Origin of the sequence: Frankia canadensis (genome assembly GCF_900197875.1) — a bacterium.
Taxonomy (GTDB): domain Bacteria; phylum Actinomycetota; class Actinomycetes; order Frankiales; family Frankiaceae; genus Frankia; species Frankia canadensis.
This window is the reverse complement of sequence record NZ_FZMO01000090.1, coordinates 1-57,671: the sequence shown is the minus strand read 5'-3', so window position 1 is coordinate 57,671 and position 57,671 is coordinate 1. Positions and strand designations below refer to the sequence as shown.

42 protein-coding genes, 2 tRNA genes and 5 pseudogenes (1 of these 49 running past the window's edge) are annotated in these 57,671 nt (G+C 72.5%); 17 read left to right on the top strand and 32 right to left on the bottom strand.

Annotated features, from left to right (window positions below; translation table 11 throughout):
- The 5 genes from C1A33_RS09615 to C1A33_RS09595 all read left to right on the top strand — a co-directional run.
- On the top strand, positions 1-415 hold the 3' portion of the coding sequence (locus C1A33_RS09615) for a GNAT family N-acetyltransferase (protein ID WP_101831166.1). 371 nt of this gene lie to the left of the window's left edge; 415 of the gene's 786 nt are visible here — the last part of the coding sequence; its start codon lies beyond the left edge, outside the window; its stop codon occupies positions 413-415.
- 34 nt (positions 416-449) lie between these two features.
- Positions 450-1,730 carry a glycosyltransferase 87 family protein gene (locus C1A33_RS09610; protein ID WP_207770238.1) on the top strand — a complete coding sequence of 427 codons (1,281 nt, stop codon included), beginning with the start codon at positions 450-452 and terminating at the stop codon, positions 1,728-1,730.
- Positions 1,731-3,383 (top strand): long-chain-fatty-acid--CoA ligase, encoded by a 1,653-nt coding sequence (locus C1A33_RS09605; protein ID WP_101831165.1) that lies wholly within the window; start codon positions 1,731-1,733, stop codon positions 3,381-3,383.
- Positions 3,380-3,829 (top strand): nuclear transport factor 2 family protein, encoded by a 450-nt coding sequence (locus C1A33_RS09600; protein WP_101831164.1) that lies wholly within the window; start codon positions 3,380-3,382, stop codon positions 3,827-3,829. Before C1A33_RS09605 ends, C1A33_RS09600 begins: the two co-directional genes overlap by 4 nt.
- 249 nt (positions 3,830-4,078) lie before the next feature.
- A complete protein-coding gene (locus tag C1A33_RS09595; protein ID WP_243407361.1) occupies positions 4,079-4,744 on the top strand; it encodes a DUF2461 domain-containing protein in 666 nt (221 codons plus the stop codon).
- 69 nt (positions 4,745-4,813) lie between these two features.
- Here C1A33_RS09595 and C1A33_RS09590 read toward each other — a convergent pair whose 3' ends face one another.
- The 8 genes from C1A33_RS09590 to C1A33_RS37395 all read right to left on the bottom strand — a co-directional run bounded on the left by C1A33_RS09590 (position 4,814) and on the right by C1A33_RS37395 (position 13,095).
- On the bottom strand, positions 4,814-6,661 hold the full coding sequence (locus C1A33_RS09590; RefSeq protein ID WP_101831162.1) for a choline/carnitine O-acyltransferase: 1,848 nt from the start codon (positions 6,659-6,661) through the stop codon (positions 4,814-4,816).
- Positions 6,662-6,768: 107 nt separating this feature from the next.
- Entirely contained in the window at positions 6,769-7,908 is a 1,140-nt protein-coding gene (locus C1A33_RS09585) for a class I SAM-dependent methyltransferase (RefSeq protein ID WP_243407360.1), read from the bottom strand.
- Between the two features lie 38 nt (positions 7,909-7,946).
- Positions 7,947-8,816, bottom strand: a complete 870-nt coding sequence (locus tag C1A33_RS09580; RefSeq protein ID WP_101831161.1) for a HalD/BesD family halogenase — start codon at positions 8,814-8,816, stop codon at positions 7,947-7,949.
- Between the two features lie 396 nt (positions 8,817-9,212).
- Positions 9,213-10,439, bottom strand: a complete 1,227-nt coding sequence (locus C1A33_RS09575; protein WP_101831160.1) for a styrene monooxygenase/indole monooxygenase family protein — start codon at positions 10,437-10,439, stop codon at positions 9,213-9,215.
- Positions 10,440-10,452: 13 nt separating this feature from the next.
- Positions 10,453-11,040 carry a GTP-binding protein gene (locus C1A33_RS09570; protein WP_207770239.1) on the bottom strand — a complete coding sequence of 196 codons (588 nt, stop codon included), beginning with the start codon at positions 11,038-11,040 and terminating at the stop codon, positions 10,453-10,455.
- Entirely contained in the window at positions 11,037-11,426 is a 390-nt protein-coding gene (locus C1A33_RS09565; protein WP_101831158.1) for a DUF742 domain-containing protein, read from the bottom strand. The genes C1A33_RS09570 and C1A33_RS09565 overlap by 4 nt, the downstream gene beginning before the upstream one ends.
- Positions 11,427-11,461: 35 nt before the next feature.
- Entirely contained in the window at positions 11,462-11,899 is a 438-nt protein-coding gene (locus tag C1A33_RS09560; RefSeq protein WP_101831157.1) for a roadblock/LC7 domain-containing protein, read from the bottom strand.
- Positions 11,900-11,907: 8 nt separating this feature from the next.
- Positions 11,908-13,095: a sensor histidine kinase gene (locus C1A33_RS37395; RefSeq protein ID WP_279354603.1), complete on the bottom strand. Its 1,188-nt coding sequence runs from the start codon at positions 13,093-13,095 to the stop codon at positions 11,908-11,910.
- 636 nt (positions 13,096-13,731) lie between these two features.
- Between C1A33_RS37395 and C1A33_RS09550 the strand changes: the two genes are divergently transcribed.
- A complete protein-coding gene (locus tag C1A33_RS09550; RefSeq protein WP_133150624.1) occupies positions 13,732-14,142 on the top strand; it encodes a hypothetical protein in 411 nt (136 codons plus the stop codon).
- On the opposite strand, the gene C1A33_RS09545 is transcribed toward C1A33_RS09550, so the two are convergent.
- The gene (locus C1A33_RS09545; RefSeq protein ID WP_101831154.1) at positions 14,139-15,680 is read right to left on the bottom strand and encodes a protein kinase family protein; all 1,542 of its coding nucleotides are present in this window, start codon (positions 15,678-15,680) and stop codon (positions 14,139-14,141) included. The two genes, C1A33_RS09550 and C1A33_RS09545, sit on opposite strands and share 4 nt — an antisense overlap.
- 45 nt (positions 15,681-15,725) lie before the next feature.
- Complete coding sequence (gene recQ, locus C1A33_RS09540; RefSeq protein WP_101831169.1) at positions 15,726-17,630, bottom strand: DNA helicase RecQ; 1,905 nt, start codon at positions 17,628-17,630, stop codon at positions 15,726-15,728.
- A 298-nt stretch (positions 17,631-17,928) separates the two neighbouring features.
- Here recQ and C1A33_RS37390 point away from each other — a divergent pair, with 298 nt between their 5' ends.
- Entirely contained in the window at positions 17,929-19,845 is a 1,917-nt protein-coding gene (locus tag C1A33_RS37390) for a serine/threonine-protein kinase (protein WP_101831153.1), read from the top strand.
- 60 nt (positions 19,846-19,905) lie between these two features.
- On the opposite strand, the gene hypE is transcribed toward C1A33_RS37390, so the two are convergent.
- From hypE to C1A33_RS09500, 7 genes are all read right to left on the bottom strand, one after another.
- The gene (hypE, locus tag C1A33_RS09530) at positions 19,906-21,078 is read right to left on the bottom strand and encodes a hydrogenase expression/formation protein HypE (RefSeq protein WP_243407359.1); all 1,173 of its coding nucleotides are present in this window, start codon (positions 21,076-21,078) and stop codon (positions 19,906-19,908) included.
- Positions 21,079-21,136: 58 nt separating this feature from the next.
- Positions 21,137-22,234, bottom strand: coding sequence for a hydrogenase formation protein HypD (hypD, locus tag C1A33_RS09525; protein ID WP_101831151.1), 1,098 nt, complete (start codon positions 22,232-22,234; stop codon positions 21,137-21,139).
- Complete coding sequence (locus tag C1A33_RS09520) at positions 22,231-22,509, bottom strand: HypC/HybG/HupF family hydrogenase formation chaperone (protein ID WP_101831150.1); 279 nt, start codon at positions 22,507-22,509, stop codon at positions 22,231-22,233. The genes hypD and C1A33_RS09520 overlap by 4 nt, the downstream gene beginning before the upstream one ends.
- Positions 22,510-22,547: 38 nt before the next feature.
- Positions 22,548-23,789, bottom strand: coding sequence for a tetratricopeptide repeat protein (locus tag C1A33_RS09515; RefSeq protein ID WP_101831149.1), 1,242 nt, complete (start codon positions 23,787-23,789; stop codon positions 22,548-22,550).
- Positions 23,782-24,315: a hydrogenase maturation protease gene (locus C1A33_RS09510; RefSeq protein ID WP_101831148.1), complete on the bottom strand. Its 534-nt coding sequence runs from the start codon at positions 24,313-24,315 to the stop codon at positions 23,782-23,784. Before C1A33_RS09510 ends, C1A33_RS09515 begins: the two co-directional genes overlap by 8 nt.
- Before the next feature lie 62 nt (positions 24,316-24,377).
- Positions 24,378-25,985, bottom strand: a complete 1,608-nt coding sequence (locus C1A33_RS09505; protein WP_101831147.1) for a nickel-dependent hydrogenase large subunit — start codon at positions 25,983-25,985, stop codon at positions 24,378-24,380.
- Between the two features lie 147 nt (positions 25,986-26,132).
- Complete coding sequence (locus C1A33_RS09500) at positions 26,133-27,104, bottom strand: hydrogenase small subunit (protein ID WP_101831146.1); 972 nt, start codon at positions 27,102-27,104, stop codon at positions 26,133-26,135.
- 184 nt (positions 27,105-27,288) lie between these two features.
- On the opposite strand from C1A33_RS09500, the gene C1A33_RS09495 reads away from it, so the two are divergent.
- Entirely contained in the window at positions 27,289-27,645 is a 357-nt protein-coding gene (locus C1A33_RS09495; protein WP_101831145.1) for a hydrogenase maturation nickel metallochaperone HypA, read from the top strand.
- Between the two features lies 1 nt (position 27,646).
- Complete coding sequence (gene hypB, locus C1A33_RS09490) at positions 27,647-28,405, top strand: hydrogenase nickel incorporation protein HypB (RefSeq protein WP_101831144.1); 759 nt, start codon at positions 27,647-27,649, stop codon at positions 28,403-28,405.
- A gap of 468 nt (positions 28,406-28,873) precedes the next feature.
- On the opposite strand, the gene C1A33_RS09485 is transcribed toward hypB, so the two are convergent.
- On the bottom strand, positions 28,874-29,332 hold the full coding sequence (locus C1A33_RS09485; RefSeq protein ID WP_133150622.1) for a hypothetical protein: 459 nt from the start codon (positions 29,330-29,332) through the stop codon (positions 28,874-28,876).
- A gap of 349 nt (positions 29,333-29,681) precedes the next feature.
- Positions 29,682-30,992 (bottom strand): YncE family protein, encoded by a 1,311-nt coding sequence (locus C1A33_RS09480; protein WP_101831142.1) that lies wholly within the window; start codon positions 30,990-30,992, stop codon positions 29,682-29,684.
- A 242-nt stretch (positions 30,993-31,234) separates the two neighbouring features.
- Here C1A33_RS09480 and C1A33_RS09475 point away from each other — a divergent pair, with 242 nt between their 5' ends.
- Together C1A33_RS09475 and C1A33_RS09470 are read left to right on the top strand one after the other, a co-directional pair.
- Positions 31,235-32,086, top strand: a complete 852-nt coding sequence (locus C1A33_RS09475; protein WP_165818306.1) for a polysaccharide deacetylase family protein — start codon at positions 31,235-31,237, stop codon at positions 32,084-32,086.
- A gap of 123 nt (positions 32,087-32,209) precedes the next feature.
- Positions 32,210-33,385, top strand: a pseudogene (locus tag C1A33_RS09470) (RNA-guided endonuclease InsQ/TnpB family protein); the annotation flags it as partial.
- A gap of 49 nt (positions 33,386-33,434) precedes the next feature.
- Here the strand turns inward: C1A33_RS09470 and C1A33_RS09465 are convergent.
- Both C1A33_RS09465 and C1A33_RS09460 read right to left on the bottom strand, forming a co-directional pair.
- Positions 33,435-34,775 carry a wax ester/triacylglycerol synthase domain-containing protein gene (locus tag C1A33_RS09465; RefSeq protein WP_101831141.1) on the bottom strand — a complete coding sequence of 447 codons (1,341 nt, stop codon included), beginning with the start codon at positions 34,773-34,775 and terminating at the stop codon, positions 33,435-33,437.
- Between the two features lie 352 nt (positions 34,776-35,127).
- A pseudogene (locus C1A33_RS09460) lies at positions 35,128-35,685 on the bottom strand (FAD-dependent monooxygenase); the annotation flags it as partial.
- Positions 35,686-35,914: 229 nt separating this feature from the next.
- Here C1A33_RS09460 and C1A33_RS09455 point away from each other — a divergent pair.
- On the top strand, positions 35,915-36,529 hold the full coding sequence (locus C1A33_RS09455) for a TetR/AcrR family transcriptional regulator (RefSeq protein WP_101831139.1): 615 nt from the start codon (positions 35,915-35,917) through the stop codon (positions 36,527-36,529).
- A gap of 442 nt (positions 36,530-36,971) precedes the next feature.
- On the opposite strand, the pseudogene C1A33_RS09450 reads toward C1A33_RS09455, so the two are convergent.
- The 4 genes and pseudogenes from C1A33_RS09450 to C1A33_RS09440 all read right to left on the bottom strand — a co-directional run bounded on the left by C1A33_RS09450 (position 36,972) and on the right by C1A33_RS09440 (position 41,930).
- Positions 36,972-38,560: pseudogene (locus tag C1A33_RS09450) on the bottom strand (MFS transporter).
- 240 nt (positions 38,561-38,800) lie between these two features.
- Positions 38,801-38,877, bottom strand: a tRNA-Ser gene (locus C1A33_RS34735).
- Positions 38,878-39,462: 585 nt separating this feature from the next.
- A complete protein-coding gene (locus C1A33_RS09445) occupies positions 39,463-40,701 on the bottom strand; it encodes a PP2C family protein-serine/threonine phosphatase (RefSeq protein ID WP_101831167.1) in 1,239 nt (412 codons plus the stop codon).
- Between the two features lie 554 nt (positions 40,702-41,255).
- Positions 41,256-41,930, bottom strand: a complete 675-nt coding sequence (locus C1A33_RS09440; RefSeq protein ID WP_243407358.1) for a 2'-5' RNA ligase family protein — start codon at positions 41,928-41,930, stop codon at positions 41,256-41,258.
- Between the two features lie 176 nt (positions 41,931-42,106).
- On the opposite strand from C1A33_RS09440, the pseudogene C1A33_RS09430 reads away from it, so the two are divergent.
- Positions 42,107-42,241: pseudogene (locus C1A33_RS09430) on the top strand (site-specific integrase); the annotation flags it as partial.
- A gap of 108 nt (positions 42,242-42,349) precedes the next feature.
- Here C1A33_RS09430 and C1A33_RS09425 read toward each other — a convergent pair.
- Together C1A33_RS09425 and C1A33_RS09420 are read right to left on the bottom strand one after the other, a co-directional pair.
- Positions 42,350-42,422, bottom strand: a tRNA-Arg gene (locus tag C1A33_RS09425).
- A 168-nt stretch (positions 42,423-42,590) separates the two neighbouring features.
- Entirely contained in the window at positions 42,591-43,490 is a 900-nt protein-coding gene (locus tag C1A33_RS09420; RefSeq protein ID WP_101831137.1) for an aldo/keto reductase, read from the bottom strand.
- A gap of 430 nt (positions 43,491-43,920) precedes the next feature.
- Here C1A33_RS09420 and C1A33_RS09415 point away from each other — a divergent pair, with 430 nt between their 5' ends.
- Together C1A33_RS09415 and C1A33_RS09410 are read left to right on the top strand one after the other, a co-directional pair.
- On the top strand, positions 43,921-44,634 hold the full coding sequence (locus C1A33_RS09415) for a single-stranded DNA-binding protein (protein ID WP_101831136.1): 714 nt from the start codon (positions 43,921-43,923) through the stop codon (positions 44,632-44,634).
- 163 nt (positions 44,635-44,797) lie between these two features.
- On the top strand, positions 44,798-46,999 hold the full coding sequence (locus C1A33_RS09410) for a DUF7846 domain-containing protein (RefSeq protein ID WP_341477207.1): 2,202 nt from the start codon (positions 44,798-44,800) through the stop codon (positions 46,997-46,999).
- A gap of 63 nt (positions 47,000-47,062) precedes the next feature.
- On the opposite strand, the gene C1A33_RS09405 is transcribed toward C1A33_RS09410, so the two are convergent.
- Positions 47,063-48,403 carry a DUF1254 domain-containing protein gene (locus C1A33_RS09405; protein WP_101831135.1) on the bottom strand — a complete coding sequence of 447 codons (1,341 nt, stop codon included), beginning with the start codon at positions 48,401-48,403 and terminating at the stop codon, positions 47,063-47,065.
- A gap of 180 nt (positions 48,404-48,583) precedes the next feature.
- On the opposite strand from C1A33_RS09405, the gene ettA reads away from it, so the two are divergent.
- The gene (gene ettA / locus C1A33_RS09400; protein WP_101831134.1) at positions 48,584-50,266 is read left to right on the top strand and encodes an energy-dependent translational throttle protein EttA; all 1,683 of its coding nucleotides are present in this window, start codon (positions 48,584-48,586) and stop codon (positions 50,264-50,266) included.
- An 89-nt stretch (positions 50,267-50,355) separates the two neighbouring features.
- On the opposite strand, the gene C1A33_RS09395 is transcribed toward ettA, so the two are convergent.
- Both C1A33_RS09395 and C1A33_RS09390 read right to left on the bottom strand, forming a co-directional pair.
- Positions 50,356-50,778: a globin gene (locus C1A33_RS09395; RefSeq protein WP_101831133.1), complete on the bottom strand. Its 423-nt coding sequence runs from the start codon at positions 50,776-50,778 to the stop codon at positions 50,356-50,358.
- A gap of 31 nt (positions 50,779-50,809) precedes the next feature.
- Entirely contained in the window at positions 50,810-52,489 is a 1,680-nt protein-coding gene (locus C1A33_RS09390) for a glycoside hydrolase family 13 protein (protein ID WP_243407356.1), read from the bottom strand.
- Positions 52,490-52,781: 292 nt separating this feature from the next.
- Between C1A33_RS09390 and C1A33_RS09385 the strand changes: the two are divergent.
- Positions 52,782-55,055, top strand: a pseudogene (locus tag C1A33_RS09385) (ATP-binding SpoIIE family protein phosphatase); the annotation flags it as partial.
- Here C1A33_RS09385 and C1A33_RS09380 read toward each other — a convergent pair.
- Positions 55,047-56,732: an SDR family oxidoreductase gene (locus C1A33_RS09380; RefSeq protein WP_101831131.1), complete on the bottom strand. Its 1,686-nt coding sequence runs from the start codon at positions 56,730-56,732 to the stop codon at positions 55,047-55,049. The pseudogene C1A33_RS09385 and the gene C1A33_RS09380 sit on opposite strands and share 9 nt — an antisense overlap.
- Positions 56,733-56,834: 102 nt before the next feature.
- Positions 56,835-57,350: an HNH endonuclease gene (locus C1A33_RS09375; protein WP_101831130.1), complete on the bottom strand. Its 516-nt coding sequence runs from the start codon at positions 57,348-57,350 to the stop codon at positions 56,835-56,837.
- Positions 57,351-57,671: the final 321 nt, after the last annotated feature.

Sequence of the window (57,671 nt, the reverse complement as noted above, 5' to 3'; positions counted from 1 at the left end):
GTGGCGCTTCCGCGGTGGAGTGCCGTCGTTCGCGGACTTCGAGCGCGGCCTCAGCCAGGGGGTGCTCATCCACTTCTTGGCCGTGGCGCCCGCAGGTGAGGACAGCGACCGACCGCTCGGCTACGTCGTGGCATACAACCCGGACCTCGCCAACGGCTTCACGTACGCGGCGTCGCTGTTCGTGCCGGAGGTCATGGGGACAGGGATTCCGGCGCAGGCCAACAAGATCTTCTTCCGCCGGATCTTCGCGACTTGGAATATCCGGAAAATCTACCTGGAGATTCCGGCCTTCAACTTCGATCTCCTCCGCAGCGGAGCCGGCCGGCTTTTCGAAATTGAGGGAACGTTGCGCGAGCACGATTTCTGGGATGGAAAGTTCTGGGACAAGTACATCGTTGCGATCTATCGCCCCTGACGTCTCCGTCTCCGTTCGTCTTAAAGACAGGGCCATGACCAGTCCCTCCCCCGTTTTCCTTCGGCGAGGCGCCCAGGCAGTCGGCCTCACGGCTGCGGTCGTTTTCACGACCCTCTTCCTCGTCTTATCGCTGACGAGCCGGCTCACCGATCTTCAGGTCTACAGGATCGGCGGAGAAGCTATCCTTCACCACCGTGACCTGTATGCCCAGGTCGCCCCGCGGTCAGGGCTTCCCTTCACCTACACACCATTCGCGGCCATCCTCTTCGTTCCCCTCTCGGAGCTGCCGGTTCAGGTGTCGCAGGCCGTGTGGACAGCCCTGCTGGTCGTGTCCCTGTACTTGTTCTGCGGGATCTCCTACCGCGTGGCACGTGGTCCGGCCGCCAGCCGCCCAGCGCTCGTCTACGGCTCTGTCGCGGGCTTCGCGCTCCTCCTCGGGCCGATCAGGCACAATTTCTCGCTTGGCCAGGTCAACATAATGCTGGCGCTGCTGGTGTCGGTCGACCTCTTCACGGGGCAGAGGCGCGTCCCGCGAGGGATACTGATCGGGATCGCGGCCGGCGTCAAGCTCACACCACTGATCTTTGTGCCCTACCTGGCCCTCACCGGACGGTGGCGAATTGCGCTTCACGCCGTTGCGTCCTTCGCTGCGACGATCGCCGCCGGTTTCGCGGTCAGCCCCCATTCATCGTCCGCGTACTGGGGGCATATGTTCCTGGACGCGAGCCACGTTGGTGGCATCCCGTATGTGGGCAACCAGTCCTTACTGGGGGTCCTGTCTCGGCTGATGGCGGGCGCGGATAACGCCCGGCCGGTGTACCAGTCCCTGGCACTGGCCATCGTCCTGATCGGCATGGCGGCGTCGGTCGCCCTGGCACGTCTCGGCGAGGACGTGCTCGGTGGTCTGGCCTGTGCGCTCACGGGCCTGCTGGTATCGCCGATCTCGTGGGATCACCACTGGGTCTGGATGGTCCCGATGCTTCTCGTCCTCTTTCTTCATCCGGCGCGGCCGGCCTGGGGGAGGGTCTACGCCGTCGCATGCGGCGTGCTCCTCGTCTTGGGACCGATCTGGTGGGTTCCCAGAACCAGGAACGTCGAGTTCACCCACCATGGCTGGCAGCTCGTGGCCGCTAACTGCTATTTCGGCGCGGGAGCGCTGCTGCTTGTCCTGTTGGCGACCAGGGCGCTCGCTCGAGCAGGACGGGTCTCGATCCAACCGTCCGGAGCCTTGGTCAACGTCCTCGGGGGTGTGCGGCGTACTCCATCGCGTTCCGCGCATACGCAGAAATCGGTGCTGGGGAAGGTGAGAGCGTAAGTGGTCGGTCTGCTAACCGGGATCGCGCGGGCGAGGCATCAGGGGGGTCGGATCGTCTTTCTTGGTGAGGAGAGCGATGACGAGCTTCCTTGGTCGGAGTTCTTTGCGCAAGCGGAGGATATGGCGGCCTGGTTGCAGAATGCTCGGAGTCTGGGACCGGGCGGTCGGGTCGTCGTTCTGGGGCTGCCGTCGCGGCCGGTCGTGACCGCGCTCGTCGGGGCGTGGCTGGCGGGCGCGAGTGTGACCGTCGCGCCGACACCGGCGCGGACCACGGACGTCGACACCTATGTCGGGCAGACCCTGGCCCGGCTGGCGGCGCTTGGGGAGCCGCTGGTGCTGCTGGGAGCGCCGTATGACGCGCTTGCCGGCGCGTTGGCGGCAGGGGGTGCCCGCGTTGAGCTGCTCGCCGATGTGCTGGCCGCCGAGCCCGTCGGGGTGTGGAAGGCGCCGAGCCTGACCGCTGATGACCCGGCGGTTCTGCAGTTCACCAGTGGTACGACGTCCGCCCCGAAGATCGTCCGGGTGAGTCACGGGAATCTCGCGGCGAATATCGCGGCGATCCGGGAGCGGATTCGCCACGACGAGGTCCACGACCGGTTGTTGACCTGGCTGCCGCTGTCACATGACATGGGGCTGATCGGCGCGCTGGCCGTCCAGCTGACCTGCGGGCACTGCGACGTGCTCATGTCCTCGCCGAGTGACTATCTGGCGTCGCCGTCGTCGTGGATGCGTCAGGCGGCCCGCTATCGGGCGACGGTGCTGATGGGGCCCGCCTCGGCCTACGCGATGGCCGGAAGGCTGCTGAAGACCTGCCCAACACTCGACTTGTCGTCTGTGAAGGTCGCCCTGTCCGGCGGCGAACCGATCGACCCGGAGACGATCGAGGCGTTCCTCGACGCCGCAGCGCGGCACGGACTCCGGCGCGAGGCGTTCCTACCGGCCTATGGCCTGGCGGAGGCGACCCTCGCGGTGACGATGCCCGACCCGTACCGGGGGCTGCGGGTCGACGAGGTCGACGCGGACATTCTCGCCGAACAGCCGCGTGCCGTGCCGGTGCTCGCCGGCGGCCGCGCGCGCAGGTTCGCTCGGCTCGGCCGCCCGGTGCCGGGCACCCGTATCCGGATCGTGGACCAGGTCACCGGCGCGGACTGCGCGCAGCGGTCGGTCGGTGAGGTCCAGGTCGCCGGCCCGTCGCTCGCCGATTACCTCGCCGACGCTCCCGACCTCGATGAGGGCGGCGAGCGCCGTTCCCGGGACCGCTGGCTGGCGACGGGCGACCTGGGCTACCTGGTCGACGGTGAGCTGGTCGTCTGCGGCCGCACCAAGGACCTGATCATCGTCGGGGGGCGCAACATCCACCCCGAGGAGGCCGAACAGGCCGCCGCGACCGTGCCCGGGGTGCGCCCGGGCAACGTGATCGCGTTCGCGACCCGCCGCGGCGGCGTCAGGACCGACAGCATCACCGTCGTCTTCGAGCTCCGCCCCGGCCACGACGAGGCGCGGGCCCAGGAGGCGGTCACCGCCGCCGTCCTCGCCGCCGTCGGGGTCCGCCCAGCCGCCGTCCACGCGCTACCACCAGGGTCGATCCCCAAGACACCGTCCGGGAAGCTCCAGCGCGCTGAGGCAGCGCGGCTGTGGGGAGGAGAGCAGTGAACCGCGGATCCGTCAGCCGACAGGAAACCGCCGTCCTCGGCGATGGCATCACCCAGGACCTCGCCGAGGCCGCCACCACCGCCGCCGGCCGCGTCCACGACGCCTGGGCCGCCCCGGACACCAACACGCGGGCCGCGCTGCTCGCCGAGGTCTGCGCCGACGACGTTACCTACGCCAACCCGCTCAAGAACGCCGTCGGCCCCCAGGACCTCGCCAAACTGATCAGCGAACTCACCACGACCTACCCCGGATATCTCCCCGTCCGCACCTCCGGCGTCGACGCCCACCACGACACCGCCCTCTACACCTGGGCACTACGCGACCGTGGCGGCAAGTCCGTCCTCACCGGCATCGAGATCATCCGCTTCACCTTGGAGGCCCGGCTGACCTCGATCACATCGTTTTTCGGTCAGCCCCCACAGATCCGTTACACCTACCAGGCCTGACACCATGGCCCTCGCCGCGCGCATCGCGCCGGCCGCCACAGCGTCGGGCGGGAAGACCGTGACTCGTGCCCGTTGTTCCGCCGGTCCCATTGTTACGTCGCTGACCGTGACGCGGCGTTCCGGTCGAGAAGGACCCAACGTCGACCCGGTCCGGGTGACGGCCCGGACTGTCGGTGATGGCCCATAGGCTGCGGCGCGACGCGTGTCCATGCCGTGAAGGAGGGAACAGCCGTGAAGGAGGGGCCAGCCGTGAGTGGAGGGCCGATGCCCGCGTTCGCCGGGTTCCCAGCCGAGGCGTTGATCTTCTATGAGGGGCTGGAGGCGGACAACAGTAAGGCGTACTGGACGGATCATCGCGATCTCTACGACAAGGCGGTGCGCGGGCCGATGCTCGCCCTGCTGACCGCGCTCGAGCCGGAGTTCGGCGAGTCGCACCTGTTCCGGCCGCATCGCGACGTCCGGTTCTCCAAGGACAAGTCGCCGTACAAGACGGCGATCGGCGCCTACATCACCGGCGGCGGCTACGTCCAGGTGTCGGCGAACGGCCTGATGGTGGCCTCCGGCTACTGGCAGACGGCGTCCGACCAGGTGGAGCGGCTACGGGCGGCGGTCGCCGACGACGTCACCGGCCCGAAGCTGGAAGCGGTCGTCGATCGCCTGCGGGAGGAGGGCTACGAGATCTCCGGCAACCGGCTGAAGACCCGCCCGCGCGGCTACGACGCGGACCATCCCCGCATCGAGCTGCTCCGGCACCGGACGATCACCGTCCACCGTGAGTACGGCGAGCCGCCGTGGCTCGCGACTCCCGAATGCGCCGGTCAGGTGGCCGCCGCCTGGCGCGAGATGCGCCTGCTGCGCGACTGGCTCGACCGCCACGTCGGCCCCACCCGTCTGCCCGACACCCGCCGCCGCTGACCCCGCCCGGCCCGGCCCTCGACGGGGGTCGGGCCGGGCGGGGCTACCGTGTGGTGTGCCCGGAGTCGGTTACTCCCGCGGGGGCTCGGAGGCGAGCAGGTCCTGGAGTTCGCGCAGGGCGCGGGTGAGCTCGTCGGCGAAGGCGTGCATGCCGTCGGCGACCGGGCGCGGGGTGCTCAGGTAGAGGTTGAACCGGTCTGGCAGCAGCACGTACGCCACGCCGACGCACTGGGCGCTCGTCGAGCCGAAGCCGAAGAACTCGACGTTGACCGACGGCGCCGAGCTGGTGCTCAGGAAGTCGTCACGGGTCTTCAGCCAGCCCGGCGTCGAGTACAGCGCGAGGGACTCCTCGGCGACGCCGAGCTCGGCGCCGCGGCGGCGGGCGACGAACTGCAGCTCCCACAGGTGCTGCTCGGGAGCCCGCCCGCCCTGGCAGTCGCGGGCCCGGGCGACGTGGGCGTCCGCGGCGGCGCGGAACGCGGCCCGCCGCGCCGCCGCGTCCACGGCCGGGTCCTGCATGGCTTCGACGAAGGCGACGACCTGCGGGGTGACCACGCGCATCGCCTCGGTGCGCCCGCGCCGCCAGCCGCGGGTGGCGATCGACTCGTAGGTGGCGCCGATGTGCCCCTTGGACCGCACATGGGCCAGCTGGTAGGCGAGCTGGACGAACGCGTCGGGGGACATCCGCAGCCGCTTGGCCTGGTTCTGGCCGAAGTCGTCGAAGGTCAGCACGGTCGACGCGGTGCCGGCGGCGAAGGCGGTGAAAGCCTCCCCGGCGGCGGCGACGTCGGCCCGCAGCTCGTCGTCGAGGACGAACTCGACCGGGTCGACGGCGGGCAGGCCCTGTGGACGGGCGCCGGAGGCGGCGGAGTGTTCCCGCGGCGAGGTGGCGAGCAGGTCGTCGACGAAGCTGAGGATCGTCGTGCCGTCCAGGCCGCAGTGCTCCACGTTGATACCCGCGCGGCCGTCCGGAAAGACGATCAGCGACACCGACTTGTCGAACCAGCGGTTGGCGGCATCGCCGTGCAGAAGCTGGTCGCAGGCGGCGAGGTTGCCATCCGGGTTGGCGTCCTCCAGCCCGACGCAGAACAGCGCGGTCTCGACGGTGTCCAGCGCGGCGGCGTTCGCCGGGTCGAGGGCCAGCAGACGGGCGCGGTTGGCCGCCCACTCGGCGCGCGCCCCGGTGGTGAGCTGGCCGACCGCCGTGTCCGCCGGGGCCCGCGTCGGGGTGGCCTTGAGGACGGCGTCGAGGCCCGCGGTGAGGTCGTCGAGGGTGTACGGGGCTCCGTCGGGGCCGACGACGTCCATCCGGACCAGGTTGCCCCGGTGCAGGACGACGATGTGGCGGGCCTGCGACGGGCCGGGCCAGTCGGCGCTGTAGGGGGTGCGGACGGTGTCCTGCGGCACGCCCGGGATGCGGGTGGTGGAGAACAGGAACGTGTTCTGCGCCATCGACAGCGGAGTACCGCGCTGCGTGACCGGCTCGACCCGCTCGTCGTCCAGGCGCAGCTTGTAGTCGACGGCGGCGGCGATGAGGCCCGCGGCCCGCTCGACCTGCGGTCGGTCGGTGGACAGCTCGGCGTCGGCGAACAGGAAGACGAAGTTGGCGTTGAGGGCGATGCGGTCACGCCGGCCGAGGTAGCGGGAGTCCCAGAAGTCGTCCAGCCAGCTGTGCACGCCCTCGCGGGCGTCGTAGCGCTCCAGCTCGGCGTGCAGGATCGGGCCGGGGCCGCCCGGGGCCTGGAAGGCGGCCACCGCCGCCGCGGTTCGCTCGCGCTCGGCCGGGGTCAGCAGCGGCGCGGACCAGACGAGGAATCGCTCGCAGCTCTCGGCGAGCGCGGGCAGCGGCACCCGGGGGAGCTGGTCGTCGTGGGCGAAGGTCCCGCAGGAGCTTCGGGCGGACGTCGTCGCGTTCAATCTGTGCCTCGGCTTGTCAGGTGGGGCTCGGTCGTCTCATCGTCGCCCGGTGGGCGGCGGCGTGCGAGGTCCATGGGACTTTCGGATCGAATCGTGCGGCGCGGGCGTCAGCCGGGCCGCCCGATCAGGGAGTCGGCCGGGTGGCCCGCGCGGGCGGTGCGCCGGGCGGGGGCGTGCCGCGGCCGGGAGACGTGCAGCCGCGCGTACAGCCACCCGTCGCTCTCCAGGCCGCGCGGGTCGACGCCGACGGCGGCGAGCGTGTCGAGGACCTGCTGCTGCTCCTGGGCCGAGGCGAAGCGGCGCTGCGGGAACACCCCCTCGACGTGCACGGTGTCGTAGCCGAGCGCGTCGAGAACCTCGGTGAACGGGTCGAAGGAGAACATCCGCAGGACGAAGTGGGCCATCCACGGGCGGTCGGAGCGCTCGGAGGCACTGGCGATCCGGTCGATGGTGCGTTCGGTGACGTAGCCGATGCAGCCGGTGGACACGACGAAGTCGGCGCCGGCGAGCACGGTGCGTTCGGCCTCGGTGGGGTCGCGTTCCTCCAGGTCGGCGCAGACGGCGTCGTCGAGGAAGCCGGCCGCCCGGGCGTAGGACACCGCCGGCCGCGAGCTGTCGAGGCCGACGAACCGGGGCGTGGCCCGCGACTGGCGGGCCTGGACGAGCTCTCGGTCGCGCGCCAGCAGGACGGCGCGGTCCGGGGCCTCGCCGTCCCGCTCGCCGTACCGGTCGTACATGTCGTCCATCGTCAGGCCGCAGCGCAGCAGCGCCGCGTTCACCCCGTAGGAGCAGCCGACGTCCAGCACGGTCGGCGGGCGGCGCAGCCGGGCCCGACGCTCCTCGATCAGCTGGCTGAAGAACGGTCTGGCGAGCTGGGGAATGACGTAGTCGAGACGTCGCAGCGTGCTGAAGTACGCGTGCGGATCGGGCTGGGTGTAAATGTGGTCGAGCGACACCTTGCCGGTCTCGTCGAAGCGCATCGCGCCCTCGCGGTGCGCCCCGTCACGGGCCGCGCCGCCGGATGCGGCGGGGACGGGCGCGGAGACCTCCCGTTGTTTGTGCACGCCGTTGGACTGCCCCTGCGCCCGCACCATGCGCCGGTTCGCGGCCGGCGGGACGGCGTGCGCGGCCGGGGTGGCGGGAATAGCGCCCACGCCGGCAATGGCGGCGGAGACTTCGGTCTCGGCGGCGGCGTCGGCGGTGGAGTTGACGGTGGCGTCGGTGGGGTTGACGTCGTCGGAATGCACGCGGACGCTCTCCTCCTCGAGGCGTGGGCGGGTTGTGCTCAGTCGAGCAGGGCGTCGACCCGGACGGCGCTGGCCTCGACGCCGCGGTGTTCGGGCAGGACCCGGCCGAACAACTGCCGGGTGCGTTCGAGGCTGCCGATGACGCCCGCGCGCTCGGTGTAGGCGAAGATGGCCGAATGCCGGGCGGCGGCGCCGCGCACCGGAGTGACCCGGTGCATCGAGTAGCGCCCCAGGAAGAGCTGAAGGTCTCCGGGGCACAGGGTGAGCCGGCGGACGAGGCGGTCGCCCTCGCCGGCCAGCACGGCGCGCACGTCCGCGAAGTTCTCCGCCTGCGCCGTGCGGATGTTCGGGCAGTACTCGAACGCGCCGCCGTGCTCCGGGGCCTGGGTCACCATGCTGACGGCGAACTCGTTGGTGTCGAAGTGCCAGGGATGCTCGAGGCCGGGAGAGATCACGTTCAGGCACAGGCCGGCCAGCGGGTCGGCGAGCTCGTGCACCCGGGGCAGGCCGAAACAGGCCGCGACGAATCGCTGGAACGCCTCGCTGCGGTAGAGCCGGTGGATGGCGAAGCCGCCGGGAATCTGGTCGCGCGCGACGAAGGCGTTGCCGCGCCGCATGATGTGGCGGCCGGGGTGGTCGGCGGGCAGCGCGGAGTCGACCGGAATGTTGTAGGCGTTGACGTCCTCGACGCGGTCATAGGCCAGCGAGGCGACGGACGCACATTCGGTGGTCAGCGAGGAGAAAGCGCCTGGATGGATGAAGCCGGGCAGCACACAGCAGCCGTCTGTGCGCAGATCATGTCGGGCCCGCGAGACGATGTTTCGCCAGAGCGGACGTGCCGGTTCGGTGATGGGATAACACGCCGTGTCGACAAGCTCGCCGACTGGTTGCGCTCTCGTCGCACTCATGAATCACCTCTTCACCGTCTGTGTTCAGCGGTTCCGGCGCCGTCGGTTATAGGTGATCGGCGTTGGAATTACCCCATGCTCACTCGGGAGTCATGGAGGTGAAAGGCGCTGTGAGATCTGACACGGCGAGGTGACGGGTTGTGCGAATCGGTCGCGATATCGGTAGGGGACTGCTACGTCGACTGCTGGCAATTCCCGGCGCGCATCCCGAAAAGGGGCTCTGACCTGCGCTTTCTCGCGCACCGCGGGCCGTGGAGAGCGCGCGTCGCCCGGGGAGCGAACCCCGGCCCGGAGGTACCCGAACGGGCCACCCCCTCCGAGGTATGGCGGGGGTGGCGGGTGGTGGCTACTTCAGAGGATGTCAAGTCAGAGGATGTCAAGTCGGAGGATGTCAAGTCAGAGGGTGGCGAGGTACTCGGCGGCGCCGGCAGGGTCGAGGAACCACTGCCGGAAGTCCGTCGGGTCGTCGAAGCCGTTGACGAACCGCCGGGCCACCGTCTCGTGCGCGCTGGCCGCGCCGAGGATCTGCACGACGTGCTCCGGAGGTGGCCCGAGCAGCGCGTTCGTCCAGGTGGTGACGTGCTGGGCGTAGTCCCAGTAGCGATCGAAGGCACCCTGCATCCACCCGCGGTCGAACGGCCGGTCGCCGTGCTCGAGGATGCTGGCGAGGTAGGAGGTCGCGCACTTGGCGGCGCTGTTCGACCCCTGCCCGGTGATCGGGTCGTTGGCGACGACCACGTCCGCCATGCCCAGCACCGCCCGGCCTGAGGGCAGCTCGCCGACCGGGCGGCGCACCACCGGCGTGTAGCCGCCGGCGAGGGTCGCGTTCGCGTCGGTGAGCTCGACGTCGCCGCACCGCTCGTACTCCCACGGCACGTGGGTCCGGACGAGGTCCAGCAGCCGACCCAGGTGGGCGGCGGGCGCGGGATGATCGTCCCAGCAGTCCAGCGGGCCGCCCGGAACACCCTCGAAGAACAGGATGTCGCAGTTCCCGCTCAGGGTGTACGCCGGGATGACGAACAGCTCGCCGACGCCCGGCACGATGTTGAACCGGACGCCGGGGGAGTCGGGGTGCTCCGGCCGGGGCGCGAGGCCGTGCACGTAGGCCAGCGACAGGGCCCGCTGCGGCGCGCTGAACGGCGAGCGCGAGGCGTCCCGGTCGAACAGCCCGACCAGTTCCCCCTTGCCCGCCGCCACGATGACGAGGTCATACAGCTCCGCGAGGGAGTTCAGGTCGGACGTCGTCACCCCCGAGATGATCAGCTTGCCGCCGCGCTCCTCGAACAACTCCGACCAGCCGGCCATCTTGACCCGCTGGTCGACGGACTGCGCGGGACGGTCGAGCCGGCCGAACCAGTCCAGCGCCCGGGCGCCGTCCGGCCCGGCGATGGACACCCCCAGCCCCTGGATGCCGACCGTCTCGGCCTCCCACAGGCTCAGTCCGTGGTCCCGCTCGGTCTGCAGTGCCGTGTGGAACATCGCCTGCGTGGACATCACCCGGCCGGAGCGGATCTCCTCCGGCGTGCGCGCCGACATCACCGTGACGTCGTAGTCATGCTCGCGCAGCGTGAGCGCGAGCTGCAGGCCCGACTGGCCGGCGCCGACGATCAGGATCTTGCGCATGGAAGGCGACTCCTCAGGCCAGGGAGATGGCGTACCGGACGAGCGTGCGCAGGGTCTCGGCGGTCGAGGCCGAATCCCGCGCGTCACAGGTGATCAGCGGGATGTCGGGGCGCAGCTGGAGGGCGTCCCGGACGTCGCCGAGGTCATGCCACAGCCGCCCGTCGAACAGGTTGACGGCGACGATGAACGGCACCGGCGAGTCGTGCTCGAAGTAGTTCACCGCCGCGAAGGACTGGTCGAGACGCCGGGTGTCGGCCAGCACGATCGCGCCGAGCGCACCGCGGGACAGGTCGTCCCACAGGAACCAGAACCGCGACTGGCCCGGCGTGCCGAACAGGTAGAGCACGAGCCCGGCGTCGAGCGAGATCCGGCCGAAGTCCATCGCCACCGTCGTCGTGGTCTTGTGCCCACCGGATGGCAGCTCGTCGACGCCCTCGCTGGCCTCCGTCATCCACGCCTCGGTGTTGATCGGCGGCACCTCCGACACCGATCCGACCAGGGTGGTCTTGCCGACCCCGAATCCACCGGCGATCACGATCTTGGCGGAGATCGCCGGCCCGCCGCCGGATGCGTGCGGCCCGCCGGCGGCGTCGCCGTTCAGACCGGCAGCTCCCGCAGCCCGTGCAGGATCCGCTCCAGCACGCCGCGGTCATGGGGATAGGCGTTCGCGGTGGGGTGGATGAACACGGCGCCCTGGGAGGCGAGGTCGCTGATGAGGACGCGCACGACGCCGAGCGGGATCGACAGCATCGCCGAGAGCTCCGCGATCGACAGCTGGCCGCGGGCCCGCTCGTAGAGCGCCTTCGATTCCGGCATCAGCGAGGCACTGAGCGCCGGGTCGTAGCGCGGCACCGAGATCATCGTCTCCACGAGCAGGTGGTGGCGGGCACGGGTGCGCCCGCCGGTGAGCGCGTAGGGGCGCACCCGCCGGCTGCGTCGCCGCGGCGCGCGGGCCGTCGCTCCCGGCACACTGCTGTCCTGAGCCATCGTGCGTTCGCCCCCCGTCGCTCGTGGTACTCGGCTCACAGCTGCCGGCCAGCGAGGACCTGGCGCAGATCGACCCGGACCTGCGGGGTCAGCGCGTGGCCGGCGTGCAGCACGAACTGGGTCATCTCGTAGCCGACGACCTTCATGTCGCAGTCGGCGTCGGTGAGCACCGCCAGGCCCGCCCCGGCATCGATGCCCATGAACAGCAGGTAGCCGACGGAGAGCCGGACGATGATCTGTTCGCAGGTGCCCCGGCCGAACAGCGCCGCGCTGTTGCGGGCCAGGCTCAGCATGCCGCTCGAGATGGCCGCGAGCTGCTCGCGCTCGACGAGGCCGACCGAGTCCGACGCGGCCAGCGACAGCCCGTCAGCTGACATGATCATGGCGTGCGAGACGCCGTGCACCCGGCCGACGAAGTCGTTGACGAGCCAGGTGAAGTCGTCGCGTCCCTGTTCGCTGGTGGTGTCCGTCACGGCTGTCCTCAGGCCCCTCGTTGCTCGTCGTGTGCGGCCTGCTCCCCCTGGCTGAAGGCGTCGAAATCGGCGAGCAGGCGCTCATGGTCGGCCGTGCGGTCGGTGGATGGCTGGTCGGTGGGTGGCGGCGGCTCGGCGGCGGGTGGGTCGGTGGGTCGCTGGTCGGTCGGCGCGCGATCGGCGGGTGCGCGATCGGCGGGCGCACGGCTGGTGGGTGGGAGCAGGACGCGCGGGCCGGTGGCGTCCTTCAGGCTGCGTGACACCCGACGCGGCAGACCGCTGGAGGTGGTGCCATCGCTCGGCGGCGGCGCGTCCGCCGGGCTCGGCACCGGACGCAGCGTCGGCGCGGCGGAGGCGAGCCGCGCCGGCCCACCGGCCCCCGCGACCCGTGACCGCGCGGACGGGCGGCTCGCCCGCCTGCTTGGCAGCCCCGCGATCGTCGGGGCCGCGGGCGGGCCCTGCGGGTCGACGGCGGCGACGACCGGTGCGGTGACCGTCCGCGTGCCCGACCAGCTCGTCTCCGGCAGCTCACACAGCAGCGCGGCTGGCAGCAGCACCGAGGCGGTCGTGCCGTGCGGATGGCGCCGGGTGAGCCACGTGCGCATGTCGTGGCGGTCGGCGATCCGGCCGACGACGGCCAGGCCCATGTGCCGCACGGCGTCGTCGTCGAGGATCGGCGCGGCCCGCAGCCGGTCGTTGAACAGGTGCAGGCGCTCGGGCGGCAGGCCGATGCCCTCGTCCTCGACCCGCAGCAGCGCGCTGCCCTGTTCGGTCAGGTGCACGCCGACCCGCACCGGCGTGGTCGGTGGGGAGGACTTCGTGGCGTTGTCGAGCAGCTCCGCGAGCAGGCGGCTGACGTCCTCCGCGGCGAACCCGACGACGCCGAGGGGGACCACCCGGCCGATGGTGACACGCGAGTAGTGGTCGATCGACGACATCGCCGCGCGGATCACGTCGACGAGCGGGGTGGTCTCCGCGGCGGTGTCGCTCGCGTCCCGCCCGGCGAGTACTCGCAGGTTCTCGGCGTTGCGGCGCAGCCGCGCGGCCAGATGGTCGAGCTGGTACAGCTCGGCGAGCCGTTCGGCGTCCTGCTCGCGGGCTTCCAGCTCCTCGAGCAGCGACAGCAGCGAGTCGACGAGGTTCAGGTCGCGCAGGGCGACGTCGGAGCAGATCGCCGACAGCGCCTCGGCGCTCACCGCGGGCGTCGTAGCGGTTCCCGCCGCCTCGGCACCGGTCGGGGCCGGCGCAGCGGTCAATGCCGGCGCGGGCGGCTGGACCGGGGCCGCGGCCCGGGGGAGAGCGCCCTCGGTCGTGGGATCCGTCCGCGTCGGCGATGCCGGCGAGACGGCGCGCCGCGGCGGGTTGAAGGGCCGGGACGCGGGCGTGGAATGGGCGGGTGCCGCCGAACGCGGCGAAACCGACGGGCGTGGTGAGTTTCTTGGGTGAGAATTGGGTGGCGCGGACGAGGAAGGCGACAGCAACTGTGCGGCGGCCTCCCGGGAGTTGCCGAGTAGCGTGCGTGACCGCTGGAACAGTTCTCGGGCTCGCGTCGTCATCCCGTCCTTACTGCTCTCTCTCGGGCGGGGCCCTCCCGCTTTCGGCTACCTCCGTCGCGTTGTCATGCAACCAGACTGCTAGTGGGCTCGTCCAACCGACTTGCCCATTACTGACCCGATGTGTCCGAGCTGTTTCGATCAACGGGAAAACGACGATGGTCCCGGTGCGGAGCGAGACGAGTGGTCGATGCCGCGGCGGGCCCCGCCCGATGTGCCGGTGTGGTCGGGGACTAACCTCGGCTCTTCCACGAATCTCGCGGGGAGCAGGGGAAGCCGATGACGAAGTGGCGAGCACCCGCCGTGGCCGTCATGCTGGCCGCCGTCCTGACGGCCTGCGGCGGCTCGGGCGGGTCGGCCGGCCCGGCGTCCACCTCCGCGGCGCCGGCGGCGGCCGCGGCGACCCGGACCGGCGCGTTCGACCTGGTGCACGACTCCGAGGCGGCGGGCGCGTTCGCCACCACCTTCCGGACCCGGTTCCCGGCGCTCGCCGGCGGCCAGACCGACACGGTCCTGCGTGACGACGGCGCCCACATCTGCGTCGACGATCTGCCGGCGGGCGGCGACCAGCTCGCCCTCACCCGCATCCCCGGCCGGTTCGCGCGTCACGGCGTCACCCCCGACCCGGCGACGGCCGCGGCGATCCTCGCTCTCGCCCGCTCCACGGTCTGCGCCGCGCCCACGGGCTAGTGGCTGGCCTGGGTCAGGTGCAGGGCGCCGAGGCGGAAGGCGTCGGCGAGGACGCGGATCCGTGCCGGCCGGCGTGCCGGATCCAGGTCCAGCGCGCGCAGCAGCACCTCGTCGAGGGTTTGCGGGACGGGGAACGGCAGCCGCAGGCCGCGTAGCGGCGCCGGGCCCCCGCACGTCGGCATGACGCCGGACAGCGTGTGGTACGCCATCGCCGCGAGCCGGAAGACGTCGGTACGCAGGCCGACGCGCGGGCCGTGCAGGCCGAACAGCTCCTGCTCCGGCGCGCGGTACTCGGCGGGGCCCTCGCCGGCACGGCGGGTCACCGTGGCGAGCCCCAGGTCACGCAGGATGGACGCGCCCGCCGCTCGCGAGCCCCAGACCGGCGGGAGCACCACCGCGTCGGGGGTCACCGCCCGATGGCTGTGCCCGGACTCGTGCAGCGCGGCGAGCGCGTCGCCGGCCCCGGCCGCGGCCCGCAGCAGGGCGATGGTCGTCCCGCCCGGGCGGTGGCGCGCCAGTCCGGCGGGTGGGGCCGGCGGACGGGCCGATCGGCGGCGTTGCGGCGCCGGCGGGCCGAACACCTCCCGCCAGGTGCGCCCCGGGGGGCGGGCGGACAGCAGCACGCCCTCCGCCGGGGTGACGTGACCGGCGACGAGCGCCGGCAGGCCGGATCGGCCGCCGATCTCGGCGAGCAGGCGCAGCTGCCCGTCCACGGCGGCGAGCTGGGCGTCCGCGCGGTCGCCTGGCCGCCGGACCAGCACCTGGCGGAACCACACCGGGCGCGGTGTCGTGCCGACCAGCGACGCCGCTCCCTCCCGCAGCAGCCAGGCGCCCTCCCCGCCGCGCCGCTCCACCGGATCGCCGTCGAGCACGCAGGAGCGTCCCGCCATCCGCACCGTCGCCCCACCGCGCCAGGGCTCGCCCGCGCCACCCGGTGGCAAGGCCCGGGCTGCCGCGGCGGCGCCACCCTCGGCGTCAGCGCCGTCCGACGGCTGCGCCCAGCCGAACTGCGGCGCGCCGGGACGGCAGTAGTAGCCGGCGCGGACGAGCTTGGCGACGGGGCGGCCGAGGCGGGTTCGCAGGGCGGGGGCGTCCCACAGGTCGATGTCCGTTCCGGTGGCGACGCGCTGCTCGCGGCGCCACTGTTCCCACCACCGGGCCAGGCGCGGGTCGAGCAGGCCGGGCACGCACAGCACCCAGCGGCCGAGGGAACCGCCGTGCTCCCGGGCGTGGACGCGGGCCCGCAGGTAGGAGGCCCGGATCTGGGGCAGGTAGGCGTCGCCGACACGGGGCAGCAGGTACCTGGTCTGCCAGATGACGAGCCGCCCGTCGTACTGCCGGCAGACGGCGTCCCGCTGGGCGGGACCCGGACCGCCGCAGGGCGGGCGCGTGCCCGGCTCGCGCGCCTGCGGATAGAGCGCGTCCACGAGATGACCGATCATCTCGCCGAAGTCGACCCGGGCGGCCGCCTCGCTGCGCGTGTGCAGTTCGTGGACGCGGAAATCGGCGGCGAACGGGTGGGAACGCCAGTCCGGCATGCGGGATCGCTCCTCGCGGGGGGCGGAAGATCGACCCGGAAAAGCCTAGCGAAGCTCCGCGGGGTCCGGGCCGGCTTCGCCGAGGACGTCGAGGATGTGCTGGCCGTACTTCGCGAGTTTGTTCTCGCCGACGCCGCTGATGGCGGCGAGGTCGGCGAGGCTGGCGGGCCGGCGCGCGGCGATCTCGCGCAGCGTCGCGTCGTGGAAGATGACGTAGGCGGGGACGCCCTGCTCCTTCGCGGTGCCGCCGCGCCACGCCCGCAGCGCCTCGAAGACCGGTGCCGCGCTGGCCGGCAGCTCGACGGGTGCCGCCCGCCGGGACGACCGCCCACCGCCGGCTCCGTCGCCCCGCTCGGCGCGCACCGAGCTCCGCGCGGGCCGTTCGGGCTCGCGCCGCAGCGCCACCGCGCGGTCCCCGCGCAGCACGTCGGCGCTGCTCGGCGTCAGCGCCAGCGTGCCGTGCTCGCCCTGCACGGCCAGCAGGCCCTGGGCGAGCAGTTGGCGGACCACGCCGCGCCACTCCAGCTCGCGCAGGTCCGCGCCGACGCCGAAGACGGTGAGGCCGTCGTGCTGCTGCTGCTCGACGCGGGGGGTGCGCCGGCCGAGCAGGATGTCGATGATGTGGCCTGCGCCGAAGCGCTGGTGGCGCTCCCGGTCCAGCCGCAGCACCGCCGAGAGCAGCTTCTGCGCGGCGACCGTGCCGTCCCAGGACTCGGGCGGGGTCAGGCAGGTGTCGCAGTTGCCGCAGGGCGGGGCGCCGCGCTGGCCGAAGTAGGCGAGCAGCCCGACCCGGCGGCACTCGACGGTCTCGCACAGGGCGAGCATCGCGTCGAGGTGGGTGCCGAGCCGGCGGCGGTGCGCCGCGTCGCCGGGGGAGGAGTCGATGAGCCGGCGCTGCTGGACGACGTCCTGCAGGCCGTAGGCGAGCCACGCGGTGGAGGGCAGGCCGTCCCGCCCCGCTCGGCCGGTCTCCTGGTAGTAGCCCTCCACCGACTTGGGCAGGTCGAGGTGGGCCACGAAGCGCACGTCCGGCTTGTCGATGCCCATCCCGAAGGCGATCGTCGCGACCATGACGATGCCGTCCTCACGCAGGAAGCGGGCCTGGTTCTCGGCGCGGACCCGCGCGTCGAGCCCCGCGTGGTAGGGCAGCGCGGGGATGCCCTGGCCGACCAGGAACTCGGCGATCTTCTCGACGGACGCCCGGGACAGGCAGTAGACGATGCCCGCGTCGCCGGTGTGCTCGGTGCGCAGCAGGTCCAGCAGCTGCGCCTTCGGTTCCTTCTTCGCCACGATCCGGTACTGGATGTTCGGCCGGTCGAAGTCCGCGACGTGGTGGTGGGCGCCGGCGAGGCCCAGGCGCGCGGTGATCTCCCGGTGGGTCTCCGGCGTCGCCGTGGCGGTCAGCGCGACGCGCGGGACCGCCGGCCAGCGCTCGTGCAGCATGGACAGCAGCAGGTAGTCGGGCCGGAAGTCGTGCCCCCACTGGGCGACGCAGTGCGCCTCGTCGATCGCGAACAGCGAGATCTCGCCCCGGTCGAACAGCCGGACCGTCGCCTCGACACGCAGCCGCTCCGGAGCCAGGTAGAGCAGGTCGAGCTCACCGGCGAGGAACGCCCCCTCGGTCGCCCGCCGCTCGCCCGAGTCCTGCGTGGAGTTGAGGAAGCCGGCCCGCACGCCGAGGGCGCGCAGCGCGTCGACCTGGTCCTGCATCAGGGCGATCAGCGGGGAGATCACGACGCCCGTGCCTCGGCGGACCAGGGCCGGGATCTGGTAGCACAGGGACTTGCCGCCGCCGGTCGGCATGAGCACCAGCGCGTCACCGCCGCCGACGAGATGCTCGATGATCTCCCGCTGGCCCGCGCGGAACGCGTCGTACCCGAAGACCCGCTGCAGTACCTCCTGCGTGGAGCCGGCGGCGTCGGAGGGCTGCACCGCGGTGCCGGGCGACATGGTCACGTACGCCACCCTACGGGCACCCTCGGACGGTCCAGGGCACCCGGTTGGCGGCTGTGGACGGTCATCGTGGTCCCTTCGCGCCCGGCGCGGCGCTGTGGATAACCAGCGGGTGAAGGCCACGGAGGCCGTCCACCAGCACCCCGACGCTCGTCGGATGCCTGACGGCTGTGGGACGCGGCAGGCATGGTCGCTACGATCCAGATGATTTGTCACCGTGACGCCCGCCGCCGGTGGTCGCGCGTACTGGCGCCGCCCGGAGCCTGGGCGGCGTCCGGGGGGAGAAGATCGCACGATGTCCACCGACCCGGAGCCGGTGGCGGTCGCTGCCCTTCGCCTGAGCGATCCCGTCCAGGTGGGTCCGCATCGCCTGCTCGGCCGGCTCGGCGGCGGCGGGATGGGCGTCGTCTACCTCGGCGACGGCCCGCTCGGCCAGGTCGCCGTGAAGATCATCCGATCGGAGCTGGCGGACAACCCCAGTTTCCGGGTGCGGTTCCAGCGCGAGTTGCAGGCCTGCTTCCGGGTGCGCGGCCGGCACACGGCGACGCTGCTCGACTTCGACATCACCGCCGAGCCGCCGTGGCTCGCCACCCAGTTCCTCGCGGCCCCGACCCTGGAACAGCACGTCGCCCGGCAGGGCCCGCTCACCGAGGCGGACCAGCTGCGCCTGGCCGCCGGGCTCGCCGACGCGCTGGTCTCCATCCACGGCGTGGGTCTCATCCACCGTGACCTCAAGCCGTCGAACGTGATGTGGACGGCGGGCGGTCCGATCGTCATCGACTTCGGCGTGGCCGCGGTGCGCGACGCCGGTCAGCTCACCGTCACCGGCACGCTGATCGGGACGCCCGGCTGGCTGTCGCCCGAGCAGATCACCACCGGCGAGCTCGGCGCCGCCTCGGACCTGTTCGCCTGGGGCGGACTGATCGGCTACGCCGCCACCGGGAGGCCCCCCTACGGCGAGGGCCCGCCCGAGGCGATCACCTACCGGATCGTCCACGAGGACCCGCGCGTCGACTACACCCGCATCGCCGCGCCGCTACGTGACCTGGTCCGCCAGACGCTGTCCCGGGAGCCCCACCAGCGCCCGACCGCCGCCGTCCTGCGCGCCGCGCTGGTCGACGCCCTGGGGCCCGACCTCTTCCCCCCCGCCGGACCCGCGGACGCCTCGTCCTCGCTCCCGCCAGGCCCGGGCACCGGCTCACCGCTGCCCGTCTCCCCGCCCGCGCCCGGCTCGTCGGGGATGCCCGTCTCCCCGCCCGCGCCGGGCTCGCCGGCGGCGCCCGGGTCCGGGCCCGGCTCGGGAACGGGCGGCCGTTCGCTCGCCGCGGCCATGCCGCCCGCGACGATCCCGGAGACGGTCCACACCCCGTCGCCGATCGACAGCCCCCCGCCGTCGATCCCGTCGCCCGCCGTGGGCGCCGGCGGTCACGGTACGACGCCCGGCGCCGTCGGGGTCACCGGGACGCCGGGAACACCGCCGTGGAACATCTCCGGGATCGGGACCGTCGGCTCGGCGGCCTCTCCGTCCGGTGGCGACGCGGGCACGGCGGACGGCCCCGGAGCCGCCGGCGGGGCCGGGCGGCGATCGGGTCGCCGGCGGGGGAGGAGGCTGCTCGCGATCGGCGTCGCGGTGGTCGTGCTCGCCGCCGCCGGCATCACCGTGGTGCTGCTCACCCGCGGCGGCGGTGACGAGGACGGCGGCGGCTCGTCCACCTTCACCTACACGGCGACCGGACCGTGGCGGCTGCAGATCTCCGACAAGCAGGACGGCGACGACAAGGGCTGCGTCGTCAGCCCGGTTCCCGGGGAGAACCCGCCGGGCTTCACCGCGACGTCCGACACCGTCTACGAGGAGAACGCCACCTACCAGATCCACCAGACGGGGGACTTCGCGCTCGACGTGACCCCACCGGATCCCGGCTGCCAGCTCGCGGCGATCCCCGGCGCGGGCGAGGCCACGCTGCCGTTCACCATCGCGCACAACGGCGACAGCACGGCGTTCACCGCGCCCGCCGCCGTCGAGGTCGAGGTCCGGGACTTCAACGGCAACGAGACCTGCGACTTCGTCCTGCGCGACGTCGCCTCCGGCGAGGATGTCGACATCGCCACCGCCACCAAGGACGCCCCGACCGTCCGCCTCGACCCGGGCGGCCGCCGCGAGGTCTACCTGGCCGCCAACTACTGCGTCGTGCGCATCAGCGCCGGATCCTGACGTCTCGTTCGGCGGCCACGACCTCCCCGAGGATCCGCCCGGCCGCCCGGGCTCGCGGGCTCAGCAGATGCGGGGGAGGTGCTCGCCGAGGGGGCGGTCGACGACACGGGTGGAGCCGAAGGCGGTACGGGCGGCGACGAGGCCGGGATGCCCGGCGGTGACGGTGCCGATCACGGTGGCGCCGGTGCCCGCGGGGTGGGCGCGCATGGCGGCGAGGACGGTGTCGGTGTCGGCGTCGGCGACGAAGGCGACGAGGCGGCCCTCGTTCGCCACGTGCAGCGGGTCCAGGCCGAGGAAGCCGCAGGCGGCCTCGACGGCCGGGGGCACCGGCACGGCCGACTCGGTGAACTCCACGCCGACGCCCGCCGCGGCGGCGATCTCGACCAGCGCGGTCGCGAGGCCCCCACGGGTGGGATCGCGTATCGCGTGCACCCCGGTGGTGCTCGCGGCGAGCATCGCGGCGACCAGGCCGTGCAGTGGCGCGGTGTCCGAACGGACGTCGTCCCCGCCGAACTCCAGACCCTCGCGCACGCTCAGCACGGCGATCCCGTGCTCGCCGATCGGTCCGGACAGGACGATCCGATCCCCGGGCCGAACACGGCCGGGTCGGACGTCCACCCCGGCCGGGACGAGGCCGATGCCGCTGGTGTTCACGTAGAGGCCGTCACAGCGGCCGCGTTCCACGACCTTCGTGTCGCCGGTGACGAGCCGCACCCCACAGCTGGCGGCGGCGGCGCCCATCGCCCGCGCGACCCGGTCGAGCACGGCGAGCTCCAGCCCCTCCTCGAGGATGAACCCGCAGGACAGCGCCACCGGCCGCGCGCCCCGGCAGGCCAGGTCGTTGACGGTGCCGTGGACGGCCAGCTCGCCGATCGACCCGCCGGGGAAGAACAGCGGCCGCACGACGTAGGAGTCGGTGGTGAACGCCAGCCGCGCCCCCCCGACCTCGACCACCGCCGCGTCCACCGACGCCGGGTCCGTGTCCGGCGCCGCCGATCCCCGGCCGGGCGGTGCCAAGGTCGTGTCCGGGCACGGCGGCACGGTGCCGGCGGCGGCGAACGCGGGCAGGAAGAGGTGCTCGACGAGCTCGGCGGACAGCGTGCCGCCGCCGCCGTGGCCCAGCACGATCCGGGGGTAGTCGCGCAGCGGCATCGGACAGCTCCACCCGGCCACGTCCACCCCGGTCACGTCGGCTCCGGTCACGTCGGCTCCGGTCACGTCGGCTCCGGTCACGTCGGCTCCGGTGAGGGCGGACCGCCTCACGTCGGCCCCGGTCAGATCGGCCACGGCGTCACAGTGCCGGGGTGAGGCGTCGGTACTGGTAGTAGGCGGCGCAGGCGCCCTCCGCGGAGACCATCGTCGCGCCGAGGGGGTGGCGCGGCGTGCAGCGGGTGCCGAACGCCGGGCAGTCCGGTGGCCGCAGCCGGCCCTGCAGCACCGCACCGCTGTGGCAGTGCGCCGACTCGGCGACGGTCAGGCCGGCGACGTCGAAGCGGGTCTGCGCGTCCAGGTCCGCCCAGTCGGGCGCGAGTCGCCAGCCGGACGACGGGATCACCCCGATGCCCCGCCAGGCGCGGTCGCAGACCGTGAACACCTCCCGCAGCATCGCCAGCGCCGCCGGGTTGCCCTCCGCGCGCACCGCCCGGGGGTAGGCGTTGACGAGCTCCGCCCGGCCCGTCTCGAGCTGCCCGATGGCCTGGCGGACGCCGTCGAGCAGGTCCAGCGGCTCGAAGCCGGTGACGACGATCGGCACCTGGTGCGCCGCGACCAGCGGCTCGTACTGCGCGGTGCCCATCACCGTGCACACATGGCCGGCGGCGAGGAAGGCCGCGACCCGGTTGTCGGGCGCGCCGAGGACGGCCCGCATCGCCGGCGGCACCAGCACGTGGCTGACGAGCATGGAGAAGTTCGCCAGCCGGCGCCGGCGCGCCGTGACCGCCGCCATCGCGGCCGCCGGGGCGGTGGTCTCGAAGCCGACCGCGAAGAACACGACCTGGCGGTCGGGGTTGGCCTCGGCGAGCCCGACGGCGTCGAGCGGTGAGTAGACGACCCGGACGTCGCCGCCGTGGGCACGCACCGTGAACAGGTCGCTGGCGCTACCTGGGACCCGGAGCATGTCCCCGAACGAGCAGAGGATCACCTCGGGTCGGGCGGCGATCGCCAGCGCCCGGTCGATCATCTCCAGCGGGGTGACGCACACCGGGCAGCCGGGGCCGTGGATGAACTCGACCTGCTCGGCGAGCAGCTGGTCGAGCCCATGCCGGATGATCGAGTGGGTCTGGCCGCCGCAGACCTCCATCAGGGTCCAGCGACGGGTCGCGGTGGCGGCGATGTCGTCCAGCAGCCGCCGCGCCAGCTCCGGGTCGTGGAACTCGGTCAGGTACCTCACCGCCGTGCCTCCCGCTCGCGGGGCGCGGCGAGCTGGCGGCGCATCTCGTCGAGCAGGCCGAGCTCGCGGAACGTCGCGAGGGTGCGATGCGCGGCCTCCTCGTCGACGACGGCGAGCGCGAACCCGGCATGGATGATCGTGTAGTCGCCGACGGCGGCGCCGGGCAGATAGGCCAGGCAGCTCGTGCGGGTGGCGCCGCCGAAGTCGACGAGCGCCATCCGGGTGCCGCGGTCGTCCCAGATCTCGGTGATCCGTCCCGGGATGCCCAGGCACATCGCGTCATGCTCCTTTCGCTGGCGGCGGGCCGCCGGCCTCACGTGCCGTTGCCGGTGCCACGGCGGGCGGCGACCTCGGTGAGCAGGCCGGACACGGCGTTCGCCTCGTCGTGGGCGCCGCACCGCTCGAAGGCCGCTCGGGCGCGGGTGAGGACCCCGGCGGCCTTGTCCAGCGCGCCGAGGTGGGCCAGCGCGTTGCCCTGACCGGCCAGGGCCCGGGCATGGCCGAGGGGGTCGGTCCGCGGATCGCGCACGGCGAGGACCTGCTGGTAGCGGCCGACGGCCTCGACCAGGTTGTCCCGCCGATGCCCCGACGGCACCCCGACCAGGGCGTTCGCCAGGTTCAGCTGGGTGCTGGCCCAGTGCCGCGGGTGGGCCCGCGCGGTGTAGACGCCGAGCGCGGTGCGCAGGCCGGCGATGGCGACCCCGACGCGCAGCTGGTCCGACGCCTGGCGCATCGGCATCGCCAGGTAGGCCGTGGCCAGGTTGACCTGCGCGGACGCGAACACCTCGGGTGCGCTGTCCACGCTGACCAGCCGCAGCGCGGCCAGGTACTGCCCGGCGGCGTGACGCAGGTGTTCCGGGTCCTCGCCGGCCCGTTCCTGGTGGGCCGAGCCGAGGGCCAGGCGCAGCTCGGCGCGGGCGATCGCGAGGTCGGTGCCGTCCAGCGCGTCGGCGGCGGCGGCGAGCCCCGCGAGCACGGCGTCGGTCGGTCCCTCGACCGCCCGGCGCAGGTCCGCGGCGGTGGACAGCAGCTGCGCGGCGAGTCCGGCGGCGCCCGCCCGCGCCGCCTCGTCGATGGCGAGCCCCAGCGACGACGCCGCGTCCGCCGGCCGGTCGGCGGCCATGGCGTGCGCGGCCCGCGCGGCGTGCACGAGCGCCGCGACCTCCCCGGTGGCGGCGTCGGTCGGCGGCGGTTCGGCCAGCTCGCCGAGGGCGAAGCGGACCACGTCGACGAGCGCGCCCAGCTCCGGGCCGAGCGCCGCGCGCACCGCGGCCGGATCCTCGTCCCGCGCGTCCTGCGGGCGCAGCACGAACCGGTTGTAGCGGGTCACGGGATCGTCGCCGTCGAGGGCGGCGGCCGCGGCGGCGATCTCGCCCCGGTAGGCGAGCTCCAGCGGGCGCAGCCGCGCCGGCCAGGCGTCCGGCCGCCGGCCGGCGGCGAGCGACCGGCGCACCCCGGCGGTGTCCTCCCCGTCCGGGACCAGCAGGAATCCAGCGGGCAGCGGGAACACGCCGACCGGCTGCGGACGCGCCAGGCGCGGAAACGTCTCAGCCATGCCCGGCCTCCCCGGCGAGCTCGTCGACGATCAGTCCGCGGACCCGTTCCAGCGCGCGGAGCACGGGCGGGCTCAGGGGGGCGCCGGGCTCGAGCGTCGCGGCCTCGATCAGGTAGACGGTGACGTCCCTCGGGTAGTCCTCGCCGAGCAGCCAGCGCCCGAACGCCAGCGCCTGGTCCCAGCGCACCGCGTGCGGCTGCGGCAGGTGCAACGGCAGGTCGACGAGCTCGGCCGCGGGGACACGGCAGACGGTGCCGGGGGCGGCCCCCGTGCGGGCGGCGTCGACGAGCAGCACCCGCCGGGCCCCGCGCATCGCGAATGCCGTGTCCAGGCCGGCGGTGCCGCCGTCGACGAGGCGCACGCCGGCGGGGACACCGGCCTCGGCGAGCCGCCGGATGAGGATCGGGCCGACCCCGTCGTCGCCGCGCAGCGGGTTCCCGCAGCCGATGACGGCCGCGGCGCAGGTCGGCGGGGTGACGCCGGGCGGGTCGAAACGCCGCGCCGGCGACGGGACGGCCGGTGACACGGCCGCTGGAGACGGGGCCGCCGAAGAGGGGACCCCCGCCCGCGTCCGTGCCGGTTCCCGGGTCAAGCGGACTCGCCCAGGGTGAAGCGGCTCAGTTCGCGGCCGGTGCGGCCGTCGAAGGCGTGCACGGTGCAGACCAGGCAGGAGTCGAAGCTGCGGGCCACATGGCCGAGCTCGACCGGGTCGCTGGGATCGGCGACCGGGGTGCCGACGAGGGCGGCCTCGATCGGGCCGGGGGTCCCGTCCCCGTCACGGGGGCCGATGTTCCAGGCGGTGGGCGTGATGACCTGGTAGTTCGCGATCCTGCCGCGCTCCAGGACGATCCAGTCCGCGAGCGACCCGCGGGCCGCCTCCGTCGCGCCGAAACCGCGGCCGTCGGCGAGCTCGGGCGCCGGAACGTGGAACGGCGCGTGCAGGTCAAGCTGGTCGAGCCAGCCGCGGACCCAGCGGTAGGTGCGGGCCGCCTCGTGCATCCGGGCGAGGACGCGGACCATCACCGACGGTCCGATCGTCGCGAGGATGTCCCCGAACAGCGGGTCGTGGTCCTGATGGGCGGCGGCGTCCGGCGCGGCGGCGGCGACACGGCGGGCCAGCGGGCCAGCCTCCAGCGGGCGCACGCCCAGGTCGGGAACGTCGTAGCGGGGCGACTTCGCCCAGCTGTACTTGCCCGCCTCCCGGCCCCGCTCGGGATCGATCGGATCCGTCTCGCCCTCGAACGGATGGTGCGCGGCGCTGCCCCGGTAGTACGAGTGGGTGACGTCCTCGCGGACCCTGGCCTGGTCGAACGGGTGATACGCGCCGTCCGCGTACACGCCGGAGCGGCTGATGAGCGCCGCGCCGCGCCCCTCGATCGTCGGCCGGGCGTAGAGCTCCGGGTCGAAGTACGTGCCGGACGCCAGGTAGTCGCCGGTGCCCTGGCCATAGCGGTCCAGACCGACGTCGAGGCAGTAGCGCAGGAAGAAGCCGCAGTCGCTGTCGTGCTGGGACTCGTTCTCGTAGATCCAGGCGAGCACGTCCGCCCAGCTGCGGTTGGCCAGCCAGCGGTCCACCGAGCAGCCGAGCCAGCGCTTCTCCAGCCACTCCGAGCGCCAGTGCTCGAGGATCGCGGTCGCCCTGGTCACGTCCGCGAGTGTCGGCGCGCCGATCACGCCGCCGGGCACCATGAAGCTCGAGTGCGGCCACTGGCCGCCGAAGATCGCGTAGATCTCCACCGGCGCCGCGGACAACACCACCCCCGGGCCGTAGCTGGAACCGGTGAACGGGGTGAACCGCCGCACCGCCTCCTCGTACAGAGGGCTTGCGGCATGGCGGCGGTGGGTGAGGTCGATGGCGAACAGCGCGTAGAAGCCGCGCGGGATGCTCTGCAGCGTCTCGCAGGCCTGCGCGATGTTGCGGACCAGCGTCGCGCCCGGGGGCAGCTCGGTGTGCCAGGCGACGTCGAGCGCGTACGCCGCCTTGTACAGGTGGCTGCCGCCGCAGATCCCGCAGATCCGCGGGGTGACGATCAGGCCGGCCTGCGGGTCCTTGCCCCGCAGGATGATCTCGAGGCCGCGGAACATCGCCGCCGAGGTCCAGGCCGAGCTGACCACTCCGTCGTCGATCGTGACCCGGACGTCGAGGTCGCCCTCCACCCGCCCCATCGGGCTGACGTTGAGATCGACGGTCGTCATCGCCCGCGCACCTCTCCCTGTCGTTTCTCGCGGCTGTGCCAGTCGTGCTGTGCCAGTCGTGCTGTGCCAGTGGTGCTGTGCCGGTCGTGCCGTGCGGTGCCGGTCGCGCTGTGCCGGCCGTGTGGTGGACGCGGGTCGTCGTCCGGATCAGACGACGAACATGTCCTTCTTCGACCACGGCGGGGCCGCGACCCGGGAGGCGGCGGCCTGGGCCAGGTAGGTGGCGTGGCCGCTGCCCTCGGGCACCTCCCGCGGGATCACCCCGGCGACCTTCTGGGTGCGGAACACCGTGCCCGGGGCGAGATCGAAGAACGGGAACTCGGGTTCGGTGCAGCCGATGCACGGCATGCCGGCCCGCGTCTTCGACGACTGCCGGTTCCACAGGATCCGGTTGCAGGGGGAGTGCGTCATCGGCCCGCGGCAGCCGAACTCGTAGAACAGGCAGCCCTGCCGTGTCCCGTCCCCGAAGGACAGCGTCGACTGCTTGTACTCGAAGTACTGGTTGCGGCTGCAACCGGTGTGGGTGAACGAGGTGAAGAACGTCTTCGGCCGGTGCAGGTCGTCGAGCTCGATGTCGGCGGCTCGGCCAGTGGCCAGCGCCACCAGGATCTGGGTGATCCAGTCCGGATGGGCCGGGCAGCCCGGCACGTTGACGACGGGCAGGCCCGAGCGCGACCGGAACCCCGAACCGAGGAAGCCGCCCGGGACGCGCCGGTGGAACTGCAGGCCGGTCGAGTCCGTCGGGTTCGGCTCGGTCGCCGGCAGGCCGCCCCAGGCGGCGCAGTCCCCGAGCGCCACCACCACCTGCGCCTGGGCGGTCAGGTCGCGCAGCCAGTCCTGCATCGGCCGCCCGGCGAACTCGTTGAACGTCCCCCGCCCGTCCGGGCCGCGGATGACCGAGCCCTCGAAGACGAGGATGTCGACGGGCCGGGTGCCCTGGGCGCAGTCCTGGAGCAGGGCGCGGGCCTGCGCGCCCTCCTGCGGGCTCAGCGACGGATGCCAGACGAGGTCCAGACCGAAGTCGCTGATCAGGTCGATGACGGTGGGCTCCGCGGCGTTCAGGAACGACATCGTGTTGCCGCCGCACGCCCCGCCCTGCAACCAGAGCACGGATGACATCGATGGTCCTTCCTCGGATGGCCCGACGTCTGCCGGCCGATGGCGGCGACGCTATGTCGCCACGGCGCCGTCACCGATGGGCCGTGTGCGGAGGCTGCCACCTACGCGGGGTGACGTTTGCCGCTGGCCGCCGGCGGCGGTGACAGTGGGTCCGCTGTCGGCGGGAGCGGGAGGTGCAACGGCGATGCACGAGCTGTCGCTGTGCCGCTCGGTCGCGGACATCGTGCGCCGGCATGCCGCCGGCAGACGGGTGATCCGGGTGCGGCTGCGGGTCGGCGCCCTGCGCCAGGTGGTGCCCGACACCCTCGCCTACTGCTGGCGCCTGATGCAGGACGACTCGGTCGATCCGCTGGCCGGGTCGGTGCTGGAGGTCCAGAGCGTGCCCGCGGTCGTGCGCTGCCGCGCGTGTGGGACCCACAGCGAGCTCGACCGGCCGGTGCTGCGCTGCGCCGGCTGCGGCGGGGCCGATGTGGAGCTGGTCAGCGGCGAGGAGTTCCTCGTCGTCTCGTTCGAGGTGGCGACGGAGCCGGTGGAGGCATGAGATGGGCCGATTCCACGCCCACGGGACCGATCACGACCATCCGCACCCGGATCACTCGCGGTACGGAACCGCCACCGAGCGGGTCGAGGTACTGGAGCGGATCCTCGGCGAGAACGAGCGTGCCGCCCGGGCGAACCGGGACGCGTTCGACGCGGCCGGTGTCACCGTCGTCAACCTGATGTCGGGGCCCGGCGCCGGCAAGACCACCCTGCTCGTCGAGACGCTGCGCCGGCTGGCGCCGCGCCGTCGGATCGGCGTCATCGAAGGGGACATCGAGACCAGCCTCGACGCCGACCGGCTCGCGGGGCTCGGCGCGTCGATCAGCCTGGTGAACACGGGCAACGGCTTCGGCGGCGAGTGCCACCTGGACGCGCCGATGATCGCCTCGGCGCTGCCCCGGCTGCCGCTCGCCGATCTCGACCTGGTCCTCATCGAGAACGTCGGGAACCTGGTGTGCCCGGCCGAGTTCGCCGTCGGCGAGGACCGGCGGGTCATGGTCTTCTCGGTCACCGAGGGGGAGGAGAAGCCGCTCAAATATCCGGTAATGTTCCGGGCGGTCGATCTCGTCCTGGTCAACAAGATTGACCTGCTGCCGTACCTCGATTTTGATCTGCCGGCGTTCCGGCGCAATCTCGACGCCGTCCATCCAGGAGTGGGCGTGCGGATGCTCAGTTCCCGGACCGGCGCGGGTGTGGATGCCTGGTGCGACTGGCTTGTCCAGTCTTCCCAGGGCCTTGGTCCGTCGACGGAAGTGGGCTGATTCCGGGCCTCTGGTCGGCCTGGCGTGGACCGTGGGTCGATGTTCCTCCTTACCCGGAACACTGTTGTGGCGAGATTTTCATGATTGTCGACGCCCCCCGGCGCGTCGCTTTCGCTATTGCTGATCGATCCGATACAAAAAATCCGATCGGGATGGCGGAACGTCGGGAAGGTCAAACAACAATGCGCCCACCTGTCAGAAATTCATCCGTTGCGCCGCCCGCGCGGCGCGGCCGCGTCATGCTCGCGGTCGCCACGGTCGCCGCGGTCGGTTTTCTCACCACCGGCGCCGGCTGTCCGCCGCCGCCACCGCCCTGCCCGCCGTACCCGCCGAACGCGACCTGCTGACGCACCTCGCGGTCGCCGTCGCGGGCGACGCGGCGGGGATTTCCTGGGCGGGCCCGGCTCCCGCGGCCGGGATGGTCACAACCCAGGACGCGGCCTGGTCGGCCTGGTCGGCTTAGTCGGCTCAGTCGGCCGAGGGGGCGGCCAACGGGAGGCCGGTCGGTGCGCCGCCAACCGGCTCGGTCTCACCGGAGGCCCCTGCGGTGATGGCGAGCGTCTCGGGTCCGCCGGTCCACGTGGGCATGGCGGCCTCGGCCCAGGTGCCGCGCAGTACCGCCACGGCGTGGTCGTACGCGTCGTGGGTGGGGAGCAGGCGGCGGATGTTCAGCGGCAGCAGGTCCTCCCGGTTCGTCTGTCCACAGCGCGGGCAGACGAGCTGGCTGAGCGGGAGGAGAACGCCGCAGCCACCCTCACCCGCGCCGCAGCGGCGCCAGTCGCCGTCCACCTCGATGCGCCGGATCGGCGGGCGGCGGCAGGACACCGCGGCGGGCACCAGCGGCGACGGGGTGCGTGTCGCCTCCAGGGTGGGGACGCCGGGGTGTGATCTCCGCGCACGTCTCCTCGCGCTCCATCGAGACGACAAGGCGGCCTCCCTTTTTGTCCGGGTACGACCAATCTTGCGGGTCTGTCCTTGGCGTCTCAGAGCAAAACGCCTAAGGTCCGGCAAAGCAACCGAATAGCACTTTCCGGTGGCTTCCGGGTGACATGCCGGCCTATCTTTGCACAACGGGTGTGCCGGCGTGCTTGACCTGCCACTTTGGCAGCGACATGACCCCGGGCGATCGGGCGCCGACACGGGCTCGTGCCGTACTCTGTTGCGCTCACGCCGTCGCACCGCTCGCCGTCGATGCGGCGCCGGGGTCTCGTGTCCACCCGGACGTTCGACGGGACGGCGTCAAGGACGGGCAGCGGGCGGCGGGGGCCGGCGCCCGTCAGCGCATGATGCCGGTGTGGCCGAGGGAGTAGCGGCCGGGCTGCGGCCAGACGGTGAGGCCGTGCGGCTCGCGGCCCACGGGGATCCTGGTCAGCAGGTGCCCGGCGGCGGGATCGGTGCCATCCGGGCCGCCCGTGTCGAACACGTACACGACGTTGCTGCGTCGGCCTGACAGCCACAGCCGGCTGCCATCGGCGCTGACGTTGCCCATGTCCGGCGTCCCGCCGCCGGGGATCGGCCAGTTCGCGACGACCGCGCGGGTGGCGAAGGAGATGACGGAGACCGAGCCCTGGTCGCCGTGATGGGGGAAAGGCGGCGACATCGACGCCATCTCGCCGCCGCGGTTCGCCACGTAGAGGAACCGCCCGTCCCGACTGGGGTACAGGCCGTGTGTCTCGGGACCGGTCCGGACGAAGCCGACCTTGACGAAGCGGTCGCCGTCGATGAGGTGGACGCCGTCGGCGTTCATGTCAGCGACGTACCAGACCTTGCCCGCTGGATCGATCTTGATGTCCTGCGGGGCTGCGTCACGCCCGAGGTCGAGGTATCCGAGCACGGTCTGCTTCCGGACGTCGATCTTGACGAGGCGGCCGGCGAACTCGCACGTCGCGATCGCATAGGAGCCGTCGACGGAGAAGTCGACGTGGTTGACGCCGGCGCACGCCGTGCCCACGTCCAGGCTGTGGCGCAGGGCCATCGTGTGCGGGTCGCGGAAGTCGATGTCGTGGTTCGCCTCCGCGATGACCATCGCGTACGCGCCGTCCGGCGTGAAGTAGAGGTTGTACGGGTCCGCGACCGGCACCGCCGGTCCGGCGAGGCGGCCGGTGCGCGGATCGATCGGGGACAGGCTGTTGCCCCTGTTGTTGTTCACCCACAAGGTCCGCAGATCCCAGGAGGGGACCACGTGCTGCGGCTCCCGTCCGGTCGCGAAGGACCCCACCACCCGCAGGGTTCGCTGGTCGATCACCGTGACCGTGCCGTCGCCCAGGTTCGGCACGTAGACGAGCGCCGGATCGTCGCGGACGACCGGGCTGAGCATCCCGGCGTGGGCGTGCGCGTAGACGTCACCGCCCGGCTCCGGCCCCACGGCCGCGGCGTCGGCCTGGGGACTCGCCGACCGGATCGACGCGGCGACCGGAGCACCCCCGGCCGCCGCCGGCACCGGTCCGGCATTCGACCCGGTGCCGCCCGCCGCGATGAACCAGATGGCGACGCCGGCGATGACGACCACCGCGGCGCCGGCCAGTAGCAGGCCGCGGCGGGAGGTGCCCGCCGCCCGATGAGTTCGGGACGATGCCCTGTCCGACACGGAGGAAGAGTAACCACGCCTGCCGGTTCCGACCGCACCGGGTACTACGTCTCCGCGAGTCGGCATCTCCGCGAGTCGGCATCTCCGTGAGTCGGTGCCCGCGGTGGGGCGGCACGGGCGCCCGTACGGTTGGGCTGCCGGGCCCGGCGCGCGCATCCGCGGGCGGTCGAGATACTGGGCGGCGGACAGCCAGCTGTCCCGGAGGGAGCCGACGTGATGAGCGAGCGCATCGGGGGCCGGGCGTGAGTGACGACAGCCCCGTCGATCTGTCCCGTCGCCGGTTCCTCACCGCCGCGCCGGTCGCCGCGGCGGCGGCCGGGCTCGCGGCCTGCGCGGCCGGATCAGGCCCGGACGCCTCGTCGACGCCCTCCGCGCCCGCCCACGCCGCGCCGGCGGCCGGCACGCCCGCCGCGTCGCCGCCCCGGGGAGCCGTCGCGGCCAGCCTGGCACCCGACGGCCCGCAGCTGCTGCCCGGCGGCCCCGCGACGGCGGTCGCGCACGGCCCGCGGGACCGGGCGCGGGTCGCGCTCACCTTCCATCTGGGACCGCACGAGGCCGGGCAGGATCTGGACCTCGCCCGCCAGCTGCTCGGTGACGCCGCCCGGCTCGCCGCGCCGATCACCGTGTTCGCCGTCGGGCAGTGGCTGGACGAGTACCGCGACCTCGTCCCGACGATCCTCGCCCCCGGCAACGAGCTCGCCAACCACACCTACACCCACCCGACGCTGACCGCGCTCCCGGCGCCCGCCGTCGCCACCGAGATCACGGCCTGTCGGGACGTCCTCGCCCGGCTGGCCCCGACCCAGGGTAGGTACTTCCGGCCGTCCGGTACGAGCACCGCGACCCCGCTGATCCTCACCGAGGCGGGCGCGGCCGGCTATCGCACCGTCGTCGACTTCGACGTCGACCCGCTCGACTACACCTCACCCGGCGCCGACGCGGTCGTCGCGCGGGTCCGGGCCGGCGTCCAGCCGGGCTCGATCGTCAGCATGCACTTCGGCTACCCGGGCACCGTGAGCGCGTTCCCCCGCATCGTCGCCAACCTGCGCACCGCCGGCCTCACCCCGGTGTCGCTGCACACCCTTCTCACCTGAGCGCTAATAGAAGGGTTCCCGAGGTCACCGGACTTGCGCCGTGGATGCCCCGGCCTTCAGGCCGGGGAGGAAACGGCGCCTATTGTTGGCCACAGGTGGATATCCCTTTTGTAGAATGAGCGCATGCCCCGCTACCGGCTTTACCCGACCGCAGATCAGGCGATGGTGATGGCCGAGCATTGCGGGCACGCACGGTACGCGTGGAACCTCGCCGTGGAACAGCAATCCTGGTGGAACCCGCGCCGCGGACCGGCACCTGGCTATGCGGAGCAGAACCGGCAGTTGACCGAAGCCCGCCGCGCCTTCGACTGGCTCGCTGCGGGCAGCATCGTCGTGCAGCAGCAGGCGTTGCGGGACTTCTCCACCGCCATGGCCAACTTCTTCCGCGGCTCCCACCGGAAACCTGGCTTCCGGAAACGCGGCCGAGGCGATGGTTTCCGGATCGTCGCGGTGAAGCCCTCGAATGTGCGGCAGATCAACCGCCGCTGGTCCGAGGTACGAATCCCGAAAGTAGGCTGGGTACGATTCCGCCGCAGCCGGACGGTTCCGGACGCGCGCTCCTACCGGGTGACTCGTGATCGGGCGGGCCGCTGGCATGTTGCGTTCGCCGCCGTACCCGAACCGATCCGCGCGCCGGGCACGGGTGAGGTCGTCGGCGTCGACCGGGGTGTGTCCGCGTCGGCGGCACTCAGTACGGGTGAGCTGCTGCGATGCCCCGGGCTGCGACCTGTCGAGGTTGTGCGGCTGCGACGGCTGCAACAGCGGCTCGCGCGGGCCAAGCGGGGCAGCAACCGGCGCGGCCGGCTGAAAGCCCGGATCGCGCGAGTGAAGGCCCGGGAATCCGACCGGCGGAAAGACTGGGTGGAGAAGACCTCCACCAATCTCGCCCGCCGGTACGACCTGATCCGCGTCGAAGACCTGCGTATCGGCCAGATGACCCGCTCCGCGCGGGGCACCGTCGAAGCGCCGGGCCGGAACGTGCGGCAGAAAGCCGGGCTGAACCGGGGCATCCTCGCCAACGGCTGGGGACAGCTCGTCGCCCGTCTGGAGCAGAAAGCCCCCGGCCGGGTCGAGAAGATCCCGGCCGCTTTTACGAGTCAGCGTTGTTCGGCCTGCGGGCATGTGGCGTCGGAGTCGAGAGAGAGCCAATCTCGGTTCCGGTGTGTCACCTGCGGGCACACGGCCAACGCGGACGTGAACGCAGCATGCAATATCGCCGCAGGACGTGCGGTGACTGCGCGGGGAGGCGCCGGGTTGCCGGTGCCCGTGAACCGCGAACCTCAACACTGCGCACCCCCCTGGTGGGTGTGTAGGAGTTGGAATCCCCCCGCTTTCAGGGGGGAGGACGTCAACCACCGGTCGTGGCGAGCGGGCGCCGCGGGGCCGACAGTGTGGTCCCGGTCCCGATCTCGGTCGGAGTCGGGCCGTGGCCGAGACCTGCCTCCGTCGCAAGCACCCGCAACTCGGCGTCGACGAGTTCCGGCACCCGCTCGCAGTCCCGGACCGACCCGTCCATCGTGAATCCGATACAGGCTCGTCCGTCCAGGCCACCGAGCATGACCGCCATGCGCTGGTTGCCGGGCAGCGCGGGCAGGGGCACAGCGGCGGTGACCGGCCGGCCGAGAACAGCCATCGGGCCGACCAAACCGCGTGGGTTGGACGCGGTCAGCGCGAAGACGCGCGACATGATCTCCGCGGACATCACGGCCGGCCGCAACGGCGCCGGGGTGGCCCACAGAAACAGGCGCTCCGCGACGCCCGGCGTTCCGCGCCGCTTGTGCCGGTCGGTCTGCCGGCGGATGGCCTCCACCCGCCGGCGTGCGGAGGGCTCCCCATGCGGCAGCGCGAGGCGCACGGTGGTCAGGCGGTTACCACCGAGCTCCCGCTCGGCTGCCGTGCGGGTGCTGACCGGCATCGCGGCGTACAGCTGCCCGCGATGCTCCCCGCGCCGGCCGCGTCCAGGGGTGCCAGCGGGTGACCAGGCACGCAGGGCGCCGGTGAGCGCGGCGAGGAAGATGTCGTTCACGGTCACCTCGTAGGCGCGGCTGATCGCCCGCAGCCAACCCAGGTCCACGTCCAGCCAGGTGTGCCGCGGACGTCCCGTGGGGGTCGCCGTCAGCGAACCGATCGTGGTCGTCCGGGTACACCAGCCGAGCGTGTGCGCGGCGGCCCTGCCGACGGCTCGGGGGCCGGGCCGCCGCTCTGGTACCACGCGCCGCGCGGGCATGGGCTCCGGCTGCCGGCCGGGCAGGCCGAACATCCTGCCCAGCAGCAGGTTCAGGGCCGTCCCGTCCATCCACACGTGGCTGGCGCGCAACAGCAGCGTGATGCCGCCGGGGCGGTGGCCGTGGAGCAGCCAGAGCTGCCACGGCGGAGCGTTCAGGGGGATCTCGGCCGCGGACAGCCGTTCCACCGCCCTACGCAGGCCGGCGAGCCCCGATCCCGCCGGGAGTCGGCGCTCGTGCACGTGCCGGTCCACGCTGAAGTCGGCGTCGACCACCCAGTACGGCCGGCCCCACCTGCCCGAGGCGAGGCGATGCGTCAGCGGGGGATGGTCGCGGGCGCGGTCCGCGACGAGCGCCCGCAGGTCCTGGACGCACGGCACGGTTCCGTCGGCGTCCAGCAGGAAACCGACCGCGAACGGCGCCGCCGGAAATGCCTGCTGGTATCCGAGAAGAAGCGCGTCCATCGGCGTGAGCGGCTGAACGGGAACGTCGCCGCCATCCGCATCGCGGCTTTCCGGACCCGGAGCGATCCGACCCGAAGAAGAGCGTATCACAGCACCTTTCCCGGAATTCTCTCGACGAGGTGTCGCGCGCAGGTCACACCGGGCTCCTGAATTATCAGAAAGTCCGGTTATGCGCGGAGCGCCGTGCCGTGGTGGGCAATGCGGCGCGAGGCGAAACTACACCGGCGACCGAGCCGAACCATGCGGGGGTCAGGATCCCGACCGGCCGGCTTTTGCCCGCGATTCCGGCGAGGGCCACGGCCAGGATCCGCGCCGGGGCGCGGCGCGGGTGTCCGGAGGCGCTCCGGGCGGCTCAGGCCGCGGCGGAATGGTGGAGCCGGTGCTCCAACGTCCCGAACCGCTCCAGCCGCACGGGCAGGTCGGCGACGCCGGAGCAGGCGCGCAGGAGCCGTGTCAGGCCCTGTGGGGTGTACTGCTCAGCCTCGCCTCGGTGGGCGGAGGCTCCGAGCCCGAACAGCCACCGGTCGCCGGTGCCGGCCGGCAGGAAGATCCCCTGATGCTCGCCGTCGTCGGCGGCGTAGATGCCGTAGCGGTGCTCGCCGAGCAGGTCCCACAGCGGTGCGTGGAAGAGCACGTTGGCGCCGTCCTCGAGCCGGTCGGGGCCGTGCATCGCGACGCCCACGGCCCGCCGGGTCGCGCTGTGGGCCCCGTCGGCGGCCACGACGTGGCGCGCCTCGACGAGGCTCGTCGCGCCGGTCGTGGTGTCGCGCAGCGTGATCAGCACGGACTCCGGCCCGTCGACGACGTCGACCACCTCGGTGCCCAGCCGGACCTCGGCGGCCGGCAGGGAACGCAGATGCTCCAGCAGGACCGGTTCGAGATGGTCCTGTGGGACGCAGGCAGGCCTGGTGGGGCTTGAGCACCGTGCTCTGCTCCCGCGTCGGGTAGCCGACCGCCAGCGCGGTGCCGGCCGCCGCGTCGGCGAGGGTCGCGCACGCCCACATCAGCCACTCGACGTCGACGCCGCCCGCCTCGATCCGCTCCGCGAGCCCCGCCAAGTTTCGTCGGACATACTGACTTTCACAAGTCACTCTGTCTTCAGCGAGACGGGGTGTCATTCAAATGTACGATGGCCGACGATGGCGACCCGGCGGTACGAGCAGCGGCTGCGCGCGGAGTCGGCGGCGCAGACCCGCCAGCGCATCCTCGACGCGGTCTACGGCCGGCTGCGCGCCGCGCCGACGCGGCCGGTGAGCGTGGAGGAGGTCGCGCGCGAGGCCCGGGTCGCCCGGTCCACCGTCTACCTGGTCTTCGGCTCCCGGGCCGGGCTGTTCGACGCGGTTGCCCAGGACCTGCTGGATCGCGGCGGGTTCGAGCGGGTCGTCGCCGCCGTCGCCCACCCGGACGCCCGCGAGCACCTCCGCCTCGGCATCCGCGCCGGCGCCGAGACCTTCGCCGTCGACCGCGACGTGCACCGGGCACTCATCTCCTTCAGCGCCCTCGACCCGGACGCCACGGGCGGCGCGGTGCACCGCGGCGAGCAGCGCCGCGCCGGCGGGATGGCCTACCTGGCGAGCCGGCTCGCCGAGCAGGACCTCCTGCGCCCCGACGTGTCCGCCGCCGACGCCGCCCACATCCTGTACCTGATCACCAGCTTCGACGCCTTCGACCAGCTCTACACCGGCCGCGGCCTCCCCGTCGACGACGTCGCCCGCATCCTCGCCACCACCGCCGAAAACGCCGTCTGTCGCTGACCCGCCCGAACACGCGTGGTGTCCCGGCAGCGCCAGCACACCTCCATTTACCCGATCGAGATGATCAACAGTGGAGATCAATCTTGTCGTCGCCTGGCCACCCTACGGGCTGATATCAACACCTCTGTCCTGCCGCGGTCTCGTAGGGAGAACGCACTCAACGTTCGCCCTGGCGGGCGCCGCGGCTGCGTCGGGCGGCTGGTCGTCGCATCAAAACCCCATGTGCGGAAGACAGGCCTGGCGCTGGCCGCCCGGGCGGCCAGCGCCAGGGGAGCGAGGCCGAAGGCGGTTGCCGGGCTACCCGCCGCGAGGAAGAGAGTCTTCATCGCAGGAGGATGGAGAGCGCTCCTCGGAAGCCGCTCAAAGCTCGCTGGAGGACGTCGCCGCTCCACTGGAGCACTGAGCGGTCTCCCGCCGCCGCGTCCGGCGCGCGGGGCTGTGGTCAGACCGCCGAGCCGGTCCGGTCGGCCACCGTCGGAGGCTCGGCGTCGACTGTGACGTGGGGGCGGACGTGTCGTTGTACCACCATGGTGAGGATCGCGACGGCGGCCATGATGCTGCCGCTGATCGCCGCGTTGACGTGCAGGGCATGGGTGAAGGCGTCGCGGGCAGTCGCGAGCAGGTCCGCGCCGATCTGGCCGGACAGCCGGTCGGTGAGGTCCACGGCGCCGCCGAGGGTGTTCCGTGCGCCCTCGGCGGCTTCGGCCGGGTGCCCGGTGGGACAGCGCCGCTCATGTCGGAACGGTAGACGGCGTTGCCGACGCTGCCGATGACGGCGATGCCCAGGGCCATGCCGAGTTCACCGCCGGTCTCGGACGTGGCGGACGCTGAGCCGGCCTTCTCGGGCGGGGCGGAGTTCACGATCAGATCGGTGCTCAACGTCATCATGGGGCCGAGCCCGACGCCGATGGCGAACGTTGCGATCATCAGTACCGCCAGGCCGGAGGATGTCGGCAGTTGGGTCAGGAGCCCGTAGCCGGCGGCGGCGACCAGCAGCCCGGTCCCTACGATGGTCGCCGGACGCACCCGGCGGGCCAGTGCCGGGCCCAGGTTGGTCCCGAGGATCAGGCCGGCAGCGCCGGGGATCATCCACAGCCCGGCCACGAACGGTGTCAGCCCTTCCACGAGCTGCAGGTACTGGGTGATGAAGAGCTGGGTCCCCGCCATGGCGAGAATGCTCAGGGTCATCGTCCCCAGCGAGGCGCTGAACGCGGGCTTGGTGAACAGCCCGTGGTCCAGGAACGGAACGGCCAGACGTCGCTGCCGGACGGCGAAGGCCACGGCGAGGGCAAGGCCGGCCGCCGTGATCAGGATGGCCTCGCCGTCGACGCCGTTCTCCGCCAGCCGCTTGAGGCCGTAGACGATCAGGAGGATGGTGGCCAGGGTCATGGCCGCGCTGATCAGGTCCAGCGGGCCCGGGTCGGGGTCGCGGGCCTCGGGTAGCAGGATCGGGCCTGTGATCAGTAGCAGCAGCATCACGGGCACAGAGAGCAGGAAGACCGATCCCCACCAGAAATGCTCCAGCAGCAGCCCCCCGAAGAGCGGGCCGAGGGTCGAGCCCACGGAGAAGCAGGTCATCCAGGCGCCGATGGCGACAGTGCGCTGGCGGGGGTCCTGGAACATCGTGCTGATCAGCGAGAGCGTGGACGGCATCAGCGCGCCGCCCGCCAGTCCGAGCGCCGCGCGGGCCAGAATCAGGCTCGTGGGGCTGGTGGAGAAGGACGCGAGCACGGAGGCCGCGCCGAAGGCGGCCGCACCGATGATCAGTAGTCTGCGGCGGCCGATCCGGTCGCCCCGGGCGCCCAGGGTGATCAGTGATCCGGCGATCAGGAAGCCGTAGATATCCATGATCCACAGAAGCTGCGCGCTGCTGGGCCTGAGATCCGCGCTCAGGTGGGGGAGCGCCAGATGCAGCACCGAGTTGTTCAGCGCAATGAGGAGGGTGGGAAGCGCGAGCACCGCCAGGCCGATCCATTCCCGACGGCCGGCGCGGGGAGCGGTGGAAATCGTTGGATTCACGGGGGGATCCAATTTTTCTGGTGCCTCCAACCACCGACTTTCTCCGCGTCGGCGGCACGCGACACCAGGAAGATTCTAGCGGAAGCGCTTTCCCGCGCTGTCCACGGAAGCGGGATCTCTCCAGAGAGACCCGGTCTGGACGAGCGGGTGGTCACGGGCCTGCATGATGTGGCCATAGCTGGCGGCGTCCGCGCTCACGTTACGAGCGTGCCGAGAGCCTGAGCACGCCGCTCCGTGACCTCGCCACTGCACAGGCGCCCGGCAGGGATCGAACCTGCGACCTGGTGCTTAGAAGGCACGGAAAGCACCAGGTGTCCCGGGGGCTCGCCCTGTTCGCGCTGTCCGCCGACGTCCGTCTCCGTCCGCCGGCGTCCGTGGCTGTTGCTACAGCGGTAGCTACATCTGGCGGGACCTCCGACCGCCCGATTACAAGATCGGCGCGTTCGTCCGCGGACGTCCGCTGATATTCGTACAGCCTGGTCGGCCGCCTGCCCAGTTCCGCCCTCGTCCGCTGACGTCTGCCGGTGTTCGAGGGCTCGTCTGTACGGATGGCTGTACGCGAGCACGGGTCTGCGCGCATCACGAGCTTGGGAAACCTGTGCGGCTTGCGGCGCTGGTCAGGGCGGGGACGGGGCCCTGCCCAGGTCGACGGCGGTCCTGTGCCCTCCGTGGACCACCGGTCTTTCCAGATGCTGACCGTTGCTGCTGGCACGCGAATGGCATGGCCGGCGGGTCAACTGGCGCGGAGACTCGGGCTCCGACCGTCTGCTTTTCCGTGCCATGGTGGCGCGTCTGCCACGCTCCGTCGCCGTTCGCTTCACGCGTCGGACACGCCCCCATCCCCGCGGACGGCAGCGGACCCGCGCGGACGAAACGGAACCTGGGACGATCGGGCGTCACCAGCCTCGTTCTGGTTACACATCTAGGCTGGCGAGATGGTCGGCGGTGCCCCCGCGCCACTCGACCAGGAAGAGAGTCGCGTCGTCGGTCGTGATTCCGCGCCGTTCTCGCATCAGCGCATGGGACAGATCTCGGACCACCTCCCGCACGCCTTCACCCTGGATATTCTCAACGAAATTGATCAGACGTTCCTCGCCGAACTGTTCTCCGCCCTTTTCGTGCTCCTCGATGAGGCCGTCGGTGAAGAATAGAACCCGATCGCCGCGCCAGAGCGTCTGCTTACTGACCTGCGGTACGTCACCACCGAAGCCGACTGGCAGGGTTCCCGGGCTCTCCAGTGCCTGGATAACCCGGTGGTCGCGGATCAGTAGCGCTGCCGGGTGGCCTGCATTGACCCATTGCAGGTGACCTGTTCCGATATCCAGACGCATCATCTGTGCGGTGACGAAGTGGTCGGGTCCGAACTGCCTGTGGATGGCCGTGTCCATGAACATGTACAGCTCGGCGAGCCCGATGTCGGCACGTCTGGCGTGTCGGTAGGCGCCGATCGCGACCGTTGCCAGCGCGGCGGCGTCCAGGCCGTGACCCATCGCGTCGATGACTGCCAGGTGCAGGATGTCGTCGTTGAGGGCGTAGTCGAAGCTGTCGCCTGCGATGTCGTAGGCGGGTTCGAGGATGCCGGCTACCGAGACCTGGGGGGTGATCATGGTCAGCGGGGGCAGCAGGGACCATTGGATTTCCGCGGCCACGCTCATCGTTTTGCGGCGCCGGGCCTGGAAGAACTGGTCGGTGTAGCTGCTCTTGGTGACCAGCATGTCGGCGACAAGGCCGGCGAGTCGTCGCAGCAACCGCCGGTCATCATCATCGACGGTGTCGAGGGTGAGTGCCAGCACCCCCACCTGGTCGCTACCGTCCAGCAGCGGCAGGAAAATCCTTATGCCGTCAGCTTGCGGCTGTTCGACTGTCTTCGCACGGAGGAATGCCGTGCCGGCCGGGGAGTCGTCGATCGGCTCGGGCTTCCCGACCGTGAGGCTCCTACCCGGCAGCGGCGTCAGCACCAGCTGCTCATAGTCCTGCAGAAGGATCGAGATGTCCCGCCCACCGATCCTCCTCACCTCCTCCGCCACCAGTGGGGCGATCAGCTGCGGCGGCATCTCGTGAGCGCGATCCAGCAGCACACCCAGCAGGCGCTCACCGAACCCCTCCGACCGATCCACCATGATCTTGCGGGATTTCCGTTCGTCTGCCGCCATGGCCACCCCTCTCCCCTGCCCGGCCGTTCATACCTGTGCGAGCCTCCCCGGGCGGCGTCAACCGGTCACGTCGACACCCCGCTTTCACCCTTGATCGACGGGGAGGAGGATAATGAAGACCCTAAAGGTGACGGCGGATTCGAACCCTTAACCCCTAACCTTGCGAAGTTGGTCCCGTTCGTCTGCCAGCGTCCATGCTCGTCCGGATAGGACGGCATAGCGGTTCGTTCTCGTAGTTCCACACGGGACCCCAGATTCGGGTTTGCGGATTGGCCATAGACGGTCTCGCCGCTGGCAGACTGCGGGTCAGGCTGCCCGGGGAGCGCAGCGCCCTGGCACTGTCTCCCGGCAGTGCACCGGCGTGCGCCGCGCGCCGCTCGACTTCTGTCGTGGCGTGCCCCGGCTGGCTCCCCCGACCGAACTGCCGGCGAGGCTTCCGAGATCTCGGACCTCGCGGCGCGGCCCGCACCGCTTCTTGATCCTAAAACGACGGATTCGGCAACGGTGCGGCATGCGGCATCTGGTCCTGGCCAGGGTGGTGCCCGGGTCGGTCTTCAGGCGGTGAAGTCGATGTGGTGGCGGATGTCCCAGCGGTAGGCGTGTCCGTCCCGGCGGAGTTCGAGGAGGTCGACGCTGGTGGCGGGCAGGCTGATGGGTGGTTGCTGGCGTAGCTTGGTGAGGCGGTGGATGACCTCGGCGGCGGGCGGGTCGGCGTTGCCGTAGGTGACGCTGATGTGGGGCTTGAACATGGCGGGTTCGTCGGGCACCGCATCCGTGCCGAGGACCTGGCCGATGGCGCTGCGTAGACGTTCCCGTAGCTCGGCTACCGGCTGCCACGGTGCGGTTCGCAGGAATGTGCCTCCGGTGTAGGCGGCGATCGGTCCGGCTGTGAGTGTGAACCGTTCGAGGTCCGCGCATAGCTCGTCTGCGGCCTTCCCGAGGGCGGCGACCTGGTCGGCGTCCATCTCGTCGGCGAACGCGACTCCCTGGACGGTCAGGTGCAGCCCGTCGACGGGTACCGGGTCGAGGTAGCCGAGGTCGGCGAGCGTGCGCTGAAAGCCGGCGACATAGTCGGCGAGGGCTGGGTCCTGGAAGACGAGGTACCAGGTCAGATAGTGCCGGTCGGGTCGCCATCCCGGGCGCCACCACCAGTGGTCGGTCATCCGCTCGGCGCGGCGGAACGATTCCCAGTCCTCGGCGTCGACCTGCTGCTCAGGGGTGAGGGCCACGGGCAGAGGCTATGCGGTGAGTGTCCACGCGATCGCACCGAGTCCGCTACGTTCGCGATCTCCGGTACCGGGCGCCACTGGGCGGCACTGGTCAGGAAGTCCTTTGCCGGCGGGCGACCACCTCGGAGCGCAGATCCGCGCCGATGGTCAGCGCCTCGCTGACGAGCACGCCGGCGCCGCACATCGTCCGCGACATCGCCGGTCACTCAGCCATCGAAGTCACGATGATGATCTACGCGCATGCGTCGATGGGGGAGAAGAGCCGGGCCCTGGGCAAGCTCGACGGCCACCTGAGCGGGCCCCGACCATGACCGTTGCTACACCGGCTTGCTACACGTGGGGGGTCTCGGGGGGCTCGGCCCCCCGGCAGACATGACGAGGGGATCGAAAAGGCGCAGCATGCGGGCCTGATCCCCGAGTGCGCCCGGCAGGGATCGAACCTGCGACCTGGTGCTTAGAAGGCACTCGCTCTATCCACTGAGCTACGGGCGCGCTGGACGGAGGCTGATCCCCTGTCCATCGGGCAGCCTGCCTCAGCGTAGCAAGCGGAGCGCGTGCCTCAGCCGTCCGGTGGACACGCGCACGTCGCGGTGCCGGAGTTGGCCCTGTGGGCTGACGAGGAGCGCCCCGCCAGCCCACAGGCCAGGCAGCGGTGGACGGTCAGGAGCCCAGCTGGGCGAGGTCGGCGAACTCCTTGTCGGTGAGGTCGATCGCGGCGGCGGCGATGTTCTCCTCCAGGTGTGCCACCGAGGAGGTGCCCGGGATCGGCAGCATCGTGGGGGAGCGGCGCAGCAGCCAGGCGAGGGCGAGCTGCACGGGGCTCGCGACATGGTCCCTGGCGGCGGTGTCGAGCACGCCGCCGGGCTGGGCGAGGCGGCCGGTGCTCACCGGGTCCCAGGGAATGAAGGCGATGTTCTCGCGGGTGGCGTAGTCGAGGAGGTCCTCGGCGGTGCGGTGGACGAGGTTGTAGCGGTTCTGCACGCTCACGATCGGGACGAGGGTGCGGGCGTGGGCCAGTTCGGCGACGCTGACCTCGGACAGGCCGATGTGGCGGATCTTGCCCTCCTGCTGCAGGGCGCGCAGTTCCCCGAGGGAGTCCTCCACCGGGGTGTCAGGGTCGATGCGGTGCAGCTGGTAGAGGTCGATCCGGTCGAGGCGCAGGCGGCGCAGCGACATCTCGACCTGCTGGCGCAGGTAGGCCGGACGAGCCACGGGGGTCCACCGGTTCGGGCCCTGCCGGGTCAGGCCGCCCTTGGTCGCGATGACGAGATCGTCCGGGTACGGGTACAGAGCCTCGGCGATCAGGTCCTCGCTGACATGCGGACCATACGAGTCCGCGGTGTCGATGAAGGTCACGCCGAGCTCGACCGCGCGGCGCAGCACCGCGCGGGCCTCGTCCGGGTTGGCGGGTGGACCCCAGATGCCCGGTCCGGTGATGCGCATGGCGCCGAACCCGAGGCGGGTGACCGGCAGGTCGCCACCGAGCCGGAAGGTGCCGCTGCCGGTGGCGGTGGTGGCGCCGTCGTTGCTGGTGGTGGCATGGGAGGTGGTCGTCGACATCACTGTCCTCCGGGTACGACTGACTGACGGGTGTCCGCACGGTGACGGGAGCTCCGCGGCGCGGTGGGGTTGACGGGTCACGGCCATCCGTGGGACGTCACAGGGGCGGATCGGGCCAGACGCGGCGCCACCCGCCTCCACGCAGCGACAACCGGGCGACCGGGCGGGGTGTTCCCGCTCGGCCCGGCCACGGTGCTCCATGCCGGGTCGGTCGGGCCGTTTGCCGGGCACGGTGGGCGAGCCGCCGGACCAGGACGATCTGACCACGCGACGGATGGCCCCGTTGGGGGATGCGTGGTCTGTGGAGACCGCCTCGCCATCCACAGACGAGCGGTCTGGCCTGTGCCGTGCCGCGCGAGCGGCTCACAGTGGGGAGGCAGCGCGGCACCGGCACCTCCCGTCCGTTTCCTCCCTGACCCGAGGAGCAGTCATGCTCGACACGACCATCACCCTCGTCGGCAACCTGGTTGACGATCCGGAGCACCGGACCACCGCGAACGGTGCCTCGGTGTGCACCTTCCGGCTGGCGTCCACCCCCCGCCGCTTCGACCGGGCCGAGGGGCGGTGGGTGGACGGAGCCACCCTGTTCCTGCGGGTGTCCTGCTGGCGGCAGCTGGCCGACAACGTCGCCGCGAGTCTCGCCCGCGGCGACCGGGCCCTCGTCTACGGGCGGCTGCGCCAGCGGTCCTTCGAGACGAGCGAGGGGGAGCGGCGCGTCACGTACGAGATCGACGCGGACGCGGTCGGCGCCGAGCTGACCTGGCACCCCGCCCGCTCGCAGCGCCTCGCCCGCCGGGTCGGCAGCCAGCCGCCGCCCCCGCCGGGCGAGGAGGCGGACCTGCCCGGCGGCGGTCCCTTCGTCGATCTGGGCGGGTCCGCCGGGGAGGGCCTGCCGGCCCCGGAGCCCGCCCAGCCGGTGGGCGTCGGCGCGGGGGCGATGTCCCACGTCTTCGGGGGCGACGAGTCGATCGGCGTCTCGGCCATCGGCGGGACGCGGGATCCGCATCCCGCTGGCGCGTTCCCCCCGCCCGCCGCCTCGGCGAGCGGCGCGCCGTTCGGAGCGGCCGTCGGCTCCGGCCTGGCCGGAGCCGACACGGTCATGCCGCCCTGGGGATCGGTCTCCGCCCTCACCGACCGCCGCTGACCACGCGGGCGGTGGCCAGATGGACCTGGCGATCCACCCGTCGTGGTGGCTCGGTAGCGTGCCGGGAGTGAACAGCCGGCACGAGAGCAGTGGACCCGAGCCCGTGCCGGGTCCGCCGGCCGGAGAGCGCGACACGTCCGCTGGCGCGGAGACCGTTGTGGCCGTGGCGACCCCACGATCGCTGGACGACGAGCGCCCGGGGCGCGCGGCGGCAGCCCCGGCGACGCCCTCGGCGGCGACGATCCCGGCGCAGCCCGGGAGGCGCGCCACCGGGCGCTCACCGTGGCGGCGGGCACGCGGGCGGCTGGCGGCCATGCCGGCGGTCGCCTGGTATGTCGCGGTGCTCGCGGTGTTGAGCGCGACCGCCGCCGTCGTGCTCCGGCACACCGTGTTCCCGCTGCTGTCGGTGAACAACGACGAGGGCCTCTACCTGCTCCACGCCCGGACCCTCGCCGAGGGGAGGCTGTTCCCGCCCGCCCCCCATCCCGCCCGGTCCTACCTGCCCTGGCTCGGCACCGTGGTCGACGACCACTACGTGCTGAAGTACACGCCGTTCGTTCCCGCGATCTTCGCCGCGGGCCTGATCGTCACCGGCAGCATCGACCCGTCGCTGGCGGCGGTCGCCGCCGCCGCCGTCATCGTCACGTACCTGCTGGGTGTGGAACTGACGGGCAGTCGCCGGGTGGCGGCGCTGTCGGCGACGCTGCTCGCGCTGTCGCCGCTCATGCTGCTGCAGAGCGCCATGGTGCTCAGCTACCTACCGGCGCTGGTCCTGCTGCAGGTGACGGTACTCGGCGTGCTGCGGGGCCGGCGCCGGCGGCAGGCCTGGCCGGTGGTGTGCGCGGGGCTCGCACTCGGTGTCGCGGCATCGGTGCGCCCGTACGACGTGGTGCTGCTGCTGGCGCCGCTCGCGGTCTGGCTGGCCGTGAGCTCGACGGGCCGGCGGTGGTGGCTGCTGCGCTGGTTGGCCTGCGGCCTCGCGGTTCCCGCGCTGATCCTCCTGCTGACGAACCAGGCGGCCACCGGTAACCCGCTGCGTCTGCCGTTCGCCCTGCTCGAACCCGATGACCGGCTCGGCTTCGGCCCGCGCCGGCTCTATCCGGAGGACGGGCGGCATGTCTTCGGATTCACGGACGGGCTGCGTTCCGTGGGCGATCACCTGTGGCTGCTGGGTGGTTGGGCCTGCGGCGGGGTGGTCCTGGCCGCGGCCGCGATCGCGCAGGCGGCCCGGCGCCGACTGACCGCCCCAGCCGCGATGCTGGGCCTCGGTGGGCTGCTGTTCCTGGTCGGGTACCTCGGCTTCTGGGGCGCGTGGAACGCCGCCGAACTGTGGGGCGGGATCCGCTACGTCGGCCCGTTCTACGTGGTCCCCGTGCTCATCCCGCTGGTACACCTCGGCGGCTGGGGATGCGCGACGCTGGTGTCGGCGCTGCTCGGCCGCGGGCGGCGGGTCGCGCTCGCCGTGATCAGCCCGGTCGCCACCGCGGTCCTCGCCCTGACCGTGGTCGTGCTCACCGGCGCGCTGCGGGACAATCTCACGCTCACCTCCCACGACCGCGATCTACACGCCATGATCAATCGGATGCCCGGGCGGCCGCTCGTGTTCGTCGCCGCGAGCCCCCGATACCTCGGGCATCCGACCCCGGTGACGGCCAACGGACCGGACCTCGACAGCCGGGTGCTCTACGCGGTGGCGCGCGGCGTGGACGACCTCGCCGTCCTCGCGGACCATCCCGAGCGGGCGCCGTACCTGCTGCGGCTCCCACCCGGATACGACCGGGGACCGGAATCCTCGTCGGCGGCCAGGCTCGAACGACTCGCCGTGCGCCAAGGCGACCAGGTACAGATGACGATCACGGTCGGCGTGCCCCCCACGGCGACCCGGGCACGATCGGCCCGCCTCCTGCTCACCGCCGGCACCCGGCAGCTGTCCCTGCCCGTCGACCCCCGAGCGGGGGCCACGGTGACGCTCACCGTGGACGCGGACGGTCTCGACCCCGGGGACGTCGCCGAGGTGAGCGGGCGTACCCGGCCGACCATGCGGGCCGTGCCACGCGGGCGCGGCACCTCACTCACCGCGCAACTGCGCGCCACCGACGCGCGGGGGCACGAACACACGGTCGACGAGCAGATCGTTCCCGTCCGGATCGCCCGCGACCCGGCCGCGGCCGGGTCCCGCGGCGAGCCGGCCGTCACAGTGCTCGGCTCCGTCGGGCAGGTCGCCGCGGTGGGCACGGGGACGCGTCCACCGTTGCGCATCCGGCTCGCCGCACAGCCGCCGGCCGCGCCGGCGGAGCAACCGCGGGCCGCGGCGGCCGTCGCATCGATCCGAAAACCGTCGGCGACGGCGGTCGGAGGCCGGTAGCAGCCGGTGGCATCCGGGCCCCGCTCGCGTCCGGCGCGTGGCGTGCGGCGGAGCCCGCGGATATCAGTCGATCCGCTGGATGCTGGGTGGGGCGATGTCGCGCTCGAGGGTCTCCGGCGCGGGACAGTCGAGGCGCAGCATCGGGCGGAAGTCGCCGGGGGCCGCCGGAAGCCAGTTCGCCTGCTCCTCCTCGTCCGCCCCGGCAGCGGGCGGGTCACACTGGATGAGGACGCGGACCGAGCCGTCCCGCCGGACCCGCAGACCATCGGTGCGGCTGCCCAGCCAGTACCGGGACAACGGATTGTCCACCAGGTAGTAGCCGGGAGCGTCGTACATGGTCAGCGTCCAGGACATCGCCGCCGGCGGCGGGGCGAGATCCATCGTGTAGCGGTGGGCTCCGGTCAGGCGCCGTCCCTCCCCGTCGACGAGGCAGGTCGCATGGACGCTCTGATAGCCGTGGGTCGGGCCGAACGGCGAGCGGGCCGCCATCGCCCGGGCGATGCGCGCCTGCTCCCGATCCACCATCCGCCAGGCGGGTTCGTCCCGGGTGCCCGGGCCGAGGAAGTCGAGATTGAAGTCAAGGGCGTGCGGAGCGCTCGACCATCCGTTGCGCTGCGCGCGGCCGACCTGCGCGAGCCGCTCCAGGCCGTCCCGGCCCGCCCGCAGCCCACCGCGCAGCGACCAGGTCAGCGACGGGTCCGGATCCACGTAGGGAGAGGGGTCCTCGAAGATCCCGAGCGGGGCGTAGCGGCGGGCGTGGTCGAACTCGGCCGGCGGCGGGGGGAAGGCCCGCAGCCAGATCCGCAGCTCCTCCCAGAACCGCAGGTCGTCGCACACGCTCTTCGACCGTTCCGGTGGACCCTCGGCCAGGCGGGCGTCCGGGTCCAGCGCGTGCAGATGCAGCCCGTTCTGCAGCCGGTACACCTCGGCCGCCTCCCGCGGATCGGCCAGCCCGATGCGGCCCAACACCGTCAGCAGGCGTGTAGGCGCGTCGATGCGGGTCATGGTCGGCGGCGTGCGGCCCGGCCAGCCGGGCGGGACCAGAACGTAGGAGCCTCCGCCCCCGCCCGAGCCCGAGCCCAGATAGGAGAAGGTGTTGCGCCAGGCGTCGACGAACATCAGCAGGAAGTAGCGGTCACCGACGTCCGGTACGTGCAGGACGAACGGGCCGGGCGTCAGGTCGACCTGCGCCATCGACGACAGCAGGTCGCCGTCGACGTTGACGAACTCCGAGTTCGGGCCGGGCAGCTCCCGCTGGTGGTAGAAGGAGTTGAACCCGCGGCCCGCGGCGGTGCCCACCCCGTCGACGGCGAGCCGGGTCTGCAGGCGCACGCTGCTGACCAGGGGATACCCGAAGATGTAGGCCTCGGCTGCCAGCCCGAACCGATGGTCGCTCGCACGCATGCTCGTCCTCGTCCCCGTCCCCCGGTGCCGGTTCTCCCACGTTGCGTGCCCGCAATCGGCGCGCGCTACCCACCTCCGCCGCGTGGGAGGGCGTCCGGCACCGTGGGTGGCGAGACGGGCGCGGCCCGGCACCGATCACCGGCGTCCTCGCCGCCTCAGCGATGCCCTAGGGTTGACGACATGGCGCAGTACGTCTTCCAGATGCGCAAAGCGCGCAAGGCCCATGGCGACAAGGTCATCCTCGATGACGTGACCCTCGCCTTCCTGCCGGGGGCGAAGATCGGGGTGGTGGGTCCCAACGGGGCCGGGAAGTCGTCCCTTCTCAAGATCATGGCCGGGATCGACCAGCCGAGCAACGGCGACGCGATCCTCAGCCCGGGCTACACCGTAGGCATGCTCGCCCAGGAGCCCGCCCTCGACGAGACCAAGGACGTCCGCGGCAACGTCGAGGACGGCGTGCGCGAGATCCGTCAGGTGCTCGCCCGCTACGAGCAGATCAACGAGAAGATGACCGAGCCCGACGCGGACTTCGACGCGTTGCTCGCCGAGCAGGCCGAGCTCATCGACAAGATCGAGGCGGTGAACGCCTGGGAGCTCGACAGCCAGCTCGACCAGGCGATGGACGCGCTGCGGCTGCCACCGGGCGACGCGGACGTGTCGCTGCTGTCCGGCGGTGAGCGGCGCCGGGTCGCGCTGTGCAAGCTGCTGCTGGAGGCCCCCGACCTGCTGCTGCTCGACGAGCCCACCAACCACCTCGACGCCGAGAGCGTGGCCTGGCTGGAGCAGCACCTCGCGCGCTACGCCGGCGCCGTGCTCGCCGTCACCCACGACCGGTACTTCCTCGACAACGTCGCCGGCTGGATCCTCGAGCTCGACCGCGGTCGCGCCCTGCCCTACGAGGGCAACTACACGACCTACCTGGAGAACAAGGCGGCCAGGCTCAAGGTCGAGGGCCAGAAGGACGCCAAGCGGCAGCGGGTGCTCACCCAGGAGCTCGAGTGGGTGCGGTCCAACCCGAAGGCCCGCCAGACCAAGAGCAAGTCCCGCCTCGCCCGCTACGAGGAGCTGGCCGCCGAGGCGGACCGGGCGCGGCCGCGGGACTTCGACGAGATCCAGATCCCGCCCGGCCCCCGGCTCGGCAACCAGGTCATCGAGGCCCGCAAGCTGGCCAAGGGCTTTGATGACCGCCCGCTCATCCACGACCTGTCCTTCACCCTGCCCCGCGGCGGCATCGTCGGCATCATCGGCCCCAACGGCGTCGGCAAGACCACACTGTTCACCATGATCACCGGGCAGGCCGCGGCGGACGGCGGCGAACTCGTCATCGGCGACACCGTCGACATCGCCTACGTCGACCAGTCAAGGGCGGGCCTGGACCCGAAGAAGAACGTCTGGCAGGTCGTCTCCGACGGCCTCGACCACATCGTCGTCGGCAGGACCGAACTGCCGAGCCGCGCGTGGGTGTCGTCGTTCGGGTTCAAGGGCCCTGACCAGCAGAAGCCGGTCGGGGTGCTCTCCGGCGGCGAGCGCAACCGGCTCAACCTGGCGCTCACCCTCAAGCGTGGCGGCAACGTCCTGCTCCTCGACGAGCCGACGAACGACCTCGACGTGGAGACACTGCGCTCGCTGGAGGACGCGCTGCTGGAGTTCGCCGGCTGCGCCGTGGTCATCTCCCACGACCGCTGGTTCCTCGACCGGGTCGCCACCCACATCCTCGCGTGGGAGGGCACCGACGAGGACCCGGCCCGCTGGTTCTGGTTCGAGGGCAACTTCGCCGACTACGAGACGAACAAGGTCGACCGGCTCGGCCAGGAGGCCGCGCGCCCACACCGGGTGACCTACCGCAAGCTCACCCGCGACTGACCCGAGAAACGTGCGGCCGGCCGCCGCCCACGCACACCCGCGCGGGCGGCGGCCGGATGTCGTTTCGCGGGCCGCGGAGGGTCGGATGGTCAGTCGGGGCGGTTCTGCAGCGAGTTCGCGGCCATCGTCAGATAGCCCCAGAGCGTGTCGAACTGGTCCGGCGGCAGGTCCAGGGAGTCGACCGCGGCGCGCATCACCGCGAGCCAGGCGTCGCGCTGCGCCGGGCCGATCGCGAACGGCACGTGCCGCAGCCGCAGCCGCGGGTGGCCCCGCACCTGCTGGTACTCGCTGGGCCCGCCCCAGTACTGGATGAGGAACATCCGCAGCCGCTCCTCGGCGCCCGCCAGATCATCCTCCGGGTAGAGCGGGCGCAGCACGGGATCATTCGCCACACCCTGGTAGAACCGCGCGACCAGCGTGCGGAACGTCGGCTCCCCGCCGACGGCGTCGTAGAAGGTCGTCGTGGGCTGGGCCGGCGTGGGGGACTGGCTCACTCGTCCATTGTGCGCCAGGCGGCACCCGGCCTCGAACGGGTGAGGCCGGTCAGCCCTCCCATGGCGCGACCCACGCGGTGGTGTCGGGGGGCAGGGACAGCACGGCGCCGTCGTAACCCACAGGTCCGCTGGCGAGCACCAGCCGCCCGGAGATCGCCAGTTCCACCTCCTGGCCGGTGCTCATCACGCACGTCATACCGACCGATCCCCCGGAGGTGGCCGCCGGGGGTGGCGGCCGGTCGAACGCGAGGCAGTGGGTGGGAACGTCGTCGCGGAAGCGAAGCTCCTCGCCGCGCAGGTGCGGCAGGGCCCGGCGCAGCGCGAGCGCGCCCCGCACGAGCAGCCACGTCGAGAGGGGATCGCCGGCCTGCGCGAGCACGGCGAGCCCGGCCCAGTCGTCCGGCTGCGGCAGCCACGGCGCGGCGCCCGGCGCGGTGAACCCGTAGGGCGGCGCGTCCCCGGACCAGGGCAGCGGCACGCGGGCACCGTCCCGGCCCGGCGAGGTGCCCTTGGAGCGGGTCCACACCGGGTCCTGGCGGGCGCCCGGCGGCACGTCCGCCTGCGGCAGCGCCAGTTCGTCACCCTGGTAGAGCACGGCGACGCCGGGCAGCGCGAGCAGGGTCAGCAGCGCCGCCCGCGCCCGCCGGACGCCCGCCGACCCGCCGCCGTAACGGGTGACCGGGCGGACCACGTCATGGTTCGCGAGCACCCAGGTGGCGGGCGCGCCGACCGCGCCGAGCGCCGCGCGTTCCGCGTCGATCGCCGCCCGCCAGGCCGGCGCCGAGAACGACGTGGCGAGCAGGGAGAACGAGAAGGTCAGGTGCAGCTCGTCGGGCCGCACGTAGCGGGCGAGCCGGACCGGGTCGCGCACCCAGGTCTCGCCGACGAGGATCCGGGGCCGGCCGTCGCGCGCGGTGTACTCGTCGGCGATCGCCCGCCAGGTCCGGTAGATCTCGTGCACGCCGTCCTGGTCCCAGACCCGCGGCTCGCCCTCGTCCCGGAAGCCGGCGTCCGGGAGCAGCGGCGGGCCGGGCGGGTTGTCGCGCAGCTCGGCGTCCTTGACCAGGCCGTGGCTGACGTCGATGCGGAAGCCATCGACGCCCCGGTCGAGCCAGAAGCGCACGGTCGCCTCGTGGTCGGCGCGCACGGCGGGGTGCGACCAGTTCCAGTCGGGCTGTTCGGCGTCGAACAGGTGCAGGTACCACTGCCCGTCGGCGATCTGGGTCCAGGCCGGGCCGCCGAACACCGACTCCCAGTTGTTCGGCGGCAGCTCGCCGTGCGCGCCGCGACCGTCGCGGAAGACGTACAGGTCGCGCCGCGGGTCGCCGGGCGGGGCCGACAGCGCCGCCGTGAAGGCCGGGTGCGCCGAGCTGGAGTGGTTCGGGACGAGGTCGACGAGCACGGCGAGGCCGGCCGCGGCCGCGTCGGCGAGCAGCGCGTCGACGTCACTCAGCGTGCCGAACAGTGGGTCCACGTCCCGATGGTCGGCGACGTCGTAGCCATGATCGGCCATGGGGGAGCGGTAGAACGGCGTGATCCACAGCGCGTCGACCCCGAGCTCGGCGAGCGCGGGCAGATGCTGGCGCAGCCCGGCCAGATCGCCGACGCCGTCGCCGTCCGCGTCCGCGAAACTGCGCAGGTAGACCTCGTACAGGACCGCGCGCCGCCACCAGGAGGCGTCCCGGCCGCCGCTCGCCGGTCGGGTGCCGGCGTCCTGCCGGGCAGGCATATCCCCAGATACCGTCCGTGTCCCATCCGGTCGATTCGATGTGGAATGATCAGGCCCGGAACGGTGTGTCTCCATGTGATCCTTCCTGGCGTTTCTGGTCCTGTTCGGGTCGGTACCCCACCACCCGTCATCGTGCGCGTCGCGGTGGCGGCGGGATCACCTGGCTCGGGGCGGCCCGTGCCGCGATGGTCGGTGGCGGAGGCGGCGGAGGCGGCGGAGGCGCGGATGGCGCTGACCAGGCTGTCAGATGGCACGGTTGTCGGTGGCATAGCGGGCCGAGACGCGCGAAGGGATGGCGATGGGGTACCGCTCCCTGCTTGGGTCGACATTCTCGCGATGCGCGATATCCGGTTACCGAACTAGACTTCCCCGGGTGGACCAGGTGACTGGCTGTTACGGTGCGGTCCCGGGAGTCGGGTTTGATCGGGGGCGGGTGGATCCAGCCCTCCGTGCAGGGCCGGCCGCTGGGATGAGGCCCCGCGTGTCCGCCATCCTCGGCCGGGCGGACGTCGCCGGCGGCGACGGTTCGATGGCCGCCGTCGTGACGCGGCAGTTGCGCAGCTCGGCCTCGATCGGGCTGCGCACGGCCAGGGGCGTCGCCCGCCTGCTGCGTGGCGGCCCCCCGTCCGCGGAGCGGACCGATCCCTCCTGCTGCGCCCCCTCGACGTTCCTCGCCGACGCCGCGCTGGTGCTCGCGGAGACCCTCGACCCCGACCGGGTCGTCCACCTGCTCGCCGACCTCGCCGTGCCGCGGCTCGGCACCGTCGCGCTGGTGTGGCTGCGCACGGAGGACGAGGTGAGCCTGGCCGCGTCGGTGGTCGTCGACCAGCGGGTCGCCCAGATGCTACGAGCCATGATCGCGGCGCTGCCGCCCGCACTCGACGACGAGTACCCGCCCGGCGTGGTGCTGCGTACCGGGCAGGTCTTCTGCGTGCCGGAGCTCGGCAGCCTGCGCACCGCGGTGCCCTTCCCGAACGAGCTGGCCTACCAGCAGTTCCGCCGGGTCCAGGCCGGCCCGACCATGAGCGTGCCGCTGGCGGACAGCGGCGAGATCGTCGGCGTCCTCACCGTCGGCCGCCCGGAAGGGCACTACACCAACGCCGAGATCGATCTGGCGGAGGACCTCGCCCGGCGCGGTGCCCTCGCGCTGCACAACGCCCGCCGCTACCGCGAGGCCCAGGAGTCCGCGCTGACCCTGCAGCGCTCGCTGCTGCCGGCGAACCCGCCCGCGCTCGACGGCGTCGAGATCGCGATGGAGTACCGGCCCGGCACGGCCGGCACGGAGGTCGGCGGCGACTTCTACGACGTGATCCCGCTGTCCGGCGGCCGGTTCGGCGTCGCGATCGGTGACGTCATGGGCCGCGGGCTGCAGGCGGCGGCGGTGATGGGCCAGCTGCGGGCGGCGCTGCGGGCGTACGCGCTGGAGGACTGGGGGCCCGCCGAGGTGCTGTCCCGGCTGGACCGCGTCGTCGACCTGCTGCCCGGCCTGCAGATGGCCACCTGCACCTACGCGGTGTATGACCGGCACACGGGCCGGGCCGTCATCGCCAACGCCGGTCACCTCGCCCCGCTCGTGATCCTGCCCGACGAGGATCCCGACTACCTGGTGCTCGACCCGGGTCTGCCGCTGGGCGTCGGCGAGGGCGCCGGCTTCAGCGAGATGACGGTCACTCTGCCGCCCGGCTCCGCGCTGGTGCTGTTCACCGACGGGCTGGTCGAGTCGCGACGCCGCCCGCTCGCGGAGGGCCTGCAGGGCCTGCGCCGCGGGCTCACCGAGCAGCGGGCCCGCGCGGCCGCCGCCCGCGGCGCCCCGCCGGTCAGCCCGGCGGACCTCACCGGCGCGGGCAGTGCCGACGGCCCGAGCGCGAGCCCGGGCGGCCTGGTGCCCGGCGGCGCGACGATGGACGCCGCGCCGACAGGCGGCACGAGGCCGGACGACGCGCGGACCGACGAGCCGTGGACCGACCGGCGGGCCCCCGGTCCCTCCCTCGGCCCGCCGCCGGGCATGCCCGACCGCCGCAGCGGCCGGGACCGCCGCCACGCCCAGCAGCACCACACCGGCGCGGAGCGGCGGCGGCGCGCCCGCGGCGGCAGCTTCGCCGTGCGCAGCTGGTTCGGGCCCGACACCGTCGCCGGTACCGGGGAGGGCCCCGCCGAGGAGACCGCCCGCTCCCTGCTCGAGCGCTGCCTGCTCGCCGCCGACCTGCCCAGCCGCACCGACGACGACACGGCGCTGGTCGTGCTGACCACGCTCGCGGTGAACCCGCCGCTGCTCGAACTCGCGCTGCCCGCGGTCGCCGCCTCGGCCGGCCAGGCCCGGATGGCGATCCGCGCCGTGCTGGTCGACTACGGCATCGCCTCGGTCGAGGACGCCACCCTGCTGGTCAGCGAGGTGGTGACGAACGCGGTCCTGCACGCCCGCAGCGACCTGGTGCTGCGCGCGTTCCTGGAGCCCGGGCGGCTGCGGATCAGTGTGGAGGACCGGGAGGGCGCGCACCTGCCGCGGCCGGGCGCCGCGGCCGAGAACCGGCCCGATCCCGAGTCGGGCTGGGGTCTGCTACTGGTCGAGGCGATGTCCCTGGCCTGGGGCGTGGAGACGACCGGTGACGGCAAGCGGGTCTGGTTCGACATCGAGGTCCCCGACGGCGCCGGGCCGGACGCCGGGCGCCACGGCACCGCCCCGATGGGCGGCCCGCCGCCGGCCGATCCGCCGGCGCAGGGGCGCGGCCGGTTCTGAGCCCTCGGCGGCGTGCACGATGTTGCGTAGCATGCCGCCGAACACGACCGCGTGGAACGGGCTGACGGCCCACCAGTACAGCTGGCCGGGCAGCCCGTGCGGCAGGAAGACCGCCCGCTGCCGGTAGCGGGTCCCCCCGTCGGGCCCGAGGGCCGCCCGAAGCTCCAGCCAGCCGTCGCCGGGCATCCTCATCTCCGCGCGCAGCCGCAGCAGTCGGCCCGGTTCGACCTCCTCGACCCGCCAGAAGTCCAGCGCCTCGCCGACCCGCATCCGCTGCGGGTCGCGGCGGCCCCGGCGCGGGCCGGCCCCGCCGAGCAGCCCGTCGAGCCAGCCGCGCGCCGACCAGGCCAGCGGCCAGGAGTACCAGCCGTTCTCCCCGCCGATGCCCTCGATGACCCGCCACAGCCGCTCGGGCGCGGCCGCCACGGCGGCCTCCCGCTCGTCGACGTAGAGCGCGCCACCGCTCCACTGCGGGTCCGTCGGCGCGGGCTCCCCGGGCGGGCCGGGCACCCAGTCGGCCCCACCGCCGCGCGCGCCGGTGCCGACCGGCAGGACCGCCGTCGACCATCGGGTCTCCACCCGGCGTTCGCGCACGCGGGCGAGCGCGTAGGCGACCGCCGTGTCGAAGGGCAGCAGGCCGTCCGCCGGATCGGGGATCCAGCGGCGCACCGCGCCGCCGTCACCGACGATCACCTCGGTGCGCAGGGAGCGCACCAGCGGCCGCGCGATCCCCTTCGGCACGGGGGTGACCACCCCGACCCACAGGGACGACAGCCCCGGCGAGAGCACCGGCACGGGAATGATGATCCGGTCCCGCAGGCCCTCCACGGCCGCGAACCGGCGCATCATCTCGGCGTAGGTCAGCACGTCCGGGCCGCCGACGTCGAACGAGCCGTGCACGCCGGCGGGCACGTCCAGCGCGCCGAGCAGGTAGTGCAGCACGTCGCGGACCGCGATCGGCTGGATCCGGGTGCGCACCCAGCGCGGCGTCAGCATGACCGGCAGCCGCTCGGTGAGGTGGCGCAGCATCTCGAACGACGCGCTGCCGCTGCCGATGATGACGGCCGCCCGCAGCACGAGGGTGGGAACCCCCGAGTCGAGCAGGATGCGCGCGACCTCCTGGCGGGAGCTCAGATGGGCGGACAGGGCGATCTGGTCGCCACCGCCCGGTGCCAGGCCGCCGAGATAGACGATGCGGCGGACCCCGGCCGCCCGGCAGGCGGCGGCGAAGGCGGTGGCGGCTCGCCGGTCGACCGCGGAGAAGTCGCCTCCGCCGTCGATCGAGTGAATGAGGTAGTAGGCCACGTCGATGCCGGCGAGCGCCTCGGTGAGGGCCAGCGGGTCGCCCGCGTCCGCCTGGACGACGCGGGCGTGGTCCGCCCACTCGATGCCGCGCAGGCGGGCGGGATCGCGGGTCATCGCGTGCACCTCGTGCCCGCGGTCGAGCAGCCGGGGAGCCAGCCGGCCGCCGATGTAGCCGGTCGCCCCGGTCACCAGGATGCGCACACCGCCTACCTGCCCGGCGGACCGTCCGCTATCCCGTCCCACCGTCCCGGGTTCCGCCGTCCCGGGCCGGCACCTCACGCCGCGAGCGGACGACCGCCCCGGTCAGGCGGAGGCGGCCTCGGTCACGTCCGTGCTCAGGTAGGCCGACCAGCGTGGATCCATCCGACGCGACCCCAGAATGCGCCAGGCGGCTCCGCTCGGCGCGCGGGGCGCCGTGCGAAGCCGCCAACCGAGATCCGCGACGGCCCTGTCGGCTTTGACATGGTTGCAGCGGCCGCAGGCCGCCACGACGTTCTCCCATACGTGCGCGCCCCCTCGGGAGCGAGGAATGACATGATCCAACGACGTCGCGGGCGCGTTGCAGTACACGCAGCGGTGGTGATCCCTGGCCAGCACACCCTTGCGGGTCAGGGGGACCTGTGAGCGGTACGGCACCCGAACGAAACGCGCTAACCGGACCACGATCGGAACGTCGACCGATGCCGCCGCGGACCGAAGGACCTGGCCGGCCGATTCGACCATCACGGCCTTCTCGGTCAGGACCAGGACAAGCGCGCGTCTTTGCGACACCACGCACAGAGGCTCATACGTGGCATTGAGAACCAACGCCTCTGCCACGCGCGGACCTCCTGCCCACCGAGGGTCCATAACGGACCGACCTACCCAGCGTCTCCGGTGACAATGGACAGTCAACCTTCTTCCGCGGCAGAACGCGAGCCTGTTTGCATGGTCATCGGCTTTCGTGCCGTGTCGCTGCACATATCTGGTGGCGTTTGTCACTCTCTGCCGACCATCTGGGGAGATTCTGGCTACGCAGCGTCGACCTGATGTCCGGGTTGGGGGTGCGGTGCCGTACGGGCGCCGGACCGCCGGATCCCGGGGGTGCGCGCCGGTGGGCTGGCCCCATCGGCGAGACTGATCTCCGATGACCTCCGGGGG

Excerpts from the sequence above, each read along its gene's own strand:
- C1A33_RS09610 (WP_207770238.1), top strand. The coding sequence starts at position 450 with ATGACCAGTCCCTCCCCCGTTTTCCTTCGGCGAGGCGCCCAGGCAGTC.
- C1A33_RS09580 (WP_101831161.1), bottom strand. The coding sequence starts at position 8,816 with ATGAGTGCGACGAGAGCGCAACCAGTCGGCGAGCTTGTCGACACGGCG.
- C1A33_RS09575 (WP_101831160.1), bottom strand. The coding sequence starts at position 10,439 with ATGCGCAAGATCCTGATCGTCGGCGCCGGCCAGTCGGGCCTGCAGCTC.
- C1A33_RS09565 (WP_101831158.1), bottom strand. The coding sequence starts at position 11,426 with ATGGCTCAGGACAGCAGTGTGCCGGGAGCGACGGCCCGCGCGCCGCGG.
- C1A33_RS09550 (WP_133150624.1), top strand. The coding sequence starts at position 13,732 with ATGACGAAGTGGCGAGCACCCGCCGTGGCCGTCATGCTGGCCGCCGTC.
- C1A33_RS09545 (WP_101831154.1), bottom strand. The coding sequence starts at position 15,680 with ATGCCGGACTGGCGTTCCCACCCGTTCGCCGCCGATTTCCGCGTCCAC.
- recQ (WP_101831169.1), bottom strand. The coding sequence starts at position 17,630 with ATGTCGCCCGGCACCGCGGTGCAGCCCTCCGACGCCGCCGGCTCCACG.
- C1A33_RS37390 (WP_101831153.1), top strand. The coding sequence starts at position 17,929 with ATGTCCACCGACCCGGAGCCGGTGGCGGTCGCTGCCCTTCGCCTGAGC.
- C1A33_RS09520 (WP_101831150.1), bottom strand. The coding sequence starts at position 22,509 with ATGTGCCTGGGCATCCCGGGACGGATCACCGAGATCTGGGACGACCGC.
- C1A33_RS09515 (WP_101831149.1), bottom strand. The coding sequence starts at position 23,789 with ATGGCTGAGACGTTTCCGCGCCTGGCGCGTCCGCAGCCGGTCGGCGTG.
- C1A33_RS09505 (WP_101831147.1), bottom strand. The coding sequence starts at position 25,985 with ATGACGACCGTCGATCTCAACGTCAGCCCGATGGGGCGGGTGGAGGGC.
- C1A33_RS09500 (WP_101831146.1), bottom strand. The coding sequence starts at position 27,104 with ATGTCATCCGTGCTCTGGTTGCAGGGCGGGGCGTGCGGCGGCAACACG.
- C1A33_RS09495 (WP_101831145.1), top strand. The coding sequence starts at position 27,289 with ATGCACGAGCTGTCGCTGTGCCGCTCGGTCGCGGACATCGTGCGCCGG.
- hypB (WP_101831144.1), top strand. The coding sequence starts at position 27,647 with ATGGGCCGATTCCACGCCCACGGGACCGATCACGACCATCCGCACCCG.
- C1A33_RS09465 (WP_101831141.1), bottom strand. The coding sequence starts at position 34,775 with ATGGACGCGCTTCTTCTCGGATACCAGCAGGCATTTCCGGCGGCGCCG.
- C1A33_RS09455 (WP_101831139.1), top strand. The coding sequence starts at position 35,915 with ATGGCGACCCGGCGGTACGAGCAGCGGCTGCGCGCGGAGTCGGCGGCG.
- C1A33_RS09445 (WP_101831167.1), bottom strand. The coding sequence starts at position 40,701 with ATGGCGGCAGACGAACGGAAATCCCGCAAGATCATGGTGGATCGGTCG.
- C1A33_RS09420 (WP_101831137.1), bottom strand. The coding sequence starts at position 43,490 with ATGTCGACGACCACCTCCCATGCCACCACCAGCAACGACGGCGCCACC.
- C1A33_RS09415 (WP_101831136.1), top strand. The coding sequence starts at position 43,921 with ATGCTCGACACGACCATCACCCTCGTCGGCAACCTGGTTGACGATCCG.
- C1A33_RS09405 (WP_101831135.1), bottom strand. The coding sequence starts at position 48,403 with ATGCGTGCGAGCGACCATCGGTTCGGGCTGGCAGCCGAGGCCTACATC.
- ettA (WP_101831134.1), top strand. The coding sequence starts at position 48,584 with ATGGCGCAGTACGTCTTCCAGATGCGCAAAGCGCGCAAGGCCCATGGC.
- C1A33_RS09390 (WP_243407356.1), bottom strand. The coding sequence starts at position 52,489 with ATGCCTGCCCGGCAGGACGCCGGCACCCGACCGGCGAGCGGCGGCCGG.